Source organism: Streptomyces ficellus (assembly GCF_030406405.1).
GTDB lineage: Bacteria > Actinomycetota > Actinomycetes > Streptomycetales > Streptomycetaceae > Streptomyces > Streptomyces ficellus_B.
In genome coordinates, this window is record NZ_JAUEPL010000032.1 from 1 (window position 1) to 57671 (window position 57671).

The following is a 57671-nucleotide window of genomic DNA, read 5'->3' on the forward strand; positions in this document are numbered from 1 at the left end:
CCGTCGCATCGGCCGGCCAGCAACCGGCCCGGCAGGAACCCGAGCAACCGCCCGTTTCCCGTCCGGCCCTGCATGTGCACGATCCGCACCTGCACGACACCTACAGCCACGAGCCACCGCACGCGCATTCTTCCGCCACGACACTGACGAGCCGCACGCCAAGGGTGACCGGGGGCGACCATGACTCGTCCACGACGCGGTCCAGGTCCACGTTCCGCAACCCGCGAACGAAATGGACCGTCCTGTCATGGACGGCGTCGTAGTAACCCAGCAGGAGATCGGCCGACTCGACCTTCACGGCCGCCACCTGCTTGCTGGTGTGCCCGTATCCCGTCGCCGCCTCGGGAAACGGCAGCGCGAAGCGGTCCGCCCAGCCGGCGGACAGCCACAGCTGCTCCTCGTCCGCGACGTCGGCGATGTGATCGTCCTGAATGCGCGTGAGGTGCCAAGCCAGCCAGGCGATGGTGTTCGCCCGCGGGTCGAGGCGCGCGTGGAGCAATGCGGGAGACAGGCCCGCGACCGTCTCGTGTACGACCTCCCGCACCCGCCCGAAGGCGTCTGCGAGCAACCCAGCGCTGTTCATCCTGTGTCCCCTGGCTCGTCTGCCTGCGCCGCCCCGGCGCCCACCGCCCCGGCGTTGGGCGCACGGTGTCGTCCTGACCGAGAAAACAATGGACCGCTCCCGCCCTGCGACAAGGCCGACACGCGGTCACCGCGTTCCTCGCCCCCGTTCCGCCGCCGCGTCCGGGCCCGGGAGCCGTCCTCGGCCCACACTCGTCAGAAGGCTTCGTCACTCCATTGGTCGAGCAGGATGTCGCCGAAGCCCCTGGGCTCCACCGCACCGCCCTCCAGGGACTGTTCGGTCCAGATGACCTTGCCCGCGGGGGTGTAGCGGGTGCCCCAGTGTTCGGCGTACTGGGCGACGAGGAACAGGCCGCGGCCGCCCTCATCGGTGGTCTTGGCCCGGCGCAGATGGGGTGAGGTGCTGCTGCCGTCGGAGACCTCGCAGATAAGGCTCCGGTCACGCATCAGCCGCACGGTGATCGGGTCGCCGCCATAGCGAATGGCATTGGTGATGAGCTCGCTGAGGATGAGCTCGGTGCTGAAACTCATGTCGTCCAGACCCCAGTCCGCCAGGCGGCGGGCGCAGGCGGCGCGGACCTGGGCCACCGCCGCGGGGTCGCGGGGTACGTCCCACTCGGCGACGTCCGCCGGGTCCAGGCGGCGCGTGCGGGCCACGAGCAGCGCGATGTCGTCGCTCGGCTGGGCGGGCAGCATGGCCTCGATCACCGCGGCGCAGGTGGCCTCCGGGGTGCGGTCCGACCCGGCGAGGGCAGCGCGCAGGGCCTCCAGGCCGGCGTCCGGGTCGCCGTCGCGGTTGCGGTCCCGGATCAGCCCATCGGTGTAGAGCACCAGCTCCGAGCCCTCGGCAAGGGTCAGTTCCACGGTCTCGAAGGGCAGGCCCGCAGCCAGGCCCAGCGGCGGGGAGGCGGGCACGCGGGGGAACGTCACGTTCCCGTCGGGATGGACGACCGCGGGCCCCGGGTGGCCGGCGGTGGCGGCGGCCACCTGCCCGGAGACGGGATCGTAGATGGCGTACAGGCAGGTGGCCCCGGTGATCTCCTGCCCGTCCTGGCCCTCGGCGGCAGCCTCGTTGGTGTCGATGTGGGCCACCAGCTCATCCAGATGCCCCAGCAGCTCATCGGGAGGCAGGTCCAGAGTGGAGAAGTTGTGCACGGCGGTGCGCAGCCGGCCCATGGTGGCCGCGGCGTGCAGGCCGTGGCCGACGACGTCGCCGACCACCAGCGCCACTCGGGCGCCGGACAGGGGAATGACGTCGAACCAGTCGCCGCCGACCCCGGCCCGGGCCGGCAGGTAACGGTAGGCCGCCTCCAAGGCGTTCTGCTCGGGCATGCCCCGGGGCAGCAGGCTGCGCTGGAGGGTGACGGCCATGGTGTGCTCGCGGGTGTAGCGGCGGGCGTTGTCGATGGCGACCGCCGCCCGGGCGGCCAGCTCCTCGGCGAAGGACTTGTCCTCCTCAACGAACGGCGCGGAGGCGTCCGCCCGCCAGAAGTGCGCCACTCCCAGCAGCGACCCCCGCGCCCGTATCGGCACCACGATGAGCGAGTGAACACCCCGCTCCAGTACCCCCCGCCCACGCTCGGGGTTCGGTGCCCGCCAGGCGTCGGAGGCACTCAGATCCGCCTCCAGCACCGCGCGGCCGCCGGCCACCGCCGTGGCGACGGGGCCGGCGGGCGGGAACCGGATCAGCTCACCGACGGGGGAGAGGCCGTAGTCACCCTCCCGGCCGTGGACGACGGTGCGGCGCAGCTCGGTGTCCGCGCCGGGTGGCTCCTCGCCCCGCAGGACCGGGTCCAGCAGCTCTACGGTGACGGCGTCGGCGAACTGCGGCACCGACACCTCCGCCAGTTCCTCGGCGGTACGCGTCACATCGAGCGTGGTACCCATCCGTACCCCCGCGTCGTACAGCAGCTTCAGCCGCTCCCGTGCCACCTCCGCCCGCCCGGTGACCGTCGCCAGCTCCGTGGTGTCCCGCAGCGTCACCACGCTTCCCGCCTGGCCCCCGTACGGGGCCGTGGGCCGTTTGTTCACCGCCAGCAGCCGGTCCCCGACCAGGCGCACCGCGTCCGTGACCGGCTCGCCCGAGGCCAGCAGCCGCGCCGTCTCCTCGTCCAGCCCCAGGTCCGCCACCGGCCGCCGCTCGGCGTCCGCCGGGAGGTCCAGCAGCCGCCGCGCCTCGTCGTTGGCCAGCAGCACCCGACCGTCCGCTCCGACGATCAGTACGCCTTCCCGCACGGCGTGCAGGACCGCGTCGTGGTGCTCGTACATCCGGGTCATCTCGGCCGGGCCCATGCCGTGCGTCTGCCGCCGCAGCCGCCGGGACACCAGTGCCGCCCCGGTGGTGGACAGCACGAGCGCGACCGCGCCGCTGGCGAGGATGATCGGCAGCTGCCGTTCGACCAGGTCGCCCACGTTCTCCACCGTGATCCCGGCCGACACCAGGCCGACGACGGAACCGTCCGCACCGGTCACCGGGACCACAGCCTGCACGGCCGTTCCCTCCCCGGTGGGCAGCGGCGGCCCGCCGGCCCGCTCCACGACGGTGCGGCCTTGCAGCGCCGGTTCGATGGTGCCGACGAATTTCTTCCCGATCTGCTTCGGGTCGGGGTACGTAAGGCGGATACCGTCGGTGTCCGTGACCAGAACGAAGTCGACGCCGGCCCTTTGACGGGCCGCTTCGGCGCGCGGCTGGAGGATCGCTGTCGGATTCCGGGCGTTCAACGCCTCGGCCGTGCCCGGGGCATTCGCGAAGGATTCGGCCGCGGTCACCGACAGGCGCTCGGCCTCCCTCTCACTGCCGCGATTGGCCTGGACCACCACGGCCGTCACCGCCGCCGCGACCAGCAGCAACACGATCACGACCTGCAACAGGAACACCTGCCCTGCGGCGGTGTGCAGACTCAGCAGGGAGCGCAGTCCCGACCTCGAATCGCGACGCGAGCCCTTGGACCCGCGTTGATCAAAACGGTCTCGCGACTGATGGTCCGGGCGGAAGAACCGCTTTCCCTTCATGGCCAATTTCTACATCGCTTTCCACACCGGAGGCGACAGCCCGGAGCCGAACACCGGACCATTGGCCGTCGTCGAGCCAAACGGGCGGCGGGTGCTCTCTCACCAAGCGGGCGAGCCGGTCCCGCACGTCAGGGGGGTGCTGGGCTCAGCCCCGGTACTCCGTCAGGTCGATCGCGTGCACCAACAGCGGGAACCCGTACCGCGGGTCGACGGCCTCCCGTTCCAGCGACATGCCGAGCTTGCGCATCACGTTCTCCGAGGCGTCGTGGCCGGCGCGGCAGATGCTGACCACCCGGTCCAGTCCGCGGTCCTGGAGGGCGAACTCCAGCGAGGCGTGCGCGGCCTCCGCGGCGTAGCCCTGGCCCCAGAAGGGACGGCCGAACCGCCAGCCGATCTCCACCGCCGGCAGCACCTCCGGCAGGTACTCCGGCACGGACAGCCCGGTGAACCCGGCCAGCTCACCGGAGCCCAGCAGCTCGACGGCGAACAGTCCGAAGCCCTCCTCGTCCCACTCCTCCTCCCAGCGCTCGATCGCCTCGGCGGTCTGCTCCAGGTCGAGGACGGAGCCGTCGCCGATCCACTCCATCACCACCGGGTCGGCGTTGATCTCGGCCATGGCGGTCAGGTCCTCTTCGCGCCAGCGGCGCAGCAGGAGGCGGGGAGTGAAGATCTCGGTCATTGCCCCATCCTCCCACCCCGCACAACGGCGAGAAGGCCGCGCACTACTACCTGTCGATCTTCAAGGTCGGCAGCCGCCCGGTCGTGTACGGACAGGTACGGACCCGTACGAATAGATCTGTGGGCATGGATGCGGTCGGACGTTGTATCCGGCGGGACGGGAGCCGGTGATGACGGCCTCGCGTCTCTCGCTCAGGCCGTCTTCGCCGGGGCGATCTCTGCGATCAGGCCCTCGACCAGGGTCTTGATCTCGTCGCGGATGGGGCGCACTGCCTCCACGCCCTGACCGGCCGGGTCATCGAGCTTCCAGTCCAGGTAGCGCTTGCCGGGGAAGACGGGGCAGGTGTCGCCGCAGCCCATGGTGATGCAGACGTCCGACTCCTTCACCGCGTCGATGGTGAGGATCTTCGGCGTCTCCTGGGAGATGTCGATGCCGACCTCGGCCATGGCCTCGACGGCGGCCGGGTTGACCCGTTCGCCGGGGTTGGAGCCGGCCGAACGCACCTCGACGCGGTCACCGGCCAGGTGGGTCAGCCAGGCCGCGGCCATCTGGGAGCGTCCGGCGTTGTGGACGCAGACGAACAGGACGGACGGCTTGCCGGAAGAGTCGGCCATGGTGATCGTTCTCTCTCGTCGCACGGCGGAATCCAGCCGCCAATGATTTCAGCCGCCGCTGGTATCAGCAGGCGATGATGTGACAGTATCAGCGCATGCTGACTTCAGTCGATCCTGATGTGCTCCGGGTGCTGGGCGATCCGCTCCGGCTTCGGATCGTGACCCTGCTGGCGCGCGAGACGCTCTGTACGACGCACCTCGTCGAGGAGACCGGAGCCAAGCAGACCAATCTGTCCAACCACCTGAAGGTGCTGCGCGAGGCCGGGCTGGTGGACACGGAACCGTGCGGCCGCTTCACCTACTACAGACTGCGCTCCGAGGTCTTCGCGGGCCTGTCCGAGCAGTTCGCCGAGCTCGCCGCCGCCGCCCGTACCGCCGCCGAGAACAAGAGGGCCTGCCCGTGACCTCCACCGAGCCCACCACCGCCGCCGAAGGTACGCCGCAGGCCGGCGGCGGGGACGACTCGATCGTCAAGAAGCTCTCCACGCTCGACCGCTACCTCGCGGTGTGGATCCTCATCGCCATGGCCGCCGGCCTGGGCCTGGGCCGCCTCGTCCCGGGTATGAACGACGCCCTCGCGAAGATCGAGATCGGCGGGATCTCCCTGCCGATCGCGCTCGGCCTGCTCGTCATGATGTACCCGGTGCTCGCCAAGGTCCGCTACGACAAGCTCGAAGCGGTCACCGGCGACCGGAAGCTGATGGTGTCGTCGCTGGTCATCAACTGGATCGTGGGCCCGGCGGTGATGTTCGCGCTGGCGTGGGTCTTCCTGCCGGACCTGCCCGAGTACCGCACCGGCCTGATCATCGTCGGCCTGGCCCGCTGCATCGCCATGGTCATCATCTGGAACGACCTCGCGTGCGGCGACCGTGAGGCCGCGGCCGTCCTGGTGGCACTCAACTCGGTGTTCCAGGTGATCGCGTTCGGCCTGCTGGGCTGGTTCTACCTCGACCTGCTGCCGCGCTGGATGAACCTCGGCGACGACCAGGGCCTCGACGTGTCCGTGTGGCACATCGCCGTCAACGTCATCATCTTCCTCGGCATCCCACTGCTCGCCGGCTTCCTCACCCGCCGCATCGGCGAGCAGAAGATGGGCCGGGCCGACTACGAGCAGAGGTTCCTGCCGAAGATCGGCCCATGGGCGCTGTACGGGCTGCTGTTCACGATCGTCATCCTGTTCGCCCTCCAAGGGAAGACGATCACCTCGCAGCCGCTGGACGTCGCCCGCATCGCGCTGCCGCTGCTGGTGTACTTCGCGGTGATGTGGTTCGGGACCTTCGCGCTCGGCAAGGCGATCGGCCTGGCGTACGACCGCACCGCGACCCTGGCGTTCACCGCCGCGGGCAACAACTTCGAGCTGGCCATCGCGGTCGCCGTCGCCACCTTCGGCGTCACCTCCGGCCAGGCACTGTCCGGTGTCGTCGGCCCGCTCATCGAGGTCCCGGTCCTTGTCGCGCTGGTCTACGTCTCCCTGGCCTGGCGCAAGAAGTTCACCACCGCGCGCCTGGAGTCATGACGCAGCACGTGGACGTGGTGGTGGTCGGCGGCGGCCAAGCGGGGCTCGCCGCCGGCTATCACCTGCGCCGCCAAGGCGTGGACATCGTCGTCCTCGACGCCGGCTCCTCGCCGGGCGGCGCCTGGCAGCACACCTGGGACTCCCTGCGCCTGTTCTCCCCGGCGGCGTACTCCTCGCTGCCCGGCCGTCTCATGCCCGCCCAGCCGGGCGAGGCGTATCCGGACGCCTGGCACGTGGTCGACTACCTCGCCGACTACGAAAAGCGCTACGACCTACCCGTCCAGCACGGCGTCCAGGTCGGCTCCGTGCACCGCGACGGCGGGCGATTGCACGTGGAGAGTGACGCCGGCCCCTGGCGGGCGCGCGCCGTGGTCAGCGCGACCGGCACGTGGTCGCGCCCCTTCATCCCCGCCATCCCCGGCCGGGACGCCTTCGCCGGACGGCAGCTGCACACCGCGGGGTACCGGCGCCCGGCGGACTTCGCCGGGCAGCGCGTCGTCGTGGTCGGCGGCGGGAACTCCGGCGCGCAGATCGCCGCCGACCTCGCCCGGGCCGGCATCGACCTGACCTGGGTGACACAGCGCCCGCCCCGCTTCCTGGCCGACGACATCGACGGCCGCATCCTGTTCGACGTCGCCACGGCCCGCCGCCGAGCCCTCGATGAAGGCCGCACCGACACGGGCGGAGTCACCTCGCTCGGCGACATCGTCGCCGTCCCACCCGTACGCGCCGCCCGCCGCGCCGGGCTTCTTGCCGCTCGGCCGATGTTCGCCCGCCTCACCACCACCGGCATCGCGTGGGCAGACGGCGAGCACGCCGAGGCGGACGCGGTGATCTGGTGCACCGGCTTCCGCCCCGCCCTGGCCCACCTCTCCTCGCTGGGCCTGCGCGGCCGCGGCGGCCACATCGCCACCGCCGGCACACGCGCCCTCGACGAGCCGCGGCTGCACCTGCTGGGCTACGGCGACTGGACCGGACCCGCCTCCGCCACGCTCATCGGCGTGGGCCGCCCGGCGCGCGACGCGGCCCGCGAGGTCGCCGAGCTGCTAGGAAGCCGGCCTCGCGCATGAAGCGGCCCTCGGGCATGAAGCCGGCCCGCCGGTTGGGCGAATCCGCGGGCTTGCGCGCGCATGACTGCGCGTACAGGCCCATGCGACCCCGAGGATCACGCGCAGCAGTCGCACCCGGGCCGGCAGCCGCACGCGTCCGGCTCGCCGTTGCCGGAGGCAACCACCGCGGTGGCAGGGGTCGCGCAGCAGCCCTCGCCCTGCCACGCCTCGCGGCCCTCCTTCACCGCGACGGCGGCGATGACCAGGGCGGCGAGCGGATCGGCCCAGGACCAGCCGAGCGTGGCGTTGACGACCAGTCCCACCAGAAGCACGGCGGACAGGTAGGTGCACAGCAGGGTCTGCTTGGAGTCGGCGACCGCGCTGGCGGAACCCAGTTCGCGGCCCGCGCGGCGCTGCGCGGCGGACAGGAACGGCATGATCGCCAGGGACAGGGCGGCGAGCGCGATGCCGGGCAGGGACGGTTCGGCCTCGCCGGAGCCGGTCAGCGCACGGGCGGCGTCCACGGTGACGTAGGCGGCGAGCGCGAAGAAGGAGACGGCGATGATCCGCAGGGTGGTCTTCTCCCGGGCCTCGCGCATGTGGTGCTCGGAGGCGGAGAACTGCCAGGCGACCGCGGCGGCGGAGGAGACCTCGATGACCGAGTCCAGGCCGAAGCCGATCAGGGCGGTGGAGGAAGCGAGCGTACCGGCGGTGATGGCGACGATCGCCTCGATGAGGTTGTAGATGATCGTGACGGCGACGAGCAGCCGTATTCGCTTGGCCAGCGCATCGCGGCGGCCCGAAGAAGCGCCGAGGGGTATCACGCTCATCAGCAGCACCCCTCGTCGTCGGCATCGACACAGGTGCGGTCGGTTTCGACGGCCACCACGGCGGTACGCAGGTCGTCCAGCGCGTGGCCGAGACGCTCGTCGGCGAGCTCGTAGCGTGTGCGGCGACCGTCGGGCACGGTAATGACCAGTCCGCAGTCACGCAGGCAGGCCAGGTGGTTGGACAGCCGGGTGCGGGAGATCCCGAGGGCGTCGGCGAGGTCGGACGGGTAGGCAGGCGCTTGCCTCAGGGCGAGCAGGAGCCGGCAGCGGATGGGGTCAGCCAGCGCTCGGCCGAAGCGGGCCAGCACCTCGATGTCGGAAGCAACAGTCAGCACGGCACGACAGTACAGCGAGTTCTGAATTCACAAAACCTTGAATCGTCCTGCCGTGGCGGGGTTGGGGGAGGGGCGGCTGGGCTGTGGCGTTCGATCAGGACAACGGCGCGGCCGGGGCCGTCATGGCGTCGGCGGGCGATTCCCGCTGGGAGTGTGGACGGAGTCCTCGACCACCCCGGCGTGCGCAGCGCCGGGCCCGACCCGGGCAGCGTCTCCTTGATGCGGAGGCAGAGGTCAGACCGCAGTGGCGGTCGTGGCCAGCAGCTTGCCCATCGCGGCGAGCACTGACGGCTCGACGCGGTAGTACACCCAGGTCCCACGCCGCTCCGAGGTGAGCAGGCCGGCTTCTTTGAGCTTCTTGAGGTGGTGGGAGACGGTGGGCTGGGAGACGCCGACGTCGGAGATGTCGCACACGCACGCCTCGCCGCCCTCGTGGGAAGCGACGGCGGAGAACAGCCGCAGCCGTACCGGGTCGCCCAGAGCCTTGAACATCCGGGCGGCCGTCTCGGCCTCCTCGGCGGTCATGGGACGCTCGGTCAGCGGTGGGCAGCAGGGCACCACGGCCTGCCCGTTGGCAGTCTCCAGCAGCGGCAGCACCTTCGCATTCGACATACGTCTATGTTGACACACGTCGAACCAGGTGGGCCAGGTCGCCCACTTCACCGGCGGCCGTACGCGTCATCGCAGTTGTCGAAGGCTCCGTCGGTGTGTCTGTAAACGAGGCCGTCGATTCGATGAATGTCTATGTTGACGCTCATCAATACAGTCTGCCATCCTGGCAACTAAAGCCATCGACGGATGTCGAAACAGAAACGCCAAGGAGTCGCCGTGAACGCGCCCGTCCCCACCGAGCTGCCCGTCGTCGTGATCGGAGCCGGACCCGTCGGTCTGGCCGCCGCTGCCCACCTGCTCGACCGGGGCATCGAACCCCTGGTTCTGGAGGCCGGGCAGGTCGCCGGAGCCGCGGTGCGCGAGTGGTCCCACGTACGGCTGTTCTCCACCTGGGGCGAAATCACCGACCCGGCCGCCGAGAAGCTGTTGGCCCCCACCGGCTGGACCAAGCCCGACGCCGCCGACTACCCGTCCGGCGGGGAATGGGCGGACCTCTATCTCCAGCCGTTCGCCGATGTCCTGGGCGAGCGCGTCCGCACGGCCGCCAGGGTCACCGGTGTCTCCCGCGCAGGCCGCGACCGCGTGGTGGACGCCGACCGCGAAGTCCAGCCCTTCGTGGTGCACTTCACCACCACTGACGGCCGCGAGGAGCGTGTCTTCGCCCGCGCGGTCATCGACGCCTCCGGTACGTGGGCCACCCCGAGCCCGGCCGGCGGCAGCGGCCTGCCCGCCCTCGGCGAGCGCGCGGTCGCGGACCGGATCACCTACCGCGTCCCCGACCTCAAGGACCCCACCGTCCGCAGCCGTTACGCCGGCAAGCGCACCGCCGTCATCGGCTCCGGCGCCTCCGCCTTCACCGCCCTCGCCTACCTCGCCGATCTTGCGCAGGCCGAGGACGGCGCCGGTACGCACGCGGTCTGGATCCTGCGCCGGGGCCTCTCCGGCTCCACCTTCGGAGGCGGCGAAGCCGACCAACTGCCCGCCCGCGGCGCCCTCGGCCTCGCCGCCAAGGCCGCCGTCGACAACGGATACGCCGACGCGGTCACGGGCTTCCGCACCGAGGCCATCGAACGCGACAGCGACGGCCGCCTGCTGCTGGTCGGTGAGGACGGCCGCCGCCTCGACGCGGTCGACGAGGCCATCGTGCTCACCGGCTTCCGACCCGATCTGGCCTTCCTCGACGAACTGCGCCTCGGCCTGGACGAGCGCCTCCAGGCCCCGGTCGAGCTGGCGCCGCTGATCGACCCCAACCAGCACTCCTGCGGCACCGTCTACCCGCACGGCCACCGCGAGCTGTCCCACCCCGAACCGGGCGTCTACCTGGTCGGCATGAAGTCCTACGGCCGCGCGCCGACGTTCCTGGCGATGACCGGCTACGAGCAGGTCCGCTCGGTCACCGCCGCGATCGCCGGTGACCTCGAAGCGGCCGACCGCGTGGAACTGACCCTCCCCGAGACCGGAGTGTGCGGCGGCGCGGGTCTCTTCGATGACCCGACCGCAGAGCAGAGCGACGCCGGAGGCTGCTGCGCCCCCGCGCCCGCGCCCGTCCCGCTCGGTGTCGCCGAGGCCCAGCCGGCGGGCGGCTGCTGCGGCTCCTGACCACCCTCACCACCCCCGAGGGCGGGGCCGCGACCGGAACAGGGGACCGGTCGCGGCCCCCGTGCGCCCTCGCCGGGGCCTCGTCCACTACCCGTTCCGGTGCTGAACCCGCGGATCACCGCCACCACCGGCCGGCCGGCCGGCCGGAGCGACCAGGGCCGCGTCTCGTTTCCGGAACGCCGGAACACGCGTACGGCCGAGTGTGGTCGGTGGCCACGCGACACGACACGCTCGCCGTCCAGTAATAGGCCACCGTGCTGGTCGCCGCGATCAATGAATGGCTGTGACCAGCTCGGTCCCCGCGTGTGCTGGGGTGCCTCAGGCTTCGCCGAGCACCGCCCTGATCACGTGCCGGGCGTTGTGCGCCATCGCCGGGTTCGTCCTCCGGTAGTACGGCAGCGCGATCAGCGCCTGCGAGAGCGTCCGCCCTCGGCCGCGGATCCAGGTCGCGTCGTCCACGCCCAGCGCCTCGCGGAAGACCTTCCTCGCATCGGCCGGCAGCAGATTCCACGCCGGGAACAGATCGCAGGCCGGGTCACCCACTCCCAGGCAGCCGAAGTCGATCACCGAGGTCAGCCTGCTACCGTCCACCAGCAGATTGCCCGGCATGAGATCGGCATGCAGCCACACTGGCGGGCCCTGCCGGCCCGGGGCCCGCAGCGCCTCCTGCCATACGGCCGCCGCGGCATCGCAGTCGACGCCCTCCTGCGGGATCCCGCGCAGTTCCTCGATCGCGGCCCGGGTCTCCGCGTCGAGGGAGGCGACCGGCCCGCCGCGGTGGGCCTGCGGCGCCCCCGGCAGGGTAATGGCCCGCATCGCCGCCACGAATGCGGCCAGATCCCCAGCCAGCAGCAGGGGTTCGCTCAGCGCCCCCGGCTCGGGGTTCTGGCCCGCCAGCCACCGGTACACCGCCCACGGCCACGGGTACCCCTCGGCGGGCTCCCCGGCCGCGAGCACCTCGGGGATGGCCGTGGGCAGCCGGGGCGCGAGGCGGGGCAGCCGCTCCCGCTCCATCGACACGTCCTTGGCTCCGCCCTGTACCAGCGGCAGCCTTACGACCATGTCGCCACCCAGCCGGTACATGGCGTTGACCGTGCCGCTGGACGGCACGCGCTCCACCGCCAGTTCCGCCCACCGCGGGAACTGTCCGGCGATCAGCCGCCGTACGAGGTCGTCGTCGATGGGGTGCATGCCGGGATGCATCTGCCCTGTGCTCATGGCACGTCATCCGACCGCCGGATGCCAGCGGGCGTCAAACGCTTTTGGGCAGGCACCACTTCGCGCGAGTGGGCTGCGGTGCAGGGGCCGTCACATGCTGCGGCCGGCGACAGCCCCGGCGGTCATGGCCTCCGGTCCGTCGACCGACTGATCCAGCGCCGGCGTGTCACCTCCCGCCACCCGGCAAAGCCCTCTGGGTCCGACTCGGCGCGCTACCTGAAACGGTGTACTGAGTCGGCGTACTCATGGACCGCCCGTACCGGGGCAGGCGAGGGACATGTTGTTTTTCAGTAACCGGGTCGGGTGCCTGGGCTCGCTCCTCATCAGCGCGGTGGCGACGGCCATCCTGATCATGATTTTCAGCCGCTGACCGTGTCAGCGGACGTGCTGTTGACCTCGCGGCATCTGCTGACCAGTGCTCTGACAGCAGTGAGCCGAGGGAGGGTAATCCAACCAACCAACCACCCAACACCTGATTCCCAGGACAGGCCAGCCGCCGAAGTGTGCGAGGTGTGCTGGGATCGGCTCGGCAGTCGGCTCGTTGTCGGCCGTGCCGACCGCACCATGACCGGCGAGCTCGCTGTGCACACCGCCTGGGCCCGAGGGGCTGGCACAGGTCGACGTTCAGTACGCCGGCGCGCGGCCGATGTGCCCGCCTACTCACCTACCGACAGTCCTCCGCGACGTAACGGAACCTCATCAGCGTTTGCGCAGTCGCAGCGCCACGGCAAGCCCGAATGTCGCCACCGCACACAGAGTGCCAACGATGCGGGCGACCGAGACACGGCCGGCGGGCATGAGCCAGTCCCGTGTGCGGTCGAAGAGCGTCAGCGGCACACCCAGCACCGCGTTGCCCGGGGGACGCCGCGGTACGGCCGGATGAGGATGGGTCGGCGAGCTGAGCCGGGCCGCTTCCCACGCGGTGCCCAGTTGTACGAGCCGACGGCGGTCGAGCGCGTCCTGCAGCCGCGGCAGCAGTACGTCCTCCTCGTCACGGATGTCCTGGCGCACCAGGGCGAAGATCCGCTCAACGTACTCGTCGTGGCGGGAGCCGCCGGGCTTGGTCCGCTCCAGCATTGCGGTCAGCTCGTTGATCTCTTGGTGCTCATGCTCGACCTGCCGGGTCAGTCCGTCCCCGTCAGGCACAAGGCGGCGGATGACCGGCCACAGCACTGTCTCCTCCGCGAAGGCGTGGCTGAACACCAACTGCGTGAACTTTTTCAGCAGACGGGCGCGTTCGGGCTCAGCCGCCGCCCAGTAATCGTTCATCAGCCGGTCCAGCGCGACGTGGTCGCGCCGCTGCCGGGCCAGGACGCTCCTCTCTCCACCGAGCTCGTCGGTCGTTTGCTCTGCTAGTGAGGCAGGCATGAAGGTCTCCGCCCTCTGTTGAGTCCGGTCGCCGGACGCTTACAGGGACACAACGCGTACCCCGCACAGGCCGGCTCAGCCATGTCACCTCAGTCGGCGATGGCCGGCCTCAGGGCGCCGACGCACGGCGCCGCTGAGCAAACCACGGCGGCGACGCACAGGCAGCCCCCTGCCCGGCTCGATCACATCGCGCCGACCGCCGTCTCCGTCTCCCTGAGGGCGGAGATTTCCGGGTGGTGCAGGTCGTGCGGGTCGAAGGCGGGCGACTCGGAGCGAATGCCGGGCAGGGTCGTGAAGTTGTGGCGGGGCGGCGGGCAGGAGGTGGCCCACTCCAGGGACCGGCCGTACCCCCACGGGTCGTCCTCATCGACCCGGAGACGTACGGCAAGGGCATCGAAGGAGCGGTGGACCGCTATGTCGCGATGACCCGAGCGACCCAGCAACTCGTCATCCTTACGAGCTCCCCACGTCGGCAGGACGACGGGTGATCGCCGCCCGACGTCACCGGGATCGCCACGAAAAAGCAGCGTGAGCGCGCGTTCGCCGACGACCCCGGCATGACAGGTGCCGGTTCGGCGGCGGATACCGCCATCAGAGGCGGGCCGCGGTGATCAGTCGTTTGCCCGGTCCGTAGAGGGGGACAGGGACGGGGACACACGGAATGCTGGACCCCTCACGAGGAGGAACCAGGTGAAACGTGCCAGGCAGGTTCTACTCGCCTCCGCCGTCCTGGGCGCAGGGGCCGCCGTGGCCCGTAAGCGCCTGCCGCGCTCGACGGCCGAGCCCCGTGAGACGGCCGCACGATGGCTCACGGTGACGATCAATCGCGCTCCTACGGACGTCATGCCGGGGGACACGCTGCCTCCGCCGCTGGACGGCCTTGCCGACCGGCTGGAGGCGCGCGTGCGCCCGGCCCCGGGCGACCGGGGAACGGAGCTGGCGGTGAGGCTGAAGGACGCACCGCAGGCCGCGGCGACCTCCCTGCCCGCACGCCTCGCGGGCCAGGACCCGAGGCAGGAGGTGCGCGCCGCGCTCCGCGAGGCCAAGTCGCTGCTGGAGACCGGTGAGGTCATGCGGCCGGACACCCCACCGACCACACGCGAGACACCGGGTGGAAAGCTCATCGGGATGCTCGCACGGCGATCGAGCGGGGAGGGAGTGCTGTGAAGGCACTGTGCTGGCAAGGCGTGAACAAACTGTCGGTGGAGCAGGTGCCCGACCCCGAGCTCCGCAACGACCAGGACGTGATCGTCCGGCTCATCGCCGGTACGACCTGCGGCTCCGACCTCCATCTGATCGGTGGCTACATCCCGGCGATGAGGTCCGGTGACGTCATCGGCCACGAGTTCCTCGGGGAGGTCGTGGAAACCGGGAGCGCGGTACGGCGCCACAAGGTCGGGGACAGGGTCGTCGTCGCCTCGTTCGTCGGCTGCGGACGCTGTTGGTACTGCGCGAACGACCTGTGGTCGCTGTGTGACAACACCAACACCAACCCGGGCATCGCCCAGGCCATGTTCGGGTACGAATCCGGCGGAATCTTCGGCTACTCACACGCCATGGGCGGACTGCGCGGCAGCCACGCCGAGTACGTACGCGTCCCGTTCGCCGATTACGGAGCCTTTCACGTCCCCGAGGCCGTGGACGACACCAGCGCGATGTTCGTCTCCGACTCCGTCCCGACCGGCTGGATGGGTGCCGACCTCGGTGGTGTGAAGCCCGGTGACGTGGTGGCGGTCTGGGGGTGCGGCGCGGTGGGGCAGATGGCGGCCAGGGCCGCGATCCTGCTCGGGGCCGAGCGTGTCATCTCCATCGACCGCATCCCGGAACGCCTGGCCATGACCGAGCAGCACATCGGAGCCGAGACCATCGACTACACCGCTACGGACGTGGCGGCCGAACTGCGCGAGCGCACCGGGGGCCGGGGCCCTGACGTGTGCATCGAGGCGGTCGGCATGGAGGCGCACAGCGACGGGCCGATGCACCTGTACGACCAGGCCAAGCAGCAACTCAGGCTCCAGACCGATCGGCCCACCGCCGTACGTCAGGCCATCCACGCGTGCCGCAAGGGCGGCACGGTCTTCGTTCTCGGCGTCTTCGCCGGCGCGGTGGACAAGTTCCCGCTCGGCGCGGTCATCAACAAGGGCCTCACGGTCCGCGGCGCCCAGCAACACGGTCAGCGGTACATTCCCATGATCCTGGAGCGCATGGCGAAGGGGGAGCTGTCGACGGCGCACCTGGCCACCCACACCGTGCCGCTCGACGAGGCGCCCCGGGCGTACGACATGTTCAAGCACAAGACGGACGGCTGCGTACGCGCCGTCATCCGGCCCGGCACCTGACAGACCGGACGCGCACGGATTCCGGCCTCCCCCCGGGTGTAGCTCCGGCCCGGCCGGGCGTAGCCCTCAGCCGCGTGATCGGACAGCGCTGCCGCTGCCGCCCGCGGGCTGACACGTGCGTCTCTGCACCACGCCGACCTGACCGGTAGCGCCTCGCGTCCGGGCCGGCCGGCCCGCGGTCCCCTGGCCGCGCTCGCCGAGGACGGGCTGCGAGGGAGCGCGGGTGCGGAAAGGCAACGAGCGAACCTCAACGAGCGCAGAGCGTCCAGCACGGTTACGTTGCGTGCAGCGGCGGCACGCGGCTTACCGCCGCCGCCCGCCGCCCCGCCGCCCCGCCGGGAGGCGCGACCGGCACGTGCCCACCGGTCGCCCGCCGTTGTTGGAGGAGCCGTGCACAGAGATGGTCAGGCGGACTTGGCACCGCTGCCGCCGGTCGGACGTACGTTCGTGGCCGGTTTCGAGAGCACCTACCTGCCGATGTGGCATGTGGACGAGTTGGACACGACCGGTCATGCCGCTCACCCGCAGCGGGACATCGACGAGGTGCTGGCCGCCGGGGTGCGCCACCTGCGGTATCCGCTGCGCTGGCAGCGGATCAATCCGGCGCCCGGCAGGTACGACTGGTCGGAGACGGACCGGGCGCTGGGGCATCTGCGTGAGCACGGGGCCGTGCCCATCGTGGATCTGGTCCATCACACCAGCTACCCCGACTGGCTGACCGACGGCTTCCGGGACCGCGGGTTCGCCGACGCCTACGTCACCTACGCGGAGGCGGTCGCGCGACGCTACCCATGGCTGCCCGCGTACACCCTTTTCAACGAGCCGTTCGCGACCCTGTTCCTGGCCGGGCACGAGGCCCTGTGGCCCCCGTACGACCGTGGTGTCGAAGGCTTCACGAGGCTCTTGTGCTCGGTGCTGCCGGCCGTCACCGAAGCGGCCCGGTGCTGGGCGCGGCTGCTCCCCGACGCGCGGCACGTGTGGGTGGACACCGGCGAGCACCACAGCGGTACGGGGCCGGGGGAGGCGCACGCCCGGATGGCGAACGACCGCCGCCATGTCGTCCTCGATCTGGTGCTCGGCCACGACCTCGACCCGGAGCGGCCCTTTCTGTCGCAGCTGATCGCGGCCGGCGGCGAGCGGCTGCTGCATCTGCCGGCCCTGCGTGTGGATGTGCTGGGGCTGGACTACTACTGCCACTCCGAGTGGTTCTACGACGAGTCCGGCGCCCGCGCCCCCTCGCCCCGGCCCATCGGTCTGGCCGAGGTCCTCCAGCAGTACGGCGACCGCTACGGCCTGCCGATGATGCTGTCCGAGACGAACATCCGCGGCCTGCCGTCGGATCGCGCGTCCTGGCTGCGCTACACGGTGGAGCAGTATGAGTTGGCGCTGTCACGCGGGTTGCCCTTGCATGGATATTGCTGGTTCCCGCAGGTCGACTCCTGCGACTGGGACTCGCTGCTCGCTCGCCCGGCCGGCCGCGCCGACCCCGTCGGCGTGGTCAGTCACGGCCGCGGAGGCTCCCGCCGGGAGTCGACGTTCACTCAGGTGTGGCAGGCCGCCGCAGCGGGAGCACCAGTGCACGACCTGCCGGCCTACCGCTTCCAGTCGCCGTGCCGGCAGCAACTGGCCGGGTTCCTGCCCGCCATGGCGCACTGGCCGTGGCAGGAAGCACTCCCGGAGGACCACGTGCCGCCCGTGCACGTGCCGATCGAGGCGAAGGAGCCTGTGGTGATCGATGTGCCCGCGGACCCCGATCTGGTCGTGCTGTCGCATCTGCGCTGGGTGTGGGTGTGGCAGCGCCCGCAACAGCTCGTCTCGCGGCTCGCGGCGGCCCGCGCGGACCGGGGGGTGAAGACCTGGTTCGTGGAGGAGCCCGTCTCGGGGGACGTACCGGTCCCGCAACTGCGGCGCGAGGATCACGGCAACGTCGTACGGGTGTGGCTGGTGGTTCCACGAGCCGAGGGACGCCCGGAGTTCCTCTGCTTCGACGACCCGGCCGCCGACGACTACGGCCGCCTGCTCGCCGAGATGCTGGCCGGTGAGGGCCGCCCGGCCGCCCCGGACGTGTGGCTGTACACCCCCATGGCCCTGGACACGGCCAGGGCACTGCGCCCCGGCCGGGTCATCTACGACGTGATGGACGACTTGGCCGCGTTCCTGGGTGCCTCACCCGCGCTGCGCCGGAGGCAGGGCGAGCTGCTGCGTACGGCCGACATCGTCTTCACCGGCGGAAGGTCACTGCACCGCTCGGTCGCCGACCGGCGCACCCACGACATCCACTGCTTCCCCAGCGGAGTCGACACCGCCCACTTCACCCGCGCCCGCACCCTCCGGCGGCCACACGACCGCCCGGTCGCCGGATACGTCGGGGTCATCGACGAGCGGCTCGATCTGGACCTCCTGCGCGGGCTCAGCAGCGAGCTGCCCGACTGGACGATCCGCATGGTGGGGCCGGTCACGAAGATCGACCCGAGCACCGTCCCCCGCGCGGCCAACCTGCACTACGCCGGTCTGACACCGTACGAGGAGCTGCCGCGGGAACTGGCGGGCTTCGACGTGGCCCTGATGCCGTTCGCCCTCAATGAGGCGACCCGCTCCATCAGTCCCACCAAGACCCTGGAGTATCTGGTCGCGGGCCTTCCGGTGATCTCCACACGTGTCCCGGACGTCGTCGCCGACTACAGCGACATCGTTCACTTCGCCGACACGGCCGCCGGCTTCGCCGACGCATGCCGCGAGGTGGTCCAGCAGTCACTGGCCGATCGCGACCGTCATCTGCGTCCCGTCCAGCACCGCCACGAGTGGGACGTCATCGCCGCCTCCATGGCCGCCCTGATCGACAAGATCGAGCCGATGCCACCCGTTTGCCCCGCTGAGACAACGGCTGGATGAGCGGGCCGATGCCACCCGATCTCGCGGACGACTTCGAGCAGGCCCATCGGCAGAGCGTGGGAGCCGCCGCGGCGGGCATGCAGGACGCCGCCCTGGGCGCGGTCCGGCTGATGGGAACAGCCGTACCCGTCCTGGCCGAGGCGGCCGTCTGCTCGGCGACTCCCTTCCTGCGCGCCCCGCTGCTCGGCCGGATCTCCGCCGCGCTCCTGCTGCACGCCCCCGGCTCGGACGGCCAGTGCCCCCAGTGCGCCGTCCCGGCCCCCTGCCCGACCGAACGCACGCTGCGCACCTGACGCCGCAACGGACAGACGCCGCAACGGGCCGACACCACACCGGGCCGACACCACACCGGACAGACGCCACACCGGACTGACGAGACGGAAGGCCGCCATGACCCCCCTCGACTCCTTCGACGTGATCGTGGTCGGATCGGGCTTCTTCGGTCTGACCGTCGCCGAACAAGCCGCCTCCCGGCTCGGCGCCCGGGTGCTGGTGCTGGAGCGGCGCGGGCATCTGGGCGGCAACGCCTACTCCGAGCGCGAACCCACCACGGGCATCGAGGTGCACGCCTACGGCGCCCACCTGTTCCACACCTCCAACACCCGCGTGTGGGAGTACGCCAACCGGTTCACCACGTTCACCGGCTACCAGCACCGGGTGTACACCGTCGTTGGCGGCCGGGTGTTCCCCATGCCCATCAACCTCGGCACCATCTGTGCGTACTTCGGACGGCACATGAGACCTGATGAAGCGCGCGCACTCGTCGCCGAGCAGGCACGCGAGGTCGAGCGCGCGGAGGCCGCCAACCTGGAACAGAAGGCGATCTCCCTCATCGGCCGTCCCTTGTACGAAGCATTCGTCCGGGGCTACACGCACAAGCAGTGGCAGACCGACCCCACCGAGCTGGCGGCCGAGATCATCACCCGCCTGCCCGTCCGCTACACCTTCGACAACCGCTACTTCAACGACACCTATGAGGGACTGCCCACCGACGGCTACACCACCTGGCTGCGGCGCATGGCCGACCACCCACGTATCGAACTGCGCCTGAACACCGACTACTTCGACCTGCGACCCGCCGTTCCCGAGAGCACGCCGGTCGTCTACACCGGCCCCCTGGACCGCTACTTCGACTACTGCGAGGGCGAACTGGGCTGGCGCACTCTCGATTTCGAACAAGAAGTGCTGGAAACCGGCGACTTCCAGGGCGCTCCGGTGATCAACTACGGGGACGCCGACGTCCCCTGGACCCGTATCCACGAGTTCCGGCACTTCCACCCCGAGCGCGACTACCCGACCGACCGTACCGTCATCATGCGCGAGTACTCCCGCTGCGCCGGGCGTGACGACGAGCCTTACTACCCGGTCAACACGCCATGCGACAGAAGCATCCTCGAGCGGTATCGCAAGCGCGCCGCACAAGAAAGGAACGTGTTCTTCGGCGGCCGCCTCGGCACCTACCAATACCTCGACATGCACATGGCCATCGCCTCCGCCCTCACTTTCGTCGACAACCAGTTGGAACCCCACCTTCGCGACAGGGGCGCCGCCGCGACGGGCACAGCGACGTGACCACGACACCGGACGGCCTCCGGCGCGTGAGCCATTCGGCGCAGGCGGCTGTGCATCCGGCGGGCGGCGGACAGCGATCTGTGGCCATCCTGGTGATCAGGGCCATCAGCGCAGTACAACGACGCACATAGAGGAAAGCATGAGTTGAGTGACGACCTCACTGATGCCTGATGTCGAACCCGCCGGCGGCCGCCCGGTCGCCGTGGAACCGTGTCCGCCCGTCCGTACCTCCTAGGAGTTGCCGCCGCCGTGAGCCGCAGCATTCGACGCGGCGTCCTTGCCGCCACCGCCATTGTGTTCTCAATCGTCTCGGTCACCGCCTGCTCCGCGGGTCAAAACGCCGCGTCGCTGGAGATCAAGCCAGAGAACGCCTTCACCTCCCTCGGTAACATCAGGCTCCAGAACGTCACGGTGCTCACGCAGTCGCAGTCCGGCGCGCAGGGCTCCGCGGTCGTTTCGGCAACCCTTTTCAACAACGGGTCCAGGGACGAGACCCTCAGAGGCATCCAACTGCCAGGCACCGACGCCACGGTGAAGCTCACGCCGGCCAACGGCTCGGGGCAGGTCACCATTCCCGCGAACGGCTTCGTCATTCTCGGCGGTGAGGGCAACGCCTCCGCTGTTATCCAGAACGGCCGCGCGGTGGCGGAGGACCTCGGAGGCACCCGTGAGGTGGTGTTCCAGCTCAGCGAGACCGGCGACGTCAAACTGAACGCGATCGTCACCCTGGCAACCGGCTACTTCGAGGGCTACGGTCCCTCCCAGCGCCCCAAGGAGCCGACCGGGTCCCCCACCGGATCCCCGACCCGCTCCCCGGCCCAGGACGCGGGCGCCCCGGCCGGCAGCACACAGTCGCCACCCGCCCCGATGGACACCGCCTCGGCGTCCCTCAGCAGGGGCCGGTGAAGCGAGACACGTGAAAGGGGAACCGGATCCCGGCGTACGCAGTGTCACCCGGTTGCCCGGCCCCGGCCGACTCGCCGACTCGCCGACTCGCCGACAAACGTACACAGGCTGCCCGCTTGACGGACCGTGGGTTCTGGTCGCGCCGGGGCTTAACCGCAGCGCGCGGGGTAAGCGCGAAATAAAGGCCAGGCCGATCTTGGGCCTCAGGCACCATCACCGTGGAAGGACGCGCACCATGTCCACTCAACATGCCAGCCCCGCAACCGCCCGGACCCGGGTGCAGCAGGCCGCGCTCGCGGTCGGCGCCGTATTCCTCCTGGTCGGCATCCTTGGGTTCATCCCCGGCGTCACCACCGACTACGACACCATGAAGTTCGCCGCCCATGACTCCGAGGCCAAGCTGCTGGGCATCTTCCAGGTGTCGATCCTGCACAACATCGTGCACCTGCTGTTCGGCATCGCCGGAATCGCCATGGCCCGCACCGCGCCGAACGCCCGCGCCTACCTCATCGGCGGTGGTGCCGTCTACCTGGTGCTGTGGATCTACGGCCTGATCATCGACCACGACAGCGCCGCCAACTTCGTCCCCGTCAACAGCGCCGACAACTGGCTCCACCTCATCCTCGGCCTGGGCATGGTCGCCCTCGGCGTCCTGCTCACCCGCCGCACCACCACCCACGCGCACTGACCTCAGCGATCCCCCAGAGGACCCCAGCCCAGGGCCGGGGTCCTCTGCCGCGCCCTGCGTGACGGTCAGGTCACCGAGCAGTGGCGGCAGCGATGTGACCGACGCGATGTGGGCAGGCGACGGGCACCTCGGTATCGACACCGAAGGCGCTCACCGCGATCCCTGTGTTCCGGATGCCGGCAGGTACGCGCCGCCGTAAGCTGGAGATCGGCCTCGGGCCGGGGCCCGCGGGGACATCGGCCCCGCGGTGCAGCAGGCCTGTGTGCGCACCAGCGAGTGCCGGCCCGTGACGGGTAGTCATCGACGCGTTGCCCAGGCATGGGGGCTTCCATGGACGACGACATTGACCCAACAGAAACCGAGCAGTTGCCCGAAGAGGGCGACTGTGCCGATCACCTGCCTGAGTTCTGGGTCGGTCGGCCGCCGGAACAGGCACAGGAGCAGCCGACGTCGGGCGAAGCCCGAGGAAGCTGTGACTGTGCAGCCCTGCCCCACCGCCAGGACAGCGACACCGGCGAGAATGGGTGAAGTCCCCCTGGCGGCAGGAGCATCCGAGTCACCTCACCAACTTCGTCGCTTCGTCGCTTCAGCGGTGCGCAGCGGCCTCGGCGATCAGCGCGGCGGTGTGACCGCTGTGCCGGTAGGGGAAGTTGTGGGCCCCGGGCATGGTCACCGTTTGTCCTCGCGGGCAGTGGGCGGCCAGCTCGTCCACCCACTTCCGCGGCGCCAACGCGTCGTGCGCGCCCCGCACCACCCACACGGGGCAGGTGACCCGCGGAACGAGGCGCTCGGGCTCGTCCCGCTGGGCCGATCGCAGGTAGCGGACGAGTTCACCGGCGCCCGCGCGGGCGTAGTAGGGGGCGACAGCCGGCACCTCACCGGCCGATTCATGCGGCAGTGTGCGTGCCAGGGCGCGGAGCAGGGGCGATGTACGGCGCAGCGCCGGCGGGAACGTGGGGCCCATGAGGACGAGCGATCGCACCGAGCCCGGATTGTCGACCGCGACGCGAAGCGCCACCTGTGCTCCGGTGGAGTGACCCACCAGGACGACCGGCAGCCGAGCCATGGCGGCAATCCAGGCCGCTACGACATCCGACAGGTCCTTGATACGCGGCCGGCACGCCCGTTCCTCATCGTGACCGTAGCCGGGGACGTCCAGCAGGAACGCATTACTCCACGTGCCGCACCGCTCCAAGGTGTCCAACAGGTACCCCGGGGCACCAAGCCCGGGAACCATGACGACCGCGGGCCCGTCGGGAGCCTCCCACCCGGACTCAAGGCTCAGGACCTTGTGACCAGCCACCGCGTCCCAACGTACGATGTGCTGCCACGTGCAGGTCTTCCGCACGGGTCAGACCCGCCGCGTGATCAGGCGGCGGATCTGGAACGTGACCGTGATGGACGGCGAGGTCGGCCCGCCGGAGCCGGCCCGGCTGCTCTCCATAAGTGTTTCAGTGGACATGAGCGCGCTCCCGTTGACCACACAGGTTAAGCGGGCCGATCGGCCCGCCGGGGGTTGCACGACGCACGCACTGACATGCGTTCGCACGGCCCTGTCGCTTCGTGCTTCCAGGCTACGTGTTGCCGCACCCTCGGCAATGAACCCCCGACCTTGAGCATGCATCGGCCCGCAGGGCGACGCGGTACGGGTCAGACCGGCGCGCCGCTGTGGCCGGTGGTACCCACCTGCTTGAGCAGGCCAAGGAGCGGGTCGGTGAGCCGGTTGTCGGGCGCTTCCAGAAACCTGCGGCGGTGTTCAGCGGCGTGTGCCCGGCCTTGCTCCAAACACCAGGCCCACCAGCGGTCGAAACCGGCGGGACCCGCCGCCTCGGCCGGTATGACGGCGGGCCACTGACAGGCCCGGGCTTGCGCGGTGACCTTCGCGCCACCCTGCACGGGGTCCACCGCGAGAACCGGTGTGCCCGCGCGCAGCGCCAGCACCAGCCCGTGCAACCGGTTGGTGATCACGGCATCGAGCCGGGAAAGCACGGCCATGAGCTGTTCCGGCGTCCCGAAGTGGTGGGGATCGCCATGGGCCAGCCGGGTTTCGAGTGGGATCCGCGCGATGTCCCTGCCCGACAGCCAGTCCTGCACGGCATCCGCGACCACGCTGTGCCTACGGCGAGCGCCGTACTCCTTCTGTCCCTGCGTGAGGATGACACCGGCTACCGGAGGCAGGCCCTTCGTGGCTGCCGAGGCGGCGAGGTCGAGCACCGGGGGCCCGTGGCCACCGCTGCGGGCCAGCACGTGGTGGAAGCCGGTCGCCGCCGGTGCCTCGGGCTCAATGACGCTCGTGCCCACGGCGATACGCACGCAGTGGGAGAACCGACTGTGCAGTTGCTCGATGAGCGGGCCGTGCAGTGGTCCGCAGATGAACACCAGGGCCCCGTACCTGCTGGGGGAGACGTCTTCGAGATGGAGGCCCTGCGGCCGGTACCCCGGGCTCCACGCCGTGTCATAGGGCAGGCCTTCGCGGTCGAGCAGGTCCTCCACCCGCCGCAGAGCCAGTTCGTCTCCGGCGGTGACTTCGCCATGGAGGAAACTGAACCACCCGGTGAGCAGGATCCGGCTCATGCTGTGACTCACGAGTTTCCTTCCTTGCCGGGGGCGTCGGCGAACGGCTGCCGGACCAACGGCTGCCGGACCAGCTGGGCGAAGTCCCGGCACGGCACGGCGGCGAGTGCCCGGCCCGGCCCTGTGCGTTCCGGGCGCGGGCACAAAGCTCCGCGGCCGGCGTCTGGGTGGGCCGCCACCCGGCGGCCGGTGGCGTGGGCCGAACCATCACGGACCGACGCTCACATCCGGTGCGATGGGGGCGGCACGACCGCCCCGCCGCCGGAACGCCGCCCTACCCGACGTCGCCGCGGTCGGTGTCAGACGTCCTCCGGTGGCTCGTTCTCGATGCTCAACGACGCTCCGGCCGGGGTCGTCGCACTGGGTGGCGACGTGGGAAAATCCTCGGACCCCTTGCTCGCATTCATCTGCTTGACCAGCTCTCCGAGCAGCTTCTCCATCTCACGGCACACCTTGGCGGACAACTGGGTGTACGGCGTGTCCGCGAACTCCTCACAGGCGTCGCAGCTCGCCCGGAGGACGGTACGCGTCGCCTCGATCACAGCCATCGTCGTCGGCGCGTCGTAGCCGGTCTGGCGTGCGAGGACGCGGGCGGCGACGGTGCACTGGTCGGCGCAGTCGTGATTCGTCCGCATGCACTTCCCGGACATCGCGATCTTCTCGGGATCCTGTTCGGCGGCGGCCGCGTCGGCACAGGCCAGGCAGACGCCGGCGCACTCGTACAGCTTGTCGACGGCCTCGGCGAGGGCCTTGGGCGGCAACCCCGTTTCGGCCGGGTAGGCTTCGAGCATCTTTTCGATCATCGACATGGGATCGATCCTCCGTACGTGGCTGGTCGGCCGGACGAACGCGGCGCGCGCGAGAGTCGGCTGCGCTTCCCGCCGAGGGTTTGGGCGCGGTCTGATCCGGAGGGCGGTGTGATCCGGAGGCACGGACGCGCAGGCTCGACGTCCCCCGTCCCACGGTCCCATGGGTACGTCTGCCCTGCCACCGCGCTCACCGCCCGCCGGGGGCGCGTCCTGCCGTCATGGGTGCTGGGCTTCCGCCCGGTGCCCCCGGTGCCCCCGGTGCCGCGTCGGGCGGCCTGACGCGGCACCGGCGGCCGTGTGCGGATGAGTCGTGTAGCAATCCACCTCTTCGCCCCGGTCGCGGTCGGGTGGGGTGAATGCGGTTCGGTGGGGTACTTGCGGCAGCATGATGAAGCGCGCGCTGTGGCAAGGACTGGTGGCCGGGACGGCGGGGGGCCTGGTGATGACGCTGGGTGAGAAGATCGAACAGCGGATGACCGGTCGGCCCGATTCCCACGTCCCCGCACGTGTCCTGGAGCGCCTGACCGGCATGGCCGAGCGGCCCGGGAAACAGCCGCTGCCGGTGAACTGGACCATGCACTTCGGCCAAGCGGCGGCTCTGGGCGTCCTTCGCTCGGTCATGGCTCAGGCGGGGCTGCGCGGACCGGTGTCCTCGGCGCAGTTCGCCGTCGTTCGCCTCACCAACGACCAGATCCTGGAGAACGCCACCGGCGTCGGCGCCCCGCCGCCCACCTGGCCCCGCAAGGAACTGGTGGTGGATCTGCTGCACAAGGCCGTGTACGCATTCGCGACCGGCGTCGTCGCCGACGCCCTGGCAGCCCGCAACGGCCCCGGCCCCGGGCAGCGCCACGCCGCACTCCGGCCCGGTCGCCGTTCCGACGTGGGGCCGTTGCCCCGGAGGGATTCCCACAGCCGTTGACGGGCGGTTGACAGACGCGGACGACGTCCCCAGCTATGTCTGCGATGGGTCGACCAAGGCCGGCGGGGGCCTGGAGGACCAGGGTGGGGGAGCCGCGAGGGGAGGGCGGCGATTCCCTCAGGTGGTGAGCAGCGGGCCGTCTTCGGGGTGCGTACCGAGCAGCTGGTGGCGGGCGGCGACGAGGGCGGACTCACCGTCTCGTGTGCCGGTGGAGACGCACAAGGTGTAGGTGACATCCTCCAGACGCCGCTGAACCTCAGGGGTACCTGCCTGCCCATGGAGGGCCTTGAGTGTCTCGTACTCCTTGATGAGCCTCGACAGGAACACCGGGTGAGCCGTCAGCACAACCAATCTCCTTCGCACACCAATGAGGCGCGTCGCCCCGGACGACCCGCTGCTTCCCCAAGCGCGTCACTCCATGCGGACCTGGCGGGGACGATGGCTGGAAATGACAGTTTCTCGCGTGGCGGCTTCACCGAGATCATCAAGCGCCTTGGCAGGGGGGCGCTCAGCACGGCTATGAGGACTTGCGGTCGACGGTGGACTGCCCGCGGGTCTACGTCAGCGCCCGGGGCCCAGAGCTGGACGCGTCCGTCCTGGGATGCGTACTCCTGCTAGAGCCCTGACTCGTTACGTGGCTGGCCGAGGATGTCCGCGGTGATGTCCGCCAGGGTCCGACCTGTGCGGAACGCTCGTGCACGCATGAGCGCCAGGGCATCCTCGGGGCTGATCTCCTTGTGCGAGGCCACCATGCCGACCGCACGGTGGGTGTCGAACCAGTGGGCGCGGATGTCTTCCGTCGGCTCCCAGGCGGGGGCCTCCATTCCCGACAGCAACTGCCGGCGGGCCGGGAGGAGGGCTGCGGCGACAGCGTCGGCCACCTCCGGCGCCTGCCGCACCGCGTCTTCGGGCAGGGCGCGGGGCCGAAGGGCCAGAAGGTCCATGGTTCCGAGTACGTAGTCGCCGAAGTACACCGGGAACGCGTACACGGCTTTGACCTGCGGCAGCTTCTCACGCATGTTCGCTCCGAACAGCGGCCATGGCGTGGGCTCGTGGTCCAGGTCGTCCACGATCACCGGTTCGCCGCTGGCCGCGGCACTGATGCAGGGGCCCTCCAGCACGGTGAACTGGACTTCCTCAAGCAGCAGTGCGGTGGAATCCGAGGCCGCCAGCAGCTGGCGCGAGGGCGTGTCGGTCAGCAGCGACAGCGTCGCTCCGTCCGCCCCGAGCCCCTCGCACGCCGCGCCGCACAGGCGTCGCGGAAGCTCCTCCGGCGCGGCGCCCGCAGCGGCCTCCGCCACCAGCCGCGCGGCCCGCATCTCATCGGCCGTCACCGGACGCTCCGAAGCGGTGACAGAGTCCTGGACGGGGTGACTGCGCCCGCGTGTCCGGTGCGGGGTTCCCGGCGGCGCCGGGGCGAGAGCAACGCAATGCTGTGATCGTCTGCCATGCGTTGCGGATACCCGTCAGATGCGACGCAAGTCGTCGCATTCCCGTCCATCGGCTCTGCGTGGCGCGTTGGCCCACGCTCGGCCGGATGGCTGCGCTGCCGTAGTGCAGTGGTGTGCCGCGGTGTCGAGCACCCGGAGGCGCGCCCCCGCGGTGCTGTGTCCCCGTACTCCCTCACAACCGGAAGTGGGCACCGCGGCACGTTTACTGTGTGTCCCTTTGGCCGCCACGTAAACGCAGGTTCGCTCATCAGGGCATGAAGGTGCTCAGCCGAGAGCGGGCATGCCGCTATGGTGGGGAGGCACCCCAGACGTACGGACCGCCACCCCGCCACTCGATCAACGCCGACTGGGCGACACCGAACTCGTCGAGCTCAAGACCGGCACGCCTCAGGAACCGCGCCATATCCGCAAGCCCGTACGCCAATCCCAGGATCTCCCCGTCCACGCGCACCCGGCGGCCGCCCGTCGGGCTCGGCGGATAGACGATCACGGGCGGGTGCACGGCCATACCCCTACCCTCCGCCGCCGGCTGCCCCCGTGCATCCGGAGCACCTGGGACCGCTCACGGGGCGCGTGACCCGAGTCCAGGCAGCGGCTCCCGGGCGCGGTATCACGGGTACGCGCGGTCCGCCGCCAGGCCGACGGCGGACCGGTCGGCGACCGCCGTCGGCAGTACGGACGGGCGCGAGCGCGGTCGCCGCAAGGGGACGAGTCGGCCCCGTGCATGTCAGCGACCGCACCGCTGGCGGCGTCGGCGAGGCGCCAGGCCGTTTGCGCCGCGCCGTGGCAGCCTCTTCGCTGTGGACATCCGGCGGCGCGGCCGTAGGGGGTCACGCGTGAGCCGGAAGCCTCCGGCTCTCGGACGTGCCGATCACGAGGCCGTGGTCGTTGAGGCGCGATGTCGGCGATGTCGGCGATGTCGGCGACGGCGGCGACGGCGGGGCGGCGCCTGTGGCGTTTGGCCGGCCGGCCGCCGGGTACCTGGCGCCCCGACGCCACCACCGGAAGTCCGGAACCCGAGGAAGCGGACAACGGCGCCCCCGCACCGAAGCCCCCGTGCGGGCCGCAGCTGCGCAACAGACAAGGAATGGTGAGCCCCATATGACGCAACTGCCCGGCAGCTACGAGTCGTACTGGATGGAGTCCGCGGCAGGCGCTGACCATCCCGCCCTGACAGCCGACCTCGACGTCGACGTGGCAGTGGTCGGCGGCGGCATCGCCGGCATCTGCACCGCGTGGGAAGTCGCACGCACGGGACGCAGCGTCGCCCTGCTTGAAGCGGACCGCATCGCCGCGGGAGTCACGGGCTACACCACCGCCAAGCTCTCCTCCCAGCACGGGCTGATCTACGCTCAGCTGCAGAAGTCGTTCGGGGCCGAAGGCGCGCGGATGTACGCGCGCTCGCAGCAGGAAGCGGTGGAGTACGTCGCCGAAGTGTCGGCGCAGCTGGGAATCGACTGCGAGCTGGAGCGTGTCCCGGCGTACGCGTACGCCGAATCCTCCGAACAGGTGGACCAGATCCGGGCCGAGGCAGAGGCCGCGCGCGACGCGGGCCTCCCGGCGTCGTTCGTCACGGAGACGGGGCTGCCCTATCCCGTCGCGGGAGCGGTGCGCTTCGAGGACCAGGCGCAGTTCCATCCGCGCAAGTACCTGCTCGCGCTGGCCTCGGACCTGCTCGGCCGCGGCGGACAGATCTTTGAACGCACCCGCGTCGTCTCCCTCGACGAGGGCGAGCCGTGCCGGCTCACCACCGAGGGCGGGTCGACGGTCACCGCTCGCGACGTCGTCGTCGCCACGCACTACCCGGTCTTCGACCGCGCGATGCTGTTCGCCCGCCTCGAACCGAGTCGCGAGCTCGTCATCGCGGCCTCGGTCCCCGCCGAACACGATCCGCACGGGATGTACATCACGCAGGAGCAGAACACCCGCTCGGTGCGAACCGCGCCGTACGGCGAGGGGCGGCGGCTGCTCATCATCACCGGGGAGAAGTTCAAACCGGGCGTCGGCGACGTGAGCCGGCGGTACGAGCAGCTCGCCGCGTGGACGCGCGACCGCTTCCCCGGTGCCACGATCACTCACCGGTGGGCGGCACAGGACAACACGACCACCGACCGGGTGCCCTACGTCGGCCGTTTCCACCCCGGTGCGAAGCACGTCTACGTCGCGACCGGCTACGGTGCGTGGGGCATGAGCAACGGCGTCATGTCCGGCCGCCTCCTCGCCGCCCATATCTCCGGCGAGGAACTGCCCTGGAGCGGGCTGTATGACCCGCGGCGCCTGCACCCCCTGCGCGAGGCTCCGTCCCTCCTCAAACTGCAAGCATCTGTCGTCAAGCACTTCGTCGGCGACCGACTCCCCGCCTCGCACGCCGACAGCGTGGAGGACATCGCCCCGGGCACAGGGGCCGTCGTGCGCGTCGAGGGGCGCCGCTGCGCGGTCTACCGCGACGAGGACGGTGCCGTCCACGCGGTGTCCGCACGGTGCACCCACCTCGGTTGCATCGTGCATTTCAACGACGCCGAGCGGGCCTGGGAATGCCCCTGCCACGGCTCCCGGTTCGCCACCGACGGCACGGTCGTCCAAGGCCCCGCCAACCGGCCGCTCGAGCCCCGTCCACTCCCCACCGACGCAGGCGACGGCGACCGCTCCGGGTGAGCCGGAGCAGGCCCAGGGTTGGGCACGGGGACGCTGTCTCGTGCCCAACCCTGGGCCTGCCATCTGCCTGCCGGCTGTCTGCCGCTGACAGCAGCCTGTGCCGCATCGGCGGCCAGGCGCACTTCGCCGGTGTGCTCGCTGTCGCCCTCGGAGCCCATGCAGTCCGTGCAGTCCGTGCAGTCCGTGCCCGGCTTCCCGGCGAAGGCGGGACACCAGCTGGCGGCAAGCCCACCGCAAATGGGGCAAGGCCACCCCGGGTGGGCCAGGACCACAACGGGCAGTGGGAGCCGGACAGGGCAGCTGCGCTCGTCTAGACGGGCAGTCGCAGAGATGGCTCAGCGCCTCCTGCGGGCCCACGCCATTCGCACAGCAGCACGGTGGCGTCATCGTTCAGTTTGCCGTCGTGGTGGTTGAGGACCGCCCGTACGAGGCGACGCAGCGTTTCCGGTACGGGTAGGTTGTCGGCCTGGTGGCGAATGATGAAGTCGACGAAGCGCTCGCGTCCGAATTCGTGGCCGTCGGCGTCACGTGCTTCGGTGATGCCGTCGGTGTAGAGCAGGAGCCGGTCACCGGGCTCGAGCTGTTCCCGGCAGGAGACCAAGGGAAGCCCCAGGTCCGTGCCCAGCGGGTGGGCCGGGGTGCAGGCCAAGGTGGTGGTCCAGCGTCCGCCGCGGATGAGGACGGGTGGGTGGTGCCCGCAGCTGATCCATGTGAGCAGTCCGGTGGCGAGGTCGAGGTCGGCCAGGATTCCGGTGGCGTACCGGTTGCGGAAGAACTGTTCGACGAGGATGGTTTCGATGGCCTGAGCCGCTTCGGTGAGGCCGGCGCCTTGCCGCCGTTGGTTGCGGCAGGTGGCCATGGCGAGGTTGGCGGTCAGTCCGGCGGCCGTGTCGTGGCCCATGGCGTCGAAGATGGCCAGGTGGGCGGTGTCGCCGGCCAGAGCGTAGTCGTAGGCGTCACCGGCGGTGGCGTACGCCGGTTCCATGGCGGCGGCGATGGTCACGCGGTGGTCGGCGAAGGTTCTCGGCGGCATCAGGGTCCACTGCATCTCGGCGGAGACCGACATGGGGTTGATGCGGGTGAGGCGGGCGTAGGAGTCGCTGTGGGTGCGCTTGGACACCAGGAGCATGCCCACCAGCGATGCCAGATCCCGCATGGCTTCCTTAGCCGCCTCGTCCGGATCATCAAGGGTGTCGACGCGGAGCACGCCCAGGCGTTCGGTGCCGTCCAGAATGGGCAACCAATGCTGCCGTTGGCCATCGGCGGAGGCGGACAGGGCCTCCGCGCTCTGGAAGACGCGGCCTGCCAAGGTGGCGTCGATGCGCAGCTCCTGCCCGCCTCGGCCGGCGTCGATCCCCTCACCAGTGGCCTCCCGGAGCACCTCCTCCTGGAGGTCTGAGACGTAGAGGTACGTCCGGCGCAGACCCGCCTGGGCGGCATGCCGCTGGATCACAGCGGGCAACTGCTCGAAGGTGATCAAGTGACTTTCCCGCAGCAGCCCTCGGAGCATGCGCGTGGAATCAGGAACCGCGGCCATGGCAAGACCCATCGGACGGGGGGAGCCCGTATCCGCCCGTCGGCCTCGATGATGAGAGGGCCGCGGTCCTGCTGCTCGGCAGACGAAGACGAGAAGCCCGAAACGGCTGTCTTCCTTCATCGTACGGCGCGCCCGTCGCCGCGCGTGCGGCGTTCCACGATGCCCGCACAAAAAGCGCCCCGCAGGGCGGGAGCAACCCTGGACGGCCACCCCCGGCTCACACCGCACCGGCCTGTCGCACGGCCTCGGCGCACCGGCCGCCGCTTCCTCGACCGCTTCGGCTTCGGCTTCCGCTTCGGCGCGAGCGCCCCGTCTGGCGAGGGGGGTACGAGGGGTTCCGGCGCGGCATGCCGTTGCCGAGGGAACTGCCGCGCGAGTCGATTACCTACAGCCACACCACCCTGGCCGACCGCAAGCGCTCACCCGGGGCGACCGCCAGGCTTAGGTGCCGATGGCGGGCTGCCCGGCGAAGGGCGGCCTGTCGTTCACCGTCCACGCTCCGGCGGGGCGGCGGCCTCGATGGCCGCGGGGCCTCGGCCGGACAGCTTGACGGCCGGGGCTGCGACGTTCTCCTCCACCTACCGCTGGCGGGCGCCAGGTGCTGGGGATCAGCACCACGTCATCGCTCCGGTGCCGCAACCAGGCCACGACGGGCCGGCCGGCGGTGACGTTCTGCGCCGCAGCTGCGATTCCAGGTCCGCCCGGCGAGACGAGGCTGACTGCACCGCACGCCGGTATCCGCCCGACCCGCGACTGCTGTGTACCGACCGGTCAGGAAGCCCCGCTCGGGCGCCGTCCTTGGGCCCGGCCGGTCGCGGACGTTACCAGCCCCCTGCCCGGCTCGCCCCGGCTCACTGTCGTGAGGGTTGCGGGCGGTCGTCCGGGCCGGGGCGGGGCCGGGATCGGGATCGGAAGGTGCGGCGGTAGGTGTCCGGTGGCACGCCGACAGTGCGGTTGAAGTGTCGGCGCAGCGTCGTGGCCGTGCCCATGCCGACAGCCGCCGCGACGGCGTCGACACTGTCATCAATGGTCTCCAGCAGCTCCTGGGCGCGGCGGATGCGTTGAGTGAGCAGCCATTGCAGTGGGGTGGTGCCGGTCGCCGCCCTGAAGTGGCGGCCGAGGTGGCGTGAGTTCATCCGTGCCTGGCGTGCCAAGTCCTCCACGGTGAGCGGGTGGCCGAGGCGTTCGATGACCCAGGCGAGTAGCGCGCCGAGAGGGTGGTCGTCCCGGGCGGGCACCGGGGCGGCGACGAACTGGGCCTGGCCCCCGGCCCGGTGCGGCGGCACGACCAGGCGGCGGGCGACGGCGTTGGCGACCGACGAGCCGTGGTCGACGCGGACGAGGTGGAGGCACAGTCCTCGGCCGCCTGTGGGTCTCCGAGGTGGGGTGCGACGAGGTAGAGGCCCGTCACACCCTCAAGGGCGGGCTCCCAGGTGCCGCGGTCGCTCCAGCCGAAGCGAACCTCGCCAGAGCGGGCCGCCGCCCGTACCGGCACCGCCTTGTCGCGAAGCTGCCGCACCACGCGGCGACCGGTCTTGCCGGTGGCGCCGGTCACCAGGATCGTCTCGTTGCTCATGACCTCCAGCGAACCAGCCGCCACACGGCACGGCCATGGCCAGCACGCTCACCTCCATACGCGTTCCTCCACGCTGCCTGGCATGGACGCCCAGACGCAGGCCGACACGGACCCACTGACGGATCTCCTCAACGGCGTGCGCACCACGGGCGCGGTATTCAACCAGTCCTCTCGGTCCGGAAGTTGGGCGGTGCGCTTCGAGGACGGCTCCCCGCTCGCGCTGGCGGTGCCCATGCACGGTCCCGCCTGGGTGCGCCCCCACGTCGGTCAGCCGGCGCGGCTCGGCCCAGGGGATGTCGCGGTACTCAGCGGCGGTGCTCCGTACGTGATCGCGCGCGATCCGGTCACTGGACCGGACGTCATCATTCGCCCCGGTGGACGCTGCACCACGCGTGACGTGGGCACGTGGGGCGCATGCGGACCGGACGACACAGTGCTGCTGAACGGCCTGTACACCATGGAGGTCGGCGCCCCCGGCCGGCTGCTCGCGGCACTGCCCCCGCTCACTGTCATCCCGGAGGGTCAGGGGGTTTGTCCGGTCAGCCCCGCGGCGCTGGAGGAGGCCACCCGCCCGGCCCCGGGCCGGCAGGTTCTGCTCGACCGCATGCTGGACCTGATGCTCATCACCGCCCTGCGCTCCTGGTTCACCCGACCCGGCGCCGAGGTTCCCCCCTGGTACCGCGCCCTCAGCGACCGGTAGTCGGACGCGCCCTGCGGCTGCTGGACGCCGACCCGGCCCATCCGTGGACGGTCGACGCCCTGGCAGCCAAGATCCAGGTGTCCCGCGCGGCGCTGGCGCGGCGCTTCACCGCCCTGGTCGGACAGCCCCCGATGACGTACCTGCGCGAAAAGCGCATCGCCCTGGCCGCCGCCATGCTCCACGAACCGGATGCGACGATCGGCGCCGTGGCGAGCCGTGTCGGCTTTCTCCAGCGCTTTCTCCTTGAGCACCGCGTTCAAGCAGGTACGCGGAATCGGCCCGAGCGAGTACCGGGCAGGAACAGCTCCGTTGAAGGCGAGGCGGCGTTGCTGCCGAATGGAGGATTATCGGCCCCCATATGCGTAACCTCACCCGAATTTGTGCAAAGTGGTTGGCGACACCGCGGATACGGTGCCGGGCTGATTCCTCAGGGGAAAGCCGGGCCGGTAAGCAATGCATGCAAAGGAGCTGAGAGATCATGAACATCATCACTGATCTGATTGCCGACGTTGCTCACTTCCTGGGCTGGCTCGTCTGACGCACTGCCAATGCCGCCGCTGTTTCGCTTCGTCTCGCGGGCGCGGCGGCGTGAGCACCCGCATGGTCTCGGTAGCGGCCGGTCGCGCCCGGACCTATCTGCCGACGTAGCCGGCGGGCCGGGCCCCAACGGGCATCAGCTCATCGTCAGCCAGCTCCTGTAGTACGCCAGCGGAGCCTCGGCTTACGGCCTTTGCCGCCAGTTGGCGCGCGAGAGTTTGGGCTCCCCGCCCGGCCGCTGACGAATTAGCGCCCCGACGCCAGCTGCCCGCAGTCGCATTAGTAGATCCCGGGTTCCGGCACGATCTCGCCGGGGTGAAGACCTTGTCGCTGTTCTGGCGGCTTGGCGGCCTGGCGGGGAGTGTGCCGGGGCGGGGGCGTTTGTAGGTGCTGACTCTCGTTGTCAGCACACCGTGGCGATTCGCAGTGGGCCCGTTTGCCGACCGACAGCGGCCAGAAGTTGCCCCGAAGCATGTCGGGAGGTGGGCAGCCGAGCGTCGGCTTGGGTTGACGTTTGCCGCGCGTCTTGTCCACGAGCCGTTCCGTGCGCGGCCGTCCCCCCGCGCAGCGCCGCTTCGACTCGGCCCCCGCCAGCCACTGAGTGATCCGTTCTGGAAGTCCTTCCGGGGTGGGGTTGACTTCGGGCCCCGCGCTCTACGTGGTGGTGCCTGGTCGGATGTCGGGGGCAGCGAGGTGGGGCCCCTGCTCGTTGGCTGCCGCGAACGCTCATGCGCACCGTGTGGAAGTGGCGGGGCCGTTCGCCGAGGACGGCATACCAGGGCTGGCCGACCGCAGTAGTCCCGCCGCCCTCCTTCGTTCACGGCGCTTGAGGCTGCCCAGATCAAGGCGCTGTCCTGCCAGTCACCCGCTGAGACCGGGGCGCGCTGTCGCCGCCGGTCGTGCCCGGGGCCGGCCCATGAGGCCATGGGCCGGGGCATCGCCTCTTCCGGTGTCGGCCCCCACCGTGCGCCGAAGGGGGCGCCCCTCAGTCGTTCGCCGTCGGGCCGGTGCGGACGACGGCCTGGTCGCCGTGGGGGCCGAACAGGTGCAGGATCTCCACCGCTTCGGCGTCGGCCGGGCCGAACCAGTGCGGTTCACTGGTGTCGAACTCAGCCACCTCGCCCGGCCGGAGAATGACCTCGCGCTCCCCGAGGATGAGGCGGAGTTTGCCGGCGAGCACGTAGAGCCATTCGTAGCCGGAATGGGTCACCAACCTCGGTTCGCGGTGCGCGAGCACCTGCTTGAAGACCTGGACCCGGCCCGGGTACTGCGTCAGCGGGACCAGAACGCTTCCGCGCTCCCGGCTCCGCGGCTTCAGATGGACCCGCGGATCACCGGTGGCCGGAGCCGCCACCAGCTGGTCCAGCGCGACGCGGTGGGCCCGGGCGAGCGGGATGAGAAGGTCGAGCGTCGGACGCCGCCGGCCCGACTCCAGGCGCGACAGCGTGCTCACGGAGATCCCGGTCTCCGTTGCGAGGGTTTCGAGGGTGAGACCGCGGTCGCGCCGCAAGGCGCGCAGCCGTGGCCCGATGCTGTCGAGGAGTTCCGCAAGTTCGGCGTCCATGCGGCCATTTTGCAGTCTTCGCAAAGTTTCTGTGCCTGGACCCTCCCCCGACCCGAGCCTGGGCGGCAGCCGATCCCGTAGAAGGGGGACCTCCCGTGCTTACGACATCCCTGGCCGCCCCACCCACCCCGCTAAGCGCACGCCGACGCTGGACGGTGCTGGCAGTCTGCGCGCTCAGCATGTTCCTGGTGGGTGTGGACACCACCATCGTCAACGTGGGCCTGCCCGAGATCGGGCAGGGCCTTGACGTGGGCACCCGCGGCCTGGAGTGGGTCGTCAACGCCTACACCGTGGTCCTGGCCAGCCTCCTCATCGTCTCCGGCGCACTCGCGGACCGCTTCGGACGCCGCCGCATCTTCCAGTGCGGACTGCTCGTCTTCGGACTGGCCTCCCTCGCGTGCGCCCTCGCCCCGTCACTAGGCACGCTCGTCGCCGCCCGGGCCGTCCAGGGGATCGGGGCCTCGATGCTGAGCCCCGTGGCCCTGGCGATCGTGGTGAACGCGATGCCTGACCCACGGGAACGGGCCCGGGCGATCGGCGTGTGGGCGTCGATCTTCGGGCTCAGCATGGCGGTGGGCCCCGTCACCGGCGGCGCGCTCATCGCCGCGTTCGGCTGGCGTTCGGTGTTCTGGATCAACGCGCCGGTCATCCTCGCCGCCCTCATCCTGGTCGCCGTGTTCGTGCCGGAGTCCCGCGCAGAACGCGCCCGGCGCCTCGACCTGCCCGGCCAGGTGCTCCTCACCGTGGCTCTCTGCCTCTTCGTAGGCGTCCTCATAGAAGGACCCCGCATAGGCTGGGCCTCGCCCGCAGCCCTCGCCGGCTACGCCCTGATCACAGCGGCGACGGCCGGGTTCATCCTGGTCGAGCTGCGCCGCAGCGAACCCCTGATGGACCTCGTCCTCTTCCGCCGACCACCGTTCGCAACGGCGGTGCTCGGCGCCATGGCGGTGTTCGTCGCACTGAACGCGAGCCTGCTGCTCAATACCCTCTACCTCCAGCACACCCGCGGCTGGACACCCCTCGCGACCGGCGCCGCGACCCTGCCCATGGCACTCGGGGCGACCCTGTGCGCGCCATTGGCCGGCACCCTGGTGGGACGCCTCGGACCTCGGCGTCCGCTGCTCCTCGCGGGCGCCTGCACCGCTGCCGGCGGTCTGTGCCTGACGAACCTGGGCCAGGACACGAGCGTGCCGCTGATCCTCCTCGCCTACCTGCTGATCGGCGTCGGATTCGGCTTCGCCAACGCCCCCCTGACCAATACCGCGGTCAGTGGTCTGCCGCCGTCCCGGGCCGGCGTGGCCGGGGCGATCACCTCCACCGCGCGCCAGGTTGGTGCGGCGGTCGGTATCGCCGTCGCCGGAGGGCTGGTCGCGGGCGCCGGCCCCGCAGGCCTCGCCGCCGCGTCGCGTCCGGGATGGCTGCTCGTGGCGGCCTGCGGACTGTTCCTCCTCGTCGTCGCGCGCACCTCGCAGCCCGCGGCCGTCGACACCCCCTAGGTTCCGTCCGGCCGCCTGCGCGGCCGCCATCCTGCGGGCCAGGAACGCGGATGCGCCCGAGGACCGCGGTCATCTGCGGTGCGTGGCCCCACTGACCGGGCTTGACCAGGAACGCCATGGGATGGAAGCCCCCTTCACCAGCGAGGTCGGCTCGGCAGGTCAGTCGGCCCCGGGACCAGTCCTTCGTCGGGGCGGTGGGATGCCGAGACGTTGTCCTTTTCCGAGACACGGGGCTTGTTCTTGCGGGCCCCGACCGCGTGCTGGTGGGCACGGCAGAACATCGAGTCGACGGTGACCATGCTCCTAGTCGATCCGGCCGGCGAGGTCGGCGTCTGCCTGGACAGCGCGCAGGATCCGGTCCCAGGTGCCGTCCGCCGACCACCGCCGGTGCCGTTCATAGACGGTCTTCCAGCCGCCGAAACGCTCGGCAAGGTCTCGCTAGGGTATGCCCGTTCGCACCCGGACAGGATTCCGCTGATCACCTGGCGGTGATCGTTCCACCGGCCGCCACGCTGTCCCGACACCGGCAAGTGCGGTTCCGGCCGGACCCATCCGCATTCGTCAGATCACCCCGCCCCCCATGCCGGAGACAACGAGCCGACAATCCGGCGGCCACATGATCCGCCGGACACTGTCTGGGGCCTGTCCGGCGGATCTTTGCCGGCCCGCGACGCACCCGGCAGCCCTGGGGGCCTGGGGTGCCAATGCCGTTGCCTTATTGGTTTGCCGTCGGCGAGCCCGGTCGGATAGGAAGCCTGCATGCTAAAGGGCACCAAGGTCGGGCTCAGGGCCCGGTACGAGGACGACATCCCGATCCTGCGGGCTGAGCTCTACGACGACGTGGTCAACTCCTCGCGGGCCGAAGGCGGGCCGTGGCGGCCGATCACGCCCGGCTCGAAGGATCCGCGGCTCGTGGTGGACGACAAGGAGGAGGGGCGCGTCCAGTTCTCCGTGGTGGAGTTGGGCGGCGGCACGCTGGTCGGCGCCGCGGCGCTGTGGGGCATCGACAACCACAATCGGTCCGCACACATCGGGCTGGGGCTGCTGCCGTCCGCTCGCGGCAAGGGCTACGGCACGGACGTGGTCGCGGTGCTGTGCCACTACGGTTTCGTCGTGCGCGGCTTGCAGCGGCTGCAGATCGAGACGCTGTCGGACAACGCCGCGATGTTGCGCTCAGCCGAGCGCAACGGCTTCGTCCGCGAGGGCGTGCTGCGCTCCTCGGCCTGGGTGATGGGCGAGTTTCTTGACGAGGTGCTGCTCGGTCTTCTCGTCCAGGACTGGAAGCCGGACTCGAAGGGCTAGGGACATAAGAGGATCGCGCGACGGTGCTTGTGCCGTGGAAGACCTAGGCCCGCTTGTCGAACCTCGTAGCCACGGCCCGTGGAAATCTTCAACCCTTGATCATTCGCTCGATTTCGTTCCTTCGCTTGTAGATCGTCGTGTCGAAGTGTGTGGGTCGGCCGCCGCCCTTGCTGCCCAAGTTCGCCAGCCGGCTCGATCCGCGCCCACTGCGCGTCAGTCAACGGCACACCTGCTCTGTGCGGAGTCTTCGCACATCCCGCATAAGCGCGTACAAGGCGCTGAGGAAGATCACAGCTCCAGCCACGATCCAGAAAGCCGATGCCCCGGAGTGGTACTCCCGAACGGCACCGGCGAGCAGCATCATGCTGGTGAGAACGCCGAAGGCCGAGATCAGAGCGCTGATGCGGTGAGGACGTGTCCGGCCGATCACAGCAGCAGCGGTCTCACAGGCGCACGTGCATGGCTCAGGCCGAGACAGGCGTACGGGACAGGGCTGTGCGCAGCGCGAAGACACCGAGCAAGCCGCCTGCCGCGAACCGCTGAGCGGCCATCACGCGGGGCCGGGCAGCCAGAAACCCCGACACCCGTGCCGCGCCCAGCATGATCAGAGCGTTCACGGAGATCCCCACGATGATCTGCACACCACCGGGCTGCAGCAGTTGCGCCCAAGCCGGACCCGCCTGCGGATCCATGAACTGGGGCAGAAGAGCGGCGTACATGAGAGCGATCTTGGGGTTGAGCAGGTTGGTCAGAAGCCCCATCGAGAACAGGCGGGCGTCGGAGACGGGAGGCAGGTCCTGGGCCGGAGCGAAGGGTGAGCGGCCACCGGGCTTGAGCATGTCCCAGGCCAGGTAGGCCAGGTAGGCGGCCCCGGCGAGCTTGACCACCGTGAAGGCCGGCGGCACGGCGGCGAACAACGCGGACAGGCCGGCGGCCGCGGCCAGCAGGTAGCACAGGAAGCCCACGGCAGTTCCGCTCAGGCTGACCAGGCCCGCCCTGCGGCCTTGGGTAATCGCGCGGGAGGCGAGGTGGATCATGTTCGGTCCCGGAGTCAGGGCCATGCCCAATTCGACCAGGGCCACTCCGCCCACTGCGGCCAGACTGATCACTGGTCAACTCCCGATCGTTGCCGGTTACCTCGTACCCGGCGTGGGCGGCGACGGACGGCTGCGACGCATCGGCAGCGCCTGCGTCGCCTGCCTCAGGATACGGCCCTGCCGTTCGGTGCCTCCGTGCACCCTGGCTCCAGCCGGCCCGCGACATCAGCTCCCACCCCGGCTGCGGCCCCTGGCCGCGCCCTGCCGCATCCGGCCTCTGGCGCTCACTCCGGAGCCGTCAGCCCGTACATGCCCACGGCGGCGAAAACCTCGGCCGGCGCGTCCATCCCTACCTCCCGCGGACCCAGACAGATCGCCGAGACCAGGGGCACCACGTCATTGAAGTCCGGCTCCATGCTGATCCGCCGGTTGTTGTCGGTGGTGGTTCGGCGTCGTGATGTCAGGGCGGTGGGTGCCGTGAGGTTGCGCTGTTCAGCTGGTGGTGAGGCTGGTCTCCATCCTGCGGGGCCATGACCTCCGTCAGTGACACCAGCCGCCGGAATGCGCTCGCAACTCGTCCGGCAGAAGATGCTCGACAAAACTCGCCATGCCCTGTACAGCGAGAGCGATCCGCCGGAAGAAAGGGCGCCGAGTTGACATCGCTTCACGGGCAGAGACCGTTTGGGTGATGTCCTGTCGGCATCCGCGGCCACCTCGCGTAGCCTCGTTACCAGGAGGGCACCGACAGCTATTCCGCCACCATTCCGCCGGTCGCGGTGCAAAGGGGTGCTGGATGTCGATGACGAGTCGGCGCGATCTGCTGGCGAGGTCTGCGGGAGCCGTGGCGGTCACCCTCGTGCCCAGCTCAGGCGCGGCAAGGGTGAACACACCACGGGAGCAGCCGGTCACTACGGTCGACGGACGCGTGGACTGGGACGCATTGCGGGCGCAGTTTCGTCTGGAGCCGGGATGGGTGAACCTCGCGTTGTTCTACCTGGCCTCGCATCCGAAGGTGGTGCGGGATGCGGTGGATCATCTGAGGGCGCAGGTCGACGCCAATCCTCTGTCTGTGCCCACGGGGATGGCGCTGCCCGACGGTCCGACCGGATGGCCCCGGGTACGCCAGGCGCTCGCGGCCTATGTGGGAGGCCGGGCCGAGGACATCGCGATGACGGCGAGCACGAGTATCGGGTTGGGTGTCGTCTACAACGGCGTCGTGACCCGTCCGGGACAAGAGTTCCTGTTGACGGAGCACGACCACATCTCTCATCGCACCGCCGCCCGGTTGGCCGCGGAAAAGCATGGCAACAAGGTCCGGCTCGTCTCCTGGTTCGCCGATCCGGCCACCGCGACGGCGGACGGCATCGCAGCGGCAGTCGGAGAAGCGATACGCCGCAACACCAGAGTCGTGGGGATCACCTGGGTGCAGTCCAGTACGGGGCTTCGGATGCCGGTGCGCGCGGTGGCCGAGGTGGTGCGCCGGGCCAATGAAGGGCGCAGTCCTGCCGACCGGTGCCTGCTGGTCGTCGACGGCGTGCACGGGCTGGCGGCAGTCGACGAGGATGCCGCTGGCCTGGGCGCGGACGTGGTGATCGCCGGAACGCACAAATGGCTGTTCGGCCCAAGGGGGACGGGGCTGATCTGGGTGGCGCCGGACGTTCTCGAGCAGCTGCGGCCCACGTTCGTGAGCTTCATCAGCGGAGGGGGAGCAGCGCCCCTGTCGCCCGGCGGGTTTCTGGCGTTCGAGCATGCCTTCGCCCTGCCGGTGGCGGTGGCGCTGCACGAGCAGTTGGGCCGAGCACGCGTTGCCACTCGGATCACACAGCTGTCGACCCGGGCGAAGCAAGGACTGAGCCGCATCCGCGGGGTCACCGTGCACACTCCTGCCGACCCGGAACTGTCAGCGGGCATCACCTGTTTCAGCGTGGCCGGCCACGCCCATCAGCAGGTCGTCGACCACGCCGCCGCCCACCGCGTGCGGCTGTCCACCTCGACCTACACCCGCATCGGCACCGCCGTCATCAACACTCCAGCAGAGATCGACACCGCACTCAACAGCCTGGATGATCTCACCCGCTGAAAGCCGTTCTGGGCTTCCCCGGGGCGTCGCTGGGGCATTCGGCACGGGGACTGGCGACGGGCGGGAGATGATTCCGTGGAGCGAGGGGGCGGCGACGGCCCTGCATGTAGCCGACCGCGGCCAGGCGTCGGCTCATGTCTCGGCCGGGCCCCTGACCCTGCCGCACTCACGATCGCGGTAGGACCGTGTACCCAAAGGTGCGCGATCCTGCGGGACACCCAGCGGCAGCCCCGGCTACTTCAGGGGCAAGCCTCTACTCGTCGGCATCCGAGCCGCCCTTCGCGCCACTCATCTTCGAGGATGCTGAACATGTCCGAGTCTCGCCAACCGTCCCGGGTCAGCGCGGTGTGACGATGACGTCCCTCCCATCTTCCTGAGCTTGCCGAGCACCCGTGCCGACCCGAGGTTCCGGGGGTCACAGGTGGCATAGATGCGGTGGAGTTCGAGGTCCTCGAACCCTGTCGAAAGTAGTTCCTGCCCGATCGCCGTTCCGACGCCCTGTCCCCAGACCCGAGGGTGCACGGCATAGATGATCTCGCCTTGACGTTGCCCTCGGCTCCGGACGTGGAGCTCATCCATGCCACTACGTCGTCCTCGACACGCGCTGCATAAGCGAACCGCTGCTGCGGCGAATGCGCCCAGGCACCGACCGCAGTCGCCACGAACGCGCGCGTTTGCTCTTCGGTGTTCGGTCCCCAGACCTGGAAGCGGCAGACCTCGGCGAGGGAAGCCCAGGTGGCTTTGTTCACGAGACGGTTCTGGCTCGCTTTCCGTGATGAGCGCACGCTGAGTGACGGCTGATGCTTCGATCAGGCTCCGGGAAGTTGCCTGAAAATGACCAGGGCCGATCTTGATGTGGTCGACAGTGCGGCCTCGTGGGAGAGACTTCGCCCCGTCTGGAGGGCCTGCTGTTACCGTCCATCGCGGACGTGTCGGTGCTGTCGTTGGACGTGAGCCACAAGGCGATACGCATCGACGTCCGCAGTACGGCGGACGGGGCGGCATGCCCGGACTGTGGGAGCGAGTCGACCCGGGTGCACAGCTCTTACCTGCGGTTTCCTGCGGACGTGCCGAGCGGGGGACGTCTGGTGGCCCTCCAACTGCGAGTCCGGCGGTTCTTCTGTCCGGAGCCTTCGTGTGCTCGGCGAACGTTCGCTGAGCAGATACCGGGGCTGACCCGGCGGCACAGCAGGTGGACCGAGCGGTTGCGGTCGACTCTCGCCGCGGTGGGTCTCGCCCTCGCCGGCCGGGCCGGCGCCCGGATGGCGCAGGCGTTCGGGGTGTCCATCAACCGCAGCGCGGTGTTGCGGCTGCTCGATGCATTGCCCGAACCCGAAGTCCCGGCCCCGCGGGTGGTTGGTGTTGATGAGTACGCCACACGCAAAGGACGGGTCTACGGCACGGTGCTCGTCGATGTCGAGACCCGCCGGCCGGTGGATCTGCTGCCTGACCGGGAGGCGTCCAGCCTGGCCGCATGGCTGGCGAAGCGACCCGGGATCGAGATCGTCTGCCGGGACCGCGCGCCGTTCTTTGCTGAAGGCGCCACAGCCGGGGCACCCCAGGCGACGCAGGTCGCCGACCGCTGGCATTTGTGGCACAACCTCGGCCAGGCCGCTGAGCGGGCTGTCGCCCGTCACCGCCAGTGCCTTCGCGTCCTGGTCCCCGATCTCGAGGGAAAGGCCGACGAACCGGCGCCCGAGGAAGAGGCGGACTCTCCATGGCGGAGCGAGCGGTTCGCCAACCGCGTCCGAGCCAGGCACGCCACGGTCCACGCGCTGCTGGAAGCCGGCCACAGCCGCCGTTCCATCGGGCGCCAGCTGAACATGACCCACCGCACGGTCAAGAGCCTCGCCGACGCTGCGAAGCCGGAAGACCTCTTTCGCGGCCAGTGGCAGCACAACAGGACCTCCGTCCTCGACGAGTACAAGCCCTACCTGGACGAACGCTGGGACGAGGGCTGCACCAACGCCTGGAAGCTCTGGGAGGAGATCGTCCCCTTGGGTTACCGAGGCAGCTACGGCCGGGTCAGCGCCTACCTGCGAGAGAAGCGGACCTCACTACGGCCGGTGACCGCGCAACCGCCGGCACCACGCGTGGTGACGAGATGGATCCTCAGCCGACCCGAGACGCTGACCGAGATCGAACAGCTCCGGCTCAAGGCCGTCCTGGCCAACTGCCCTGAACTCGACGCCTTGACCGGTCATGTCCGGTCCTTCGCCCACATGCTCACTGAGCGCCAGGGCGAACGACTCCCGCAGTGGCTCGACGCCGTCCGGCAGGACGACCTGCCCAGCCTCCACACTCTTGCAGCCGGCATCGACCGAGACCGCGACGCCGTCACCGCCGGACTGACCCTGCCCTGGAACTCCGGCGTCGTCGAAGGACACGTCAACCGGATCAAGATGCTCAAGCGCCAGATGTTCGGCCGCGCTGGCTTCGCACTGCTCCGCAAGCGGGTCCTTCTCGCCCCGTGACCGATGTCAGAGGCGCCTGGAACCATGCCTTCGTCCGAGACAGCCTTACCAGGAGCCATACATGGGAACGTGGGGAACCGGCCCGTTCGACAGCGACCTCGCCGCAGACTTCGTCGATCAACTTGAGGGACTCACCCACCAGCAGGTCATCGACGTGCTGGAGCGGGCATTCCAGCGAGTCACCGACTCGGGAGAACGCGTTGATGGCGGAGACGGGGCCGAAGCCGTTGCCGCTGGCGCTCTCGTCGCCAGCACCCTCCCGGACAGCCCCATCGCGATCGACCCCGAGGACGGCCCCAGCCAACCGCTGCCCGAACTGCCCGCCACCCTTCGCGCGTCGGCGAGACTCGCATTGGACCGGGTTCTCCGGGACGGATCAGAAATGGCAACCGGCTGGGTGGACAGCGCCGACGCCAACCAGTGGCGCCAGGAAGTGCGACAGATCCTCCACGCACTCGAAACGCCCACTGATCACTAACCGTGACCGCTTCACGGAAGTCGTGCCAGAACCCGATCTTGTACGAAGCCACCCAGGAGTGGCGAGCTCGCGAGTCTGCGAGCTCGATTCTCGGAGACCACAGCCAGACGGCCAGGGCCAGCCCCCGACTGACCGACGTCTGGAGGCAACTCGTAGAGCAACTCTTACGACAACCCGAGCTCGACCCTCTGGTGCCGAGCGTGATCACCGGTTGGGAAGACTGCGGGGATGAGCGTTGAGCATCGCCGGCCGCTGAGATCCAGCCCCGACATCACTGAGCCTGCCCCGCGTGATCCTCACGCGCGTACGGCGGCGGAGCGGGTGGCTGGCGCCGAATGGGTGGCCGAGCGGCCACCCGGCCCGGAAGGCCGGGGACTGGACGGCGTCGCCCGCTTGGTCCAGGCGTTGTAGGAGAGCGCTGGCGGTGCCGGAGGGCGGGTGTCTCGCTTGCGGTGAAGCGAGTCGGTGACGTGGTGCGGGGAGCGTTTTACCTCGGAAGGGCCGGCGCTCCTCATCGGGACGTGGGTGCGGGACGCCCTTGGGAAGTGAGGAGGGTGCGGAGGTCGATGACGCGGTAGCCGCGGGCGGTGAATGCTTCGAGGATCTGCGGCAAGGCCTGGGCGTCGATGACCTCGGTGCGGTTGTTGGGCGCGCCGAGGTGCATTTGCAGGATCGCTCCCGGACGCAAGGCCTCCACTGCCCGGCTCACGGCGCGGTCCACGGTCATGCCCCCCTCGGTACCCTTCCATCCGTTGGTGTCGGTGGTGAATTCGATGTCCGCGAACCCGAGGCAGTTGACCTCCCTGATGTGAGCGGGGGTTGTTTCGCTGTAGGGGAAACGGAAGAACGGGGTCAGGGCCGCACCCGCTCCGGCCGCGCGCAGGGACCAGTCCGCTGCCTGGACCTCACGCTTTCGTTCGGACGCGGTCAAGTCGCTGAAATAGGGGTGGCTGTAGGAGTGGTTGCCCAGCCCGTGCCCCGCGGCTGCGATCCTCTTGACCACCTCGGGATGCCGGTCGGCGAAGTCTCCGGTCAGGAAGAACGTGGCAGGCGCGTGCCAGCGGTCGAGCTCGCCAAGAATGCGATCCAAACCGGCGTCGTTCCAGGCCGCATTGAACGTCACCGCAACAATCGGCTCGTGCGAGTGGAACACGCGGTTCTCCGATCCGAACAACGCCCGCAGACCCTGCCCGTTCGCAGCCGCAATACGGGGCGTGGCAGCCTTTGCCGGCGCGGCCGGGCCCCCGGCATGCACCGCCCACAGCACAGCGAACACTGCGGCGGCCACCAGGCGCAGACGGAGGGACACAAGACGACATGCGGTGAACGGAGAACGCGTTTCCATACGACAGTCATCGGCCGACCGGTGCTCATCCGTGAGCCTCTATCAAGACCAAGCGGCGCACGTGGCGTACAACGAACGGACCGCGCACGATGACGCCGCCCCTCCCGCCGGGGAAACCGAGGAAAAGCGCCTCCCGAGGTGACGGAATGCGCCGAGCGGGGTCAGCCGGCCGGGCGGCCGTCGCGTGTGCGTTGGCGCTCGCTCCGGGGTGGGTTCCCAGTCCGGGAACGCGAAGCCTTGCGCGGGGATCTTGGGGGCTGCTGGTAGGTGAATTCGATGGCGAGCGCCAGGGCCCGACGCGCCTCCTCTCCGGTGACCCCGCGGCGAGCGAGGTCACCGGCACTTCCACCGGTGGCATCAGAGCCCTGGGCCGGAGTGGGGATCGCCCGGCCGGTGGGCGACCAACTAAGGGGCAGGCCTGGTCCGACGACGGCGGCCGCAGCTGGACGAAGCCCTCCACCGCGCGCTGGCCCAACGCGGGCGGCGGGAGCGGGTTCCAGATGGGGGTGCTCGTCGCCCGGGACGGGGTACGGGTACGTCCACCTCTTCGGCACGCCCAGCGGCCGGTTCGGGGACGCCCGTCTCGCCCGGACCACCCCACGCGTCTGCCGGAGCCCGCCGCGTACGCGTGACTGGACCGCCTCCGGCCGGCGGGCGGGCGCGCAGGACGACGCCGTAGTGGTCATGCCAGCCCCCCCGGGGGGCAGAACAACACGCACCTGGGCAAGTGGCTGGCGCTCACCTGGACGAATCGCGCACCGTGATCGTGGCGCGCACCGGGGCCCCCGGCGAGCCCGTGGAGCGACGGGCAGGCCGTGCCCGCCGCCCCGGCCTCTACGGCGCCTTCCTCCACCCGGCGACCACCGGATCGGAGGTGTACCTCACCATGTCGAAGTGGACCCGTACACGTCGTGCTGATGCGCCTGGCGGTGGACGGGCTGGTCCGACCGGGGCGCGAGCCGGCTCCCTCCCCACCTGTTCGCTGCTCGCCGGCTGCTGTTGCTGTCCTGGTGGTCCGTCCCATAGCGGTCAGGCCGGGATCGTCACGCGTCCTCGCGTCCTCGTATCCTCGCGCCGTCAGGTCGCCGGGCCGGCGCCCCGTCGGTCAACGCGTGGGTAGCGGCAGCCGCCCCTGCAAGCGCTGTGCCCGGAGGACCAGCTCCAGTTCGAACCGGCGGTCCGGGTCCTCCACATCGTCGCCCCACAACGCCTTGATCTGGCGCATCCGGTAGCGGACCGTCTGCGGGTGCACACCGAGCCGTGCGGCGACCTCGGGTGCGCCGCCCCGGGTCTCCAGCCAGGCCAGCAGGGTTTCCGCCAGGCGGCGGCGCTGGGTGGGGCCGCGGTCGGCGAGCGGAGCGAGGCAGCGGTCGGCCAGCGCCTCGATCAGCTCCTCGGGAGGCAGCAGGACCAAGGCGTCGATGTGTTCCGTGCAGTGCAGGAGCTCTCCCGACGGGAGCAGCCCGCGCTCGATGAGGCTCATCGCCTCCGTCGCCCAGCGCAGCGAGACCGCGGCGTCCGCCAGGGCGACCGCCGGGCCGAGCGCCCCCGTCCAGCCCCGCAGCGCCCCGTGCAACTGCTCGCGGCGGCCGGGCACCGCCGGGTCCGGGACGAAGAGCAGGGGCTGCTCGCTCTCCATGTCCAGCAGCACTTCCGGACCCACGGCCGGCGCCACGCAGTCGCGGGCCGGGCGCAGCAGCACCCCCACGGCCACCCGCTGGGGGAGAGTCCAGCCGATGCGGGCGGCGTGCGCGGCGTACTCCTCCAGGGAGCGGGACCGGCCCGGGTGGCGCTCGCCCAGCAGCGCCTGCGTCAACTTCCGCTGCAGCCGGAGCCGCTCGCTCGCCTGGCGGGCGGCGGCCTCGGCGTAGCCGCGCACCGTCTGGTCCACCAGGTTGTCGAGGAAGGCGAAGCCCGCCTCCGCGAGGTCGTACATCGCGGGCGGCGGGATCCGGGCCTCATGGCCGATTTCCGCCAGCCGCCGCCAGGCGAGGCGTACACCGAGCCGGTAGACCGCCTGGAGGGAGTCGAGGGTGCGGCCCTGCTGTCCTTCCCCGCGGCCGAAGTCCTGGAACACCTCCAGGTGGAGTTGGGGGCTGCCGGAACCACGGACGAGGTGCTGGAGGAACTCCTCCAGTGCGCGCCGTATGCCGACCAGGGCGACCAGCTCGCCGGATTCGTCGACGAGGAGCGGCATCCTGGGATGTTCGCGGCATATCGTGTCCAGGATCTCCTGGGCGAGTGCGGGAATCTCTCCCATGGCGCGGTCGGCGAACGCGCGCACCTGCCGGTGGGGCAGGCCGGCCCAGGCCGAACGTTCACCGGCCGGCGCCTGCAGGTCCACTCCGGTCAACGGGTCACCCCCGGGGAAGAGCCGTTTCATGGCTGATCAGTGGCACATTGGGCTGTTCCGGGTTGGCCTCGAGCAAGGCCACGATGGCGAAGGCCGCGCCCACGGCGAGAGCCGCGGCGACCGCCACGGTGAGGGCGGCGGCGAGCAGTCTGGGCATGGTCGGGTCAGCCTTTCTCACGCTGGGACCCCACCACGAGTCCGCCACCCCGGACGGTGACCACCCCATCGCACCAGTGCATTGACAGTCCGTCAAGGGGACCCCTACGGTTCCCGGCCCATACGGAGTGCCCTACGGACTCCCTTACGGGCTCCCTTACGGACTCGCTTACGGAGTCCCCCATGGAGTCCTACGGAGTGCACGTGTACGCCGCGCAATCCCGCCCCGGCCCCACGGAGTGTCCGCAATGCGTCGCACCGCTTCCCCCTTGTCGCTCATCCTGCTCGGAACCGGCGTGTTCCTGCTGGTCCTCGCGCCGTTACTCGTGTGGTACGTCCAGCCACGCGCCAAGGTCACCCCCATCGACGTCGACACCGTCACCGTCTTCACCGGTACGGGCAGTTACTTCGACACACGCCGGATCGCCACCGTGAGCGGCCGTCCGCTGACCATCACCCGCCAGGTGCGCGGTGACGTGGCCGACAGCGTCCGCAGCGGCCGGGCCGTCTGGGACGTCTCCACCTCGGTCGACGCCGCCCACACCCTGCCCGCCGCGGCCACGCACGATTCGCTCCAGTGGACGCTCGAGCGCTGGGTCACCGACCGGCGCACCAATGAACCGGTGCACTGCTGCGAGGAGACGCCGGCCTTTGACGGCGAGGCCTACCTGAAGTTCCCCTTCGATGTGGAGAAGCGGTCCTACCGCTGGTGGGACGGCACGCTCGGTTCCACCGTGAACCTCCGCTTCGCCGGCACCAAGAAGGTCCAGGGGTACGAGGGATACCGTTTCACCGGCCGTGTCGAACCGGCGAAGACGGGTACCCGGCTGGTGCCCGGCCGGCTCGTGGGACAGCCCGGCCGGCCCCAGGTGCTCGCCGAGGAGTGGTATTCCAACCACGGCATCGAACTCGTCGTCGACCGGCGGACGGGGCGGATCATGAACGCGGCCATCGGGCCGCGGAAGGTGCTGCGCGCACCCGGTTCGGCCAAGGACGCCGTCGTGCTGCTGGACAGCCGGCGCATGGAGTTCACCCCGGCCACCCAGCGCGCACAGGTGGCGCTGGCCTCGGCGGACAACCGCAAGCTGCGGCTGCTTGGGGAGACGGTGCCCTTGGGCGCGGTCGTCCTCGGCACCCTGCTCACGGCGGCCGGCACCGTGCTGCTCCTGCGCGGCGGACGGCGAGCCCCGGGGGAGCGTGGACGGCACGACTTCGATGCGGCGCCAGCAATGTGACGCGGCGTCATTCCGCGGCCGGGCCGAATTTGTCATCCGGGTGAGTAGCTGAACCGGCGGCGTTGGCGAACACTGACCAACCCACCGCACCGCCACTTCCGTCCTCCCCGGGCATCCCACGACCTGTTCCGTCCAGCCACCCGGTGCCGGCGACCGCTCCGTCGGCCCGGAGTCGGCCCGGAGCACCCGTCATCCGGTTCCGGATTCCCGACCTGAACGAGTTGGAGCTCGAATGCCCCAGCACGTACCCCCCATGCAGGCCCCAGCCGTTACCAGCGGCACACGGTCGTCCCAGGACGCTGCGCCTCCCCCTCGCCGCATCGTCTTCCTCTCCCGCCGCGACCTCGGCAACCGCGCCGCAGGCGGCTCCGAACTCCTCGTCGACCGGCTCGCGGAGGGCCTGACGGCACTGGGCCACGAGGTCACTCTCCTGTGCGGAGGCCCGGCCGCTTACCGCGACTACCGCGTCGTCTCGGCGGGCGGAGACCTCGGCCACTTCCTCCGGGCGCCCAGCGCCTTCACCCGGCAGGTGGGCGACTGCGACCTGCTGGTCGAGGTGTGCAACGGCCTGCCGTACCTGGCCCCGCTGTGGCACCGGGGCCCTACCCTCTGCCTGGTCAACCACGTCCACACCGAGCTGTGGGGCATGCGCTATCCCCGCCCCGCGGCCGGGATCGGGCGGCGGCTGGAACGCTGGGCGCTGTCCGGTGCCCAGCGCGACAACCTCCTCGTCGCCGTCTCGGAATCGACCGCGTCGGCGCTCGACGCGCTGGGCGTCGACCCGGCCCGGATCCGCGTGGTGCACAACGGGGTCGAGGACCCGGGTCGCCGGACACCGCGGTCGGCTCAGCCGCTGTTCCTGGCGGTCGGCCGACTGGTCGAGTACAAGCGCATCGACCTGCTGTTACGGCTCTGGGAGCGGGTACGGCCGGTCACCGGGGGAGAGCTGGTGATCGTCGGGGACGGCCCCGAGCGCCGGCGGCTGGAAGCCCTCGCCGGCCCCGGCGTCGTCTTCGCGGGCCGGGTATCGGACGAGGAGAAGCACCGGCTGCTGTGCGCCTCCTGGCTCCTGCTGCACCCCTCCGCCGTCGAAGGGTGGGGCCTCGTCATCACCGAGGCGGCGACTCGCGGCACCCCCTCGATCGGCTTCGACGTACCCGGTCTGCGGGACTCCGTCGACGACGGTGTGACCGGGGCGCTGGTACGCGGCGAGAGCGCCTTCGCGGCGGCCTGGTGCGCGCTCGCCCTGGGCCATGAGCGGCGTGCGGCCATGGGCAGGGCCGCCGCCCTGCGAGCCGAACGCTACCGATGGGCCACGACCGTACGGCGCTTCCGTGCCGTGGCGGTGGAGGCGGCCGCCCGCCACCGAGCCACCGGGTGCGACGGCGTCGCGACCGCACGCGCCACGGCCGCCGGCCTCTCCGGCGGTTCGCCCGCGCCGGGCGGCCTGCCGGTAGCACAGGCGGCCGCCCCGACCGCCCCGCGCCGGGGATGAGCCGATGAAGAACCCCTCTCCGCCGAGCGACGCCTCTTCGCCGAACGGTCCGTCTTTGCCGAACGGCCCCTCTCCGCCGAACGGTCCCTCTTTGCCGAGCGACCCCTCTGCGTCGAGCGACCCCTCTGCGTCGAGCAACCCCTCTGCGTCGAGCGACGCCTCTCCGCCGAACGGCCTCTCTCCGCATAACGACCTTGCTGCGCCGCAGGCCCCTGCTCCGCCGCAGGCCCCTGCTCCGCCCAAGGCGCCTGCACCGCTGAAGGACCCCTCACTGCGCCGGTCCGTGGCCCTCTTCCGCGCCTTCCTGCGCGAACCGTCCGACCCGCGGGGCTTCTACGAACTCCTGGCCCGCGACGCGGCGAACCAGGTGGAGCGGTACGAACCCCTCGCCGGGAGCGTCGTCGTGGACGTGGGGGGCGGAGGCGGCCACTTCACCGAGGAGTTCCGCCGGCGCGGCGCCCAGAGCTTCCTCTTCGAACCGGACCTGGACGAGCTGACGGCCGGGCACCGGCCGCCGGAGGGAGCGGTCGTCGCCGACGGGTACCTGCTGCCGCTGGCCGACGGCTCCGCCGACATCTGCTTCTGCTCCAACGTGCTCGAACACGTGGAGGACCCGTGGACCTTCCTCAGTGAACTCATCCGCGTCACCCGCACCGGCGGACTGATCTACGTGTCCTTCACCAACTGGCTCTCGCCCTGGGGCGGTCACGAGTGGGCGCCCTGGCACTACCTGGGCGCCGAGCGGGCGCGGCGCCGCTACGAGCGCCGGACCGGCCACCCGGCCAAGCACGTCCTCGGCGAGAACCTCTTCCCCGTCCACGTCGGCGCCACCCTGCGCCAGGTCCGGGCCCGTGACGACGTGGCCGTGGTGTCCGCCCGCGCACGCTACTGGCCGTTCCTGCCCGGCCTGGTCACCAGGGTGCCGCTGCTGCGCGAGTTCGCCACCTGGAACCTCCTCCTCATCCTCCGGCGGTGCCCATGACCACCACGATCCCCGCGCCTCCGCGCACGCCGGCGCCCGGAGCGCCGCCCGCCGCCGAGCCGGAACCGGACGGCGGGCCGCGGTCGCGACGCTGGCTGTGGGGCTTCTGGGCCGCCGCCCTGACGGCCTTCCTGGCGGTGGCGCCGGGCCGGATGACGTTCGACACCAAACTGGGCGTCGCCCTCGACCCGCTGCGGTTCCTCGCGGACCTCGGGGAGCTGTGGCACAGCCGCGCCGGCTTCGGCGGCATCTTCGACCAGTACGTCGGCTACGCCTTCCCGATGCTGCCGTTCTACGCGCTCACCGACCTGGCGCGGGTCCCGGTGTGGCTGGCCGAACGGCTGTGGCTGTCGATCATCGTGACGACCGCCTTCTGGGGCGCGCTGCGCCTCGCCGAACGGCTGGACGTCGGCACCCCCCGCACCCGGTTGCTCGCCGCCGTGGCCTACGCGCTGTGGCCCGTCTTCACCGTCGTCGTCGGCTCCACGTCCGCCGCCGCGCTGCCGGGCGCATTGCTGCCCTGGGTGCTCCTGCCCCTCACCGACCCCCGCACCCCACCCCGGGCCGCGGCCTTGCGCTCGGCGCTGCTGATCCCCCTCATGGGCGGTGTCAACGCGGCCTCGACGCTCGCCTCCCTCCTGCCCGTCGGCCTGTACCTGCTCAGCCGGCCGGCGGGCCCCCGGCGCCGGTCCCTGCTCGCCTGGTGGATCCCCGGTGTGCTGCTCGCCACCGCCTGGTGGGTCGTCCCCCTGCTCCTGCTGGGCCTGTACGGCGAGAACTTCCTGCCGTACGTCGAGCAGTCCGAGACCACGACGGCCACCATGTCCGCCACCGAACTGCTGCGCGGGGCGGGCAACTGGGTGGCCTATCTGCACTTCGGCGAGGCCTGGCTGCCCGCCGGCTGGACGGTGGCGACCTCCGCCCTGACGGTCCTCTGCTCGGCGCTCGCCGCTGCCCTGGGACTGGCGGGCCTCGCCCGGCGGGACATGCCGCAGCGGCGCTGGCTGCTGCTCGTGGTGCTGTCGGTGGCCCTGGTGACCCTTGCGGGGTACGGCGGCCCGCTCGGCGGGCTGTTCCACGGGACCGTGCAGAACTGGCTGAACGGCTGGCTCGTGCCGTTCCGCAACATCTACAAGTTCCAGCCCGGCCTGGCGCTCGCCCTCGCCCTCGGGCTCGCCCACATCACCGCGGTCCTCGCGCGCCGGCGCGGGCAACGCGCGGTGCGCGGCCGGCCGTACGTCCCGCTGATCGCGGCCGCGCTCGTCCTGCCGGGTCTCCTCCTGCCGTACGTCAACGGGAGCATCCTCCAGCCCGGCGCCTTCACGAAGCTGCCCACCCACTGGGAGCGCACCGCCGACTGGCTGAAGGAGCACTCGCCGACCACCCGGGCCCTCGTGGTCCCCGCGACCGCCCACGGCATATACACCTGGGGCACCACCATCGACCAGCCCCTCGACGTCCTCGCCGACTCCCCGTGGGCGCAGCGCGACTACGTGCCGTTCGGCACGCCCGGCAACCGGCGGGCGCTGGACGCCGTGGAACAGGCGCTGCTGTCCGGTGGTGAAGTGCCGGGCCTCAGCGACTACGCGCACCGGATGGGGCTCCACTACATCGTCGTACGCAACGACCTCGACCCCGACCAGATCGGCTACGTCCCGCCGCAGACCGTCAAACGCACCCTGGAGGCCTCCGGCTACCGGCGGGTGACCGGGTTCGGGCCGGTGCTCACCGGCGGGCGGATCCCGGACGACACCCCCGTACAGATCGAGGGCCTCTACCCCCGCCAGCAGGCAGTCGAGATCTACGAACCGCCGAGAGCCACCGAGCGCCCCGGCCAGGCCGCCGTCAAGCCCGTCGCGGACACGGTCGTCGTCAGCGGTGGTCCCGAGGCCCTGCTGCGGCTGTCCGCCGCCCCCCGGATGCGCGACCGGCCCGCCGTACTCGCCGGCGACGCGACCCCGGGGCTCGGCACACCACCCGTACGGGCCGTGGCGGACGGACTGCGGCGCGCCGACACCCGGTTCGGACTCGTCAACACCAACACCTCGTACACCTATACGGCGACGGAACGGAACCCGTCCGCAAGCGCGCAGGACCCGGGCCGCCCGCCCCGCCAGATCCTGCCCACCGACGACGTCCGCCGCCAGACGACGGCCGTGCTGCGCGGCGCTGCGTCGGTCACCGCGTCGAGCAGCGGCAACTGGCTGTTCCACCTCCCGCAGTACGACCCGGTGAACGCGTTCGACGGCAACCCCGACACGGCCTGGACCGAGGGCAGCGCCGACTCGCCGGTCGGGCAGTGGCTGCGCATCGACTTCGAGCGCAAGCTGTCCCTGGCGGGCTCGGTACGGCTGTCGCCGCTGCCCTCCGGCGGGCTGCGCGCGGCGGCCACCTCCGTACGTGTCGAGACGGAGCGGGGGAGTGAGGTGAGCCCGCTCCGGCCGGACGGCACGCCGCAGACCGTGCGGACACCGGCGGGGCAGAGCGCCTACCTGAAGATCACCATCGAGGGCGCCCAGCAGGGCCGGCCCGGGCTGATCGGCGCGGGCTTCTCGTCGGTCGACATCCCCGGTGTCACGGTCACCCGGCTCCTTGCCCTCCCGGAGGACACCGCGGGCGAAAACCGCGCGCCCGAGGAGGTGTACTCCCTGCACCGGGGCAGCGACCCCGGCGGCCTGTCGCCCGCGTCCGCGGAAGTCGGCCTGCACCGGCAGTTCCTGACGCGGACGGCGGGCGCGTACGCGCTGCGGGCGACCGCGCTGCCGGTGCCGGGCGACGCGCTGGACGAGCTGCTGTACCGGCTGGCGCCCGAGCAGCGCAGGAAGCTCACCGCCACGGCCGACTCGACGGCCAGGCTCGGCTCCTCCCTCACCCCGCGCAACCTCGTGGACGGCGACCTCACCACCGCGTGGATCGCCGGGGAGCGTGCGGTGATCCACCTGCGGTGGCCGGGGAAGCGGGCGGTCGGGGAGATCGTCTTCGCACCGGCCGGAGGGCTCTCCGCCCGCGCCCAGCAGGTGGAGATCAGCTCCCCGGACGGCGCGGCGGCCGCGTCGGTGGACGACAACGGCCTCGCCCGCTTCCAGCCGATCACCACCGACCGGCTCGACATCACGATCTCGCGGGCGGCGCCGCTGACCCTCCACAACCCGGTCGCCGACGACCGGCTGCAACTGCCGGTCGGACTGAGCGAGGTGTACGTACCGGCCCTCGACGACCTCCGGGTGCCGCAGCCGGACCCCGACACCACGTTCCAACTGCCCTGCGGCCAGGGGCCGGTGCTGTCCATCGACGGCACCCTGCACGCGACGAGCGCACGCGGCAAGGTCCGCGACCTGACCGAGCGCCGCCCGGTCGACGTGAGCCTGTGCGCGGGCGCCGAACGCGGCGGCACCGCTCAACTGGCGGCCGGTACGCACCGGGTGGAGGCCGGCGACACCGGTCCGCTCGCCATCACCGACCTGAGCCTCACGCGCGGAAGCGCGCCCCCGCCGGCCGCCCCGACGGACCGGCGCGAAACGGCCGTCGGCGACTGGTCGGGCGACCGGCGCACCGTGGAGGTCGGCACCGGTCCGGCCTCGTACCTCCAGCTGTTCGAGAACCACAACGACGGCTGGCGGGCCACCCTGAACGGGCAGAAGCTGACACCGGTACGCATCGACGGCTGGCAGCAGGGCTTCCTGATCCCGGAGGGCGAAGGCGGCACCGTACGGCTGGAGTTCGCCCCGGCATGGTGGTACGTCGCCGGTCTCATCGGTGGCGTGGTGGGCGTCCTGCTGCTGGTGGGCCTGGTGTTGGTCCTCGGGCGAGGCCGGCGCGGTGACGCCGAGCCGGACGAGCCGCCGGCGCCGGGGCCCGTGCTCGGGGTGGTGGCGCTGACGGTGGTGGTCGCGCTGATCGCCGGGTGGGTGGCGCTCGTCGTCCCCGCGCTGGCGGTGGTCGCCCACCTGCGGCGCTCGCTGCTGGTGCCGGTGGTGCTGGTCACGATGGCTGCGGCGGGGATCGTGGCCGCCTGGGCAGCCGGTTCCCCGCCGTCCGCGCGCGAGGGAGCGTTCGGGGCCGTGGCCCAGTTCCTGGCCGTGACGGCGCTGGCGGCGGCGGTGGTGACCACCCGTCCTACCGGCGAGACGGCCGGCACCACACCGGTCCATCCAGGTCCGGTGACCACCCCACTTCCGCGGCGGCGACGTGCCGCACAAGCCCCACGAGCAGAAGGGAACGGCCCATGACGGCACTGCACCACCACCCGGCCCGGCAGGACGGCCGCGAGCCGCTCCCCCGAGTGCCCTTCTCCACGGTCGACGAAGTGACCCGGCACTGCCTGACCCCGCGGGAACCGGAGACGGTCCACATCGAGGTGCACCTTCCGGGCCGTCCGGATCCCGAGCGGCTGCGCACCGCGTTCACCGAGGCGCTGCGGCGCCACCCGCGCATCCTGATGCGCGAGGCGCCCGGCCCCTGGTACCGGTGGCGGTACGAATGGGAACTCACCACCGGCCCCGACCCCGGCGTGGAGGTCGTCTCCGTACCGGCCCCCGGCCCCGGCGCGCTGGACCGGGCGCGCAGCCGCGCCCTCAGCGAGGCGCCGCCCCTCACCACGTCCCCGCCGGTACGGCTGGAGGTCATCGACCGCGTCCTGCTCCTCACCGTCAACCACACGGCACTGGACGGCCCCGCGTGCCTGAGGGTCCTGGCGACCGCCGCGGAACTCTACGGCGGCCGCGACAACTCGCCCCAGGCCCCGCCCGTACGCCCGCCGGCCGACGAGGCGCCGCGCGGTGTGTTCCCCGAGACCGGTGGCACCGGGTTCGCCCGGGTGGCGCGGGTCGCCCGGGGCGCCCCGCGCGACGGGGGGGCCAACGGCATGCTGGTGGCCGAACTTGACGTACCCCGCCGGCCCAAGGGCGCTCCCTACACGGTCAACGACCAGCTCATGGTGGCCACCGCGCGGATGATCGCCCACTGGAACGGCGAGCGCGGCGGGCCGTCCCGTCCCCTGCGGATCACCATGCCCGTGGACGACCGGACCCGGGGAATGGACATGCCCATCGGCAATGGCACCCGCCTGGTGGAGGTCCCCTTCGCACCCGCTGAACTGGCCCTGC

At 70.8% G+C, this 57671-nt stretch carries 46 protein-coding genes and 6 pseudogenes (1 of these 52 running past the window's edge); 26 read left to right on the forward strand and 26 right to left on the reverse strand.

Features of this window, described 5'->3' with window-relative positions:
* Positions 1–100: 100 nt before the first annotated feature.
* The 3 genes from QWM81_RS20220 to QWM81_RS20230 all read right to left on the reverse strand — a co-directional run bounded on the left by QWM81_RS20220 (position 101) and on the right by QWM81_RS20230 (position 4273).
* Positions 101–583: a mycothiol transferase gene (locus QWM81_RS20220; RefSeq protein ID WP_290113560.1), complete on the reverse strand. Its 483-nt coding sequence runs from the start codon at positions 581–583 to the stop codon at positions 101–103.
* A 194-nt stretch (positions 584–777) separates the two neighbouring features.
* Complete coding sequence (locus QWM81_RS20225; protein WP_435372403.1) at positions 778–3594, reverse strand: SpoIIE family protein phosphatase; 2817 nt, start codon at positions 3592–3594, stop codon at positions 778–780.
* A gap of 145 nt (positions 3595–3739) precedes the next feature.
* On the reverse strand, positions 3740–4273 hold the full coding sequence (locus tag QWM81_RS20230; protein WP_290113562.1) for a GNAT family N-acetyltransferase: 534 nt from the start codon (positions 4271–4273) through the stop codon (positions 3740–3742).
* Between QWM81_RS20230 and QWM81_RS20235 the strand changes: the two genes are divergently transcribed.
* Complete coding sequence (locus tag QWM81_RS20235) at positions 4273–4443, forward strand: hypothetical protein (protein ID WP_290113563.1); 171 nt, start codon at positions 4273–4275, stop codon at positions 4441–4443. The genes QWM81_RS20230 and QWM81_RS20235 overlap by 1 nt on opposite strands.
* A 21-nt stretch (positions 4444–4464) precedes the next feature.
* Here QWM81_RS20235 and QWM81_RS20240 read toward each other — a convergent pair whose 3' ends face one another.
* On the reverse strand, positions 4465–4887 hold the full coding sequence (locus QWM81_RS20240; protein WP_290113564.1) for an arsenate reductase ArsC: 423 nt from the start codon (positions 4885–4887) through the stop codon (positions 4465–4467).
* A gap of 95 nt (positions 4888–4982) precedes the next feature.
* Here QWM81_RS20240 and QWM81_RS20245 point away from each other — a divergent pair, with 95 nt between their 5' ends.
* From QWM81_RS20245 to QWM81_RS20255, 3 genes are read left to right on the forward strand one after another with little or no spacing between them, the layout of a single operon-like run.
* Positions 4983–5291 carry an ArsR/SmtB family transcription factor gene (locus QWM81_RS20245; protein WP_290113565.1) on the forward strand — a complete coding sequence of 103 codons (309 nt, stop codon included), beginning with the start codon at positions 4983–4985 and terminating at the stop codon, positions 5289–5291.
* Positions 5288–6403, forward strand: a complete 1116-nt coding sequence (gene arsB / locus QWM81_RS20250; protein WP_290113568.1) for an ACR3 family arsenite efflux transporter — start codon at positions 5288–5290, stop codon at positions 6401–6403. Before QWM81_RS20245 ends, arsB begins: the two co-directional genes overlap by 4 nt.
* Positions 6400–7473 carry an ArsO family NAD(P)H-dependent flavin-containing monooxygenase gene (locus QWM81_RS20255; protein WP_290113569.1) on the forward strand — a complete coding sequence of 358 codons (1074 nt, stop codon included), beginning with the start codon at positions 6400–6402 and terminating at the stop codon, positions 7471–7473. Before arsB ends, QWM81_RS20255 begins: the two co-directional genes overlap by 4 nt.
* 95 nt (positions 7474–7568) lie before the next feature.
* Here the strand turns inward: QWM81_RS20255 and QWM81_RS20260 are convergent, their stop codons facing one another.
* The 3 genes from QWM81_RS20260 to QWM81_RS20270 all read right to left on the reverse strand — a co-directional run bounded on the left by QWM81_RS20260 (position 7569) and on the right by QWM81_RS20270 (position 9229).
* Positions 7569–8282, reverse strand: a complete 714-nt coding sequence (locus QWM81_RS20260; RefSeq protein WP_290113570.1) for a cation efflux transmembrane domain-containing protein — start codon at positions 8280–8282, stop codon at positions 7569–7571.
* Positions 8282–8617, reverse strand: coding sequence for an ArsR/SmtB family transcription factor (locus tag QWM81_RS20265; RefSeq protein ID WP_290113571.1), 336 nt, complete (start codon positions 8615–8617; stop codon positions 8282–8284). Before QWM81_RS20265 ends, QWM81_RS20260 begins: the two co-directional genes overlap by 1 nt.
* A gap of 234 nt (positions 8618–8851) precedes the next feature.
* On the reverse strand, positions 8852–9229 hold the full coding sequence (locus QWM81_RS20270; protein WP_290113573.1) for an ArsR/SmtB family transcription factor: 378 nt from the start codon (positions 9227–9229) through the stop codon (positions 8852–8854).
* Between the two features lie 216 nt (positions 9230–9445).
* Between QWM81_RS20270 and QWM81_RS20275 the strand changes: the two genes are divergently transcribed.
* The gene (locus QWM81_RS20275; RefSeq protein WP_290113575.1) at positions 9446–10828 is read left to right on the forward strand and encodes an NAD(P)-binding domain-containing protein; all 1383 of its coding nucleotides are present in this window, start codon (positions 9446–9448) and stop codon (positions 10826–10828) included.
* A 318-nt stretch (positions 10829–11146) separates the two neighbouring features.
* On the opposite strand, the gene QWM81_RS20280 is transcribed toward QWM81_RS20275, so the two are convergent.
* The 3 genes and pseudogenes from QWM81_RS20280 to QWM81_RS20290 form a co-directional block, all read right to left on the reverse strand.
* Positions 11147–12046 (reverse strand): aminoglycoside phosphotransferase family protein, encoded by a 900-nt coding sequence (locus QWM81_RS20280; RefSeq protein ID WP_290113577.1) that lies wholly within the window; start codon positions 12044–12046, stop codon positions 11147–11149.
* 699 nt (positions 12047–12745) lie between these two features.
* Complete coding sequence (locus QWM81_RS20285) at positions 12746–13414, reverse strand: hemerythrin domain-containing protein (protein WP_290113579.1); 669 nt, start codon at positions 13412–13414, stop codon at positions 12746–12748.
* A 182-nt stretch (positions 13415–13596) separates the two neighbouring features.
* Positions 13597–13788: pseudogene (locus QWM81_RS20290) on the reverse strand (aa3-type cytochrome oxidase subunit I); the annotation flags it as partial.
* A 316-nt stretch (positions 13789–14104) separates the two neighbouring features.
* Between QWM81_RS20290 and QWM81_RS20295 the strand changes: the two are divergent.
* From QWM81_RS20295 to QWM81_RS20330, 8 genes are all read left to right on the forward strand, one after another.
* A complete protein-coding gene (locus QWM81_RS20295) occupies positions 14105–14581 on the forward strand; it encodes an SRPBCC family protein (RefSeq protein WP_290113581.1) in 477 nt (158 codons plus the stop codon).
* Between the two features lie 20 nt (positions 14582–14601).
* Positions 14602–15753: a zinc-dependent alcohol dehydrogenase gene (locus QWM81_RS20300; protein WP_353938320.1), complete on the forward strand. Its 1152-nt coding sequence runs from the start codon at positions 14602–14604 to the stop codon at positions 15751–15753.
* A gap of 390 nt (positions 15754–16143) precedes the next feature.
* A complete protein-coding gene (locus tag QWM81_RS20305) occupies positions 16144–18645 on the forward strand; it encodes a glycosyltransferase (RefSeq protein WP_290113583.1) in 2502 nt (833 codons plus the stop codon).
* An 8-nt stretch (positions 18646–18653) separates the two neighbouring features.
* Positions 18654–18938, forward strand: coding sequence for a hypothetical protein (locus tag QWM81_RS20310; RefSeq protein ID WP_290113584.1), 285 nt, complete (start codon positions 18654–18656; stop codon positions 18936–18938).
* A gap of 97 nt (positions 18939–19035) precedes the next feature.
* Positions 19036–20217, forward strand: a complete 1182-nt coding sequence (gene glf, locus QWM81_RS20315; protein ID WP_290113585.1) for a UDP-galactopyranose mutase — start codon at positions 19036–19038, stop codon at positions 20215–20217.
* 249 nt (positions 20218–20466) lie between these two features.
* A complete protein-coding gene (locus QWM81_RS20320) occupies positions 20467–21123 on the forward strand; it encodes a DUF461 domain-containing protein (RefSeq protein ID WP_290113586.1) in 657 nt (218 codons plus the stop codon).
* A gap of 235 nt (positions 21124–21358) precedes the next feature.
* Positions 21359–21811 carry a DUF4383 domain-containing protein gene (locus QWM81_RS20325; protein WP_290113587.1) on the forward strand — a complete coding sequence of 151 codons (453 nt, stop codon included), beginning with the start codon at positions 21359–21361 and terminating at the stop codon, positions 21809–21811.
* Between the two features lie 330 nt (positions 21812–22141).
* A complete protein-coding gene (locus QWM81_RS20330; RefSeq protein WP_290113588.1) occupies positions 22142–22339 on the forward strand; it encodes a hypothetical protein in 198 nt (65 codons plus the stop codon).
* A 58-nt stretch (positions 22340–22397) separates the two neighbouring features.
* Here the strand turns inward: QWM81_RS20330 and QWM81_RS20335 are convergent, their stop codons facing one another.
* The 3 genes from QWM81_RS20335 to QWM81_RS20345 form a co-directional block, all read right to left on the reverse strand.
* Complete coding sequence (locus tag QWM81_RS20335) at positions 22398–23048, reverse strand: alpha/beta fold hydrolase (RefSeq protein WP_290113645.1); 651 nt, start codon at positions 23046–23048, stop codon at positions 22398–22400.
* Between the two features lie 413 nt (positions 23049–23461).
* Positions 23462–24385: a polysaccharide pyruvyl transferase family protein gene (locus QWM81_RS20340; RefSeq protein WP_290113589.1), complete on the reverse strand. Its 924-nt coding sequence runs from the start codon at positions 24383–24385 to the stop codon at positions 23462–23464.
* A 299-nt stretch (positions 24386–24684) separates the two neighbouring features.
* Complete coding sequence (locus tag QWM81_RS20345) at positions 24685–25194, reverse strand: four-helix bundle copper-binding protein (protein WP_290113591.1); 510 nt, start codon at positions 25192–25194, stop codon at positions 24685–24687.
* A gap of 385 nt (positions 25195–25579) precedes the next feature.
* On the opposite strand from QWM81_RS20345, the gene QWM81_RS20350 reads away from it, so the two are divergent.
* Positions 25580–26113, forward strand: coding sequence for a hypothetical protein (locus QWM81_RS20350; protein WP_290113593.1), 534 nt, complete (start codon positions 25580–25582; stop codon positions 26111–26113).
* A 117-nt stretch (positions 26114–26230) separates the two neighbouring features.
* Here the strand turns inward: QWM81_RS20350 and QWM81_RS20355 are convergent, their stop codons facing one another.
* The 3 genes from QWM81_RS20355 to QWM81_RS20365 form a co-directional block, all read right to left on the reverse strand.
* Positions 26231–26458 carry a DUF5133 domain-containing protein gene (locus QWM81_RS20355; protein ID WP_290113595.1) on the reverse strand — a complete coding sequence of 76 codons (228 nt, stop codon included), beginning with the start codon at positions 26456–26458 and terminating at the stop codon, positions 26231–26233.
* A 269-nt stretch (positions 26459–26727) separates the two neighbouring features.
* A complete protein-coding gene (locus QWM81_RS20360) occupies positions 26728–27447 on the reverse strand; it encodes a GAF and ANTAR domain-containing protein (RefSeq protein WP_290113596.1) in 720 nt (239 codons plus the stop codon).
* Positions 27448–27850: 403 nt separating this feature from the next.
* Positions 27851–28072, reverse strand: coding sequence for a hypothetical protein (locus tag QWM81_RS20365; RefSeq protein ID WP_290113598.1), 222 nt, complete (start codon positions 28070–28072; stop codon positions 27851–27853).
* 593 nt (positions 28073–28665) lie between these two features.
* Between QWM81_RS20365 and QWM81_RS20370 the strand changes: the two genes are divergently transcribed.
* Positions 28666–30219 carry an FAD-dependent oxidoreductase gene (locus QWM81_RS20370; protein WP_290113600.1) on the forward strand — a complete coding sequence of 518 codons (1554 nt, stop codon included), beginning with the start codon at positions 28666–28668 and terminating at the stop codon, positions 30217–30219.
* A gap of 310 nt (positions 30220–30529) precedes the next feature.
* Here QWM81_RS20370 and QWM81_RS20375 read toward each other — a convergent pair whose 3' ends face one another.
* Entirely contained in the window at positions 30530–31729 is a 1200-nt protein-coding gene (locus QWM81_RS20375; protein ID WP_290113646.1) for a PP2C family protein-serine/threonine phosphatase, read from the reverse strand.
* Between the two features lie 878 nt (positions 31730–32607).
* Positions 32608–33111: pseudogene (locus QWM81_RS20380) on the reverse strand (helix-turn-helix domain-containing protein); the annotation flags it as partial.
* A gap of 303 nt (positions 33112–33414) precedes the next feature.
* Here QWM81_RS20380 and QWM81_RS29280 point away from each other — a divergent pair.
* Positions 33415–34398: pseudogene (locus tag QWM81_RS29280) on the forward strand (AraC family transcriptional regulator).
* Between the two features lie 1156 nt (positions 34399–35554).
* Here QWM81_RS29280 and QWM81_RS20390 read toward each other — a convergent pair.
* Positions 35555–36133 (reverse strand): helix-turn-helix domain-containing protein, encoded by a 579-nt coding sequence (locus tag QWM81_RS20390; protein WP_290113602.1) that lies wholly within the window; start codon positions 36131–36133, stop codon positions 35555–35557.
* A gap of 179 nt (positions 36134–36312) precedes the next feature.
* On the opposite strand from QWM81_RS20390, the pseudogene QWM81_RS20395 reads away from it, so the two are divergent.
* Positions 36313–37431 (forward strand): annotated as a pseudogene (locus QWM81_RS20395) (MFS transporter); the annotation flags it as partial.
* A gap of 52 nt (positions 37432–37483) precedes the next feature.
* Here QWM81_RS20395 and QWM81_RS20400 read toward each other — a convergent pair.
* Positions 37484–38233 (reverse strand): annotated as a pseudogene (locus QWM81_RS20400) (IS5 family transposase); the annotation flags it as partial.
* A gap of 155 nt (positions 38234–38388) precedes the next feature.
* Here QWM81_RS20400 and QWM81_RS20405 point away from each other — a divergent pair.
* Positions 38389–38931, forward strand: coding sequence for a GNAT family N-acetyltransferase (locus QWM81_RS20405; protein WP_290113606.1), 543 nt, complete (start codon positions 38389–38391; stop codon positions 38929–38931).
* Between the two features lie 43 nt (positions 38932–38974).
* On the opposite strand, the pseudogene QWM81_RS29285 reads toward QWM81_RS20405, so the two are convergent.
* Positions 38975–39097: pseudogene (locus QWM81_RS29285) on the reverse strand (IS5/IS1182 family transposase); the annotation flags it as partial.
* A 298-nt stretch (positions 39098–39395) separates the two neighbouring features.
* Positions 39396–40040, reverse strand: coding sequence for a LysE family translocator (locus tag QWM81_RS20410; protein WP_290113607.1), 645 nt, complete (start codon positions 40038–40040; stop codon positions 39396–39398).
* An 853-nt stretch (positions 40041–40893) separates the two neighbouring features.
* Here QWM81_RS20410 and QWM81_RS20415 point away from each other — a divergent pair.
* Positions 40894–42048, forward strand: coding sequence for an aminotransferase class V-fold PLP-dependent enzyme (locus QWM81_RS20415; protein WP_290113609.1), 1155 nt, complete (start codon positions 40894–40896; stop codon positions 42046–42048).
* 288 nt (positions 42049–42336) lie between these two features.
* Here QWM81_RS20415 and QWM81_RS29150 read toward each other — a convergent pair whose 3' ends face one another.
* Positions 42337–43053 (reverse strand): GNAT family N-acetyltransferase, encoded by a 717-nt coding sequence (locus QWM81_RS29150; RefSeq protein ID WP_353938323.1) that lies wholly within the window; start codon positions 43051–43053, stop codon positions 42337–42339.
* Here QWM81_RS29150 and QWM81_RS20425 point away from each other — a divergent pair.
* Positions 42945–44522, forward strand: a complete 1578-nt coding sequence (locus QWM81_RS20425) for an ISL3 family transposase (protein WP_435372405.1) — start codon at positions 42945–42947, stop codon at positions 44520–44522. The genes QWM81_RS29150 and QWM81_RS20425 overlap by 109 nt on opposite strands.
* Before the next feature lie 61 nt (positions 44523–44583).
* A complete protein-coding gene (locus tag QWM81_RS20430; RefSeq protein ID WP_290113613.1) occupies positions 44584–45000 on the forward strand; it encodes a DUF4259 domain-containing protein in 417 nt (138 codons plus the stop codon).
* A gap of 511 nt (positions 45001–45511) precedes the next feature.
* Here QWM81_RS20430 and QWM81_RS20435 read toward each other — a convergent pair.
* The 3 genes from QWM81_RS20435 to QWM81_RS20445 all read right to left on the reverse strand — a co-directional run bounded on the left by QWM81_RS20435 (position 45512) and on the right by QWM81_RS20445 (position 48855).
* Positions 45512–46288, reverse strand: coding sequence for a polysaccharide deacetylase family protein (locus tag QWM81_RS20435; protein WP_290113615.1), 777 nt, complete (start codon positions 46286–46288; stop codon positions 45512–45514).
* 1162 nt (positions 46289–47450) lie between these two features.
* Positions 47451–48698 carry a PucR-like N-terminal domain-containing protein gene (locus QWM81_RS20440; protein WP_290113617.1) on the reverse strand — a complete coding sequence of 416 codons (1248 nt, stop codon included), beginning with the start codon at positions 48696–48698 and terminating at the stop codon, positions 47451–47453.
* Between the two features lie 4 nt (positions 48699–48702).
* Positions 48703–48855 (reverse strand): hypothetical protein, encoded by a 153-nt coding sequence (locus tag QWM81_RS20445; RefSeq protein ID WP_290113618.1) that lies wholly within the window; start codon positions 48853–48855, stop codon positions 48703–48705.
* Between the two features lie 247 nt (positions 48856–49102).
* On the opposite strand from QWM81_RS20445, the gene pgfA reads away from it, so the two are divergent.
* From pgfA to QWM81_RS20470, 5 genes are all read left to right on the forward strand, one after another.
* Complete coding sequence (pgfA, locus tag QWM81_RS20450; protein WP_290113619.1) at positions 49103–50089, forward strand: cell envelope lipid trafficking protein PgfA; 987 nt, start codon at positions 49103–49105, stop codon at positions 50087–50089.
* A 232-nt stretch (positions 50090–50321) separates the two neighbouring features.
* Positions 50322–51584: a glycosyltransferase family 4 protein gene (locus tag QWM81_RS20455; protein ID WP_435372404.1), complete on the forward strand. Its 1263-nt coding sequence runs from the start codon at positions 50322–50324 to the stop codon at positions 51582–51584.
* A gap of 256 nt (positions 51585–51840) precedes the next feature.
* Positions 51841–52566, forward strand: a complete 726-nt coding sequence (locus QWM81_RS20460) for a class I SAM-dependent methyltransferase (RefSeq protein WP_290113648.1) — start codon at positions 51841–51843, stop codon at positions 52564–52566.
* Positions 52563–56795, forward strand: a complete 4233-nt coding sequence (locus QWM81_RS20465; RefSeq protein ID WP_290113621.1) for an alpha-(1->3)-arabinofuranosyltransferase domain-containing protein — start codon at positions 52563–52565, stop codon at positions 56793–56795. The genes QWM81_RS20460 and QWM81_RS20465 overlap by 4 nt, the downstream gene beginning before the upstream one ends.
* A protein-coding gene (locus QWM81_RS20470; protein WP_290113622.1) for a condensation protein crosses the window boundary here: on the forward strand, positions 56792–57671 show its 5' portion. Its footprint extends 434 nt past the window's final position; the window shows 880 of its 1314 coding nt (coding positions 1–880); it begins with the start codon at positions 56792–56794; its stop codon lies off the right edge, out of view. Before QWM81_RS20465 ends, QWM81_RS20470 begins: the two co-directional genes overlap by 4 nt.

What these genes read in the sequence shown, in the direction of transcription:
- QWM81_RS20220 (WP_290113560.1), bottom strand. Translation starts at nt 583, where the DNA reads ATGAACAGCGCTGGGTTGCTCGCAGACGCCTTCGGGCGGGTGCGGGAG.
- QWM81_RS20225 (WP_435372403.1), bottom strand. Translation starts at nt 3,594, where the DNA reads ATGAAGGGAAAGCGGTTCTTCCGCCCGGACCATCAGTCGCGAGACCGT.
- QWM81_RS20230 (WP_290113562.1), bottom strand. Translation starts at nt 4,273, where the DNA reads ATGACCGAGATCTTCACTCCCCGCCTCCTGCTGCGCCGCTGGCGCGAA.
- QWM81_RS20240 (WP_290113564.1), bottom strand. Translation starts at nt 4,887, where the DNA reads ATGGCCGACTCTTCCGGCAAGCCGTCCGTCCTGTTCGTCTGCGTCCAC.
- QWM81_RS20245 (WP_290113565.1), top strand. Translation starts at nt 4,983, where the DNA reads ATGCTGACTTCAGTCGATCCTGATGTGCTCCGGGTGCTGGGCGATCCG.
- QWM81_RS20255 (WP_290113569.1), top strand. Translation starts at nt 6,400, where the DNA reads ATGACGCAGCACGTGGACGTGGTGGTGGTCGGCGGCGGCCAAGCGGGG.
- QWM81_RS20260 (WP_290113570.1), bottom strand. Translation starts at nt 8,282, where the DNA reads ATGAGCGTGATACCCCTCGGCGCTTCTTCGGGCCGCCGCGATGCGCTG.
- QWM81_RS20270 (WP_290113573.1), bottom strand. Translation starts at nt 9,229, where the DNA reads ATGTCGAATGCGAAGGTGCTGCCGCTGCTGGAGACTGCCAACGGGCAG.
- QWM81_RS20280 (WP_290113577.1), bottom strand. Translation starts at nt 12,046, where the DNA reads ATGAGCACAGGGCAGATGCATCCCGGCATGCACCCCATCGACGACGAC.
- QWM81_RS20285 (WP_290113579.1), bottom strand. Translation starts at nt 13,414, where the DNA reads ATGCCTGCCTCACTAGCAGAGCAAACGACCGACGAGCTCGGTGGAGAG.
- QWM81_RS20310 (WP_290113584.1), top strand. Translation starts at nt 18,654, where the DNA reads ATGCCACCCGATCTCGCGGACGACTTCGAGCAGGCCCATCGGCAGAGC.
- glf (WP_290113585.1), top strand. Translation starts at nt 19,036, where the DNA reads ATGACCCCCCTCGACTCCTTCGACGTGATCGTGGTCGGATCGGGCTTC.
- QWM81_RS20325 (WP_290113587.1), top strand. Translation starts at nt 21,359, where the DNA reads ATGTCCACTCAACATGCCAGCCCCGCAACCGCCCGGACCCGGGTGCAG.
- QWM81_RS20330 (WP_290113588.1), top strand. Translation starts at nt 22,142, where the DNA reads ATGGACGACGACATTGACCCAACAGAAACCGAGCAGTTGCCCGAAGAG.
- QWM81_RS20335 (WP_290113645.1), bottom strand. Translation starts at nt 23,048, where the DNA reads ATGGTTCCCGGGCTTGGTGCCCCGGGGTACCTGTTGGACACCTTGGAG.
- QWM81_RS20340 (WP_290113589.1), bottom strand. Translation starts at nt 24,385, where the DNA reads ATGAGCCGGATCCTGCTCACCGGGTGGTTCAGTTTCCTCCATGGCGAA.
- QWM81_RS20345 (WP_290113591.1), bottom strand. Translation starts at nt 25,194, where the DNA reads ATGTCGATGATCGAAAAGATGCTCGAAGCCTACCCGGCCGAAACGGGG.
- QWM81_RS20350 (WP_290113593.1), top strand. Translation starts at nt 25,580, where the DNA reads ATGATGAAGCGCGCGCTGTGGCAAGGACTGGTGGCCGGGACGGCGGGG.
- QWM81_RS20365 (WP_290113598.1), bottom strand. Translation starts at nt 28,072, where the DNA reads ATGGCCGTGCACCCGCCCGTGATCGTCTATCCGCCGAGCCCGACGGGC.
- QWM81_RS20370 (WP_290113600.1), top strand. Translation starts at nt 28,666, where the DNA reads ATGACGCAACTGCCCGGCAGCTACGAGTCGTACTGGATGGAGTCCGCG.
- QWM81_RS20375 (WP_290113646.1), bottom strand. Translation starts at nt 31,729, where the DNA reads ATGCTCCGAGGGCTGCTGCGGGAAAGTCACTTGATCACCTTCGAGCAG.
- QWM81_RS20390 (WP_290113602.1), bottom strand. Translation starts at nt 36,133, where the DNA reads ATGGACGCCGAACTTGCGGAACTCCTCGACAGCATCGGGCCACGGCTG.
- QWM81_RS20405 (WP_290113606.1), top strand. Translation starts at nt 38,389, where the DNA reads ATGCTAAAGGGCACCAAGGTCGGGCTCAGGGCCCGGTACGAGGACGAC.
- QWM81_RS29150 (WP_353938323.1), bottom strand. Translation starts at nt 43,053, where the DNA reads ATGCCGCCCCGTCCGCCGTACTGCGGACGTCGATGCGTATCGCCTTGT.
- QWM81_RS20430 (WP_290113613.1), top strand. Translation starts at nt 44,584, where the DNA reads ATGGGAACGTGGGGAACCGGCCCGTTCGACAGCGACCTCGCCGCAGAC.
- QWM81_RS20445 (WP_290113618.1), bottom strand. Translation starts at nt 48,855, where the DNA reads ATGCCCAGACTGCTCGCCGCCGCCCTCACCGTGGCGGTCGCCGCGGCT.
- pgfA (WP_290113619.1), top strand. Translation starts at nt 49,103, where the DNA reads ATGCGTCGCACCGCTTCCCCCTTGTCGCTCATCCTGCTCGGAACCGGC.
- QWM81_RS20455 (WP_435372404.1), top strand. Translation starts at nt 50,322, where the DNA reads ATGCCCCAGCACGTACCCCCCATGCAGGCCCCAGCCGTTACCAGCGGC.
- QWM81_RS20465 (WP_290113621.1), top strand. Translation starts at nt 52,563, where the DNA reads ATGACCACCACGATCCCCGCGCCTCCGCGCACGCCGGCGCCCGGAGCG.